The sequence below is a fragment of the Kitasatospora sp. NPDC094028 genome (assembly GCF_049543595.1).
Classification (GTDB): domain Bacteria; phylum Actinomycetota; class Actinomycetes; order Streptomycetales; family Streptomycetaceae; genus Kitasatospora.
In genome coordinates, this window is record NZ_JBMVFA010000038.1 from 22,910 (window position 1) to 76,692 (window position 53,783).

Annotated in this window: 56 protein-coding genes (1 of these 56 cut by a window edge); 28 read left to right on the forward strand and 28 right to left on the reverse strand. The window is 74.3% G+C overall.

Annotated elements, in window-relative coordinates:
* Nucleotides 1-155: 155 nt before the first annotated feature.
* Nucleotides 156-1,076: a LysR family transcriptional regulator gene (locus ACPC54_RS35525; RefSeq protein WP_498970703.1), complete on the reverse strand. Its 921-nt coding sequence runs from the start codon at nucleotides 1,074-1,076 to the stop codon at nucleotides 156-158.
* Between the two features lie 131 nt (nucleotides 1,077-1,207).
* On the opposite strand from ACPC54_RS35525, the gene ACPC54_RS35530 reads away from it, so the two are divergent.
* The gene (locus tag ACPC54_RS35530) at nucleotides 1,208-1,933 is read left to right on the forward strand and encodes an SDR family oxidoreductase (protein WP_498970705.1); all 726 of its coding nucleotides are present in this window, start codon (nucleotides 1,208-1,210) and stop codon (nucleotides 1,931-1,933) included.
* 92 nt (nucleotides 1,934-2,025) lie between these two features.
* Nucleotides 2,026-2,634, forward strand: coding sequence for an ester cyclase (locus ACPC54_RS35535; protein WP_498970707.1), 609 nt, complete (start codon nucleotides 2,026-2,028; stop codon nucleotides 2,632-2,634).
* A gap of 315 nt (nucleotides 2,635-2,949) precedes the next feature.
* On the opposite strand, the gene ACPC54_RS35540 is transcribed toward ACPC54_RS35535, so the two are convergent.
* Nucleotides 2,950-3,693 (reverse strand): G1 family glutamic endopeptidase, encoded by a 744-nt coding sequence (locus tag ACPC54_RS35540; protein WP_498970709.1) that lies wholly within the window; start codon nucleotides 3,691-3,693, stop codon nucleotides 2,950-2,952.
* Nucleotides 3,694-3,882: 189 nt separating this feature from the next.
* On the opposite strand from ACPC54_RS35540, the gene ACPC54_RS35545 reads away from it, so the two are divergent.
* The 5 genes from ACPC54_RS35545 (at nucleotide 3,883) to ACPC54_RS35565 (ending at nucleotide 10,871) form a co-directional block, all read left to right on the forward strand.
* A complete protein-coding gene (locus ACPC54_RS35545; protein WP_498970711.1) occupies nucleotides 3,883-4,194 on the forward strand; it encodes a hypothetical protein in 312 nt (103 codons plus the stop codon).
* A gap of 66 nt (nucleotides 4,195-4,260) precedes the next feature.
* Nucleotides 4,261-5,478, forward strand: coding sequence for an AAA family ATPase (locus ACPC54_RS35550; protein ID WP_498970713.1), 1,218 nt, complete (start codon nucleotides 4,261-4,263; stop codon nucleotides 5,476-5,478).
* A complete protein-coding gene (locus ACPC54_RS35555) occupies nucleotides 5,475-5,879 on the forward strand; it encodes a bpX5 domain-containing protein (protein ID WP_498970715.1) in 405 nt (134 codons plus the stop codon). Before ACPC54_RS35550 ends, ACPC54_RS35555 begins: the two co-directional genes overlap by 4 nt.
* An 88-nt stretch (nucleotides 5,880-5,967) precedes the next feature.
* Nucleotides 5,968-7,641 carry a hypothetical protein gene (locus tag ACPC54_RS35560; protein ID WP_498970717.1) on the forward strand — a complete coding sequence of 558 codons (1,674 nt, stop codon included), beginning with the start codon at nucleotides 5,968-5,970 and terminating at the stop codon, nucleotides 7,639-7,641.
* Complete coding sequence (locus ACPC54_RS35565; RefSeq protein ID WP_498970719.1) at nucleotides 7,638-10,871, forward strand: bpX6 domain-containing protein; 3,234 nt, start codon at nucleotides 7,638-7,640, stop codon at nucleotides 10,869-10,871. The genes ACPC54_RS35560 and ACPC54_RS35565 overlap by 4 nt, the downstream gene beginning before the upstream one ends.
* On the opposite strand, the gene ACPC54_RS35570 is transcribed toward ACPC54_RS35565, so the two are convergent.
* On the reverse strand, nucleotides 10,866-11,567 hold the full coding sequence (locus tag ACPC54_RS35570; protein ID WP_498970721.1) for a MerR family transcriptional regulator: 702 nt from the start codon (nucleotides 11,565-11,567) through the stop codon (nucleotides 10,866-10,868). The genes ACPC54_RS35565 and ACPC54_RS35570 overlap by 6 nt on opposite strands.
* A gap of 89 nt (nucleotides 11,568-11,656) precedes the next feature.
* Between ACPC54_RS35570 and ACPC54_RS35575 the strand changes: the two genes are divergently transcribed.
* Nucleotides 11,657-12,826 carry an erythromycin esterase family protein gene (locus ACPC54_RS35575; protein ID WP_498970723.1) on the forward strand — a complete coding sequence of 390 codons (1,170 nt, stop codon included), beginning with the start codon at nucleotides 11,657-11,659 and terminating at the stop codon, nucleotides 12,824-12,826.
* 62 nt (nucleotides 12,827-12,888) lie between these two features.
* Here the strand turns inward: ACPC54_RS35575 and ACPC54_RS35580 are convergent, their stop codons facing one another.
* The 4 genes from ACPC54_RS35580 to ACPC54_RS35595 form a co-directional block, all read right to left on the reverse strand.
* Nucleotides 12,889-13,350, reverse strand: a complete 462-nt coding sequence (locus ACPC54_RS35580) for a hypothetical protein (RefSeq protein ID WP_498970725.1) — start codon at nucleotides 13,348-13,350, stop codon at nucleotides 12,889-12,891.
* 86 nt (nucleotides 13,351-13,436) lie between these two features.
* Nucleotides 13,437-14,696, reverse strand: coding sequence for a vWA domain-containing protein (locus ACPC54_RS35585; protein WP_498970727.1), 1,260 nt, complete (start codon nucleotides 14,694-14,696; stop codon nucleotides 13,437-13,439).
* Nucleotides 14,693-15,928 (reverse strand): AAA family ATPase, encoded by a 1,236-nt coding sequence (locus ACPC54_RS35590; RefSeq protein ID WP_498970729.1) that lies wholly within the window; start codon nucleotides 15,926-15,928, stop codon nucleotides 14,693-14,695. Before ACPC54_RS35590 ends, ACPC54_RS35585 begins: the two co-directional genes overlap by 4 nt.
* A 74-nt stretch (nucleotides 15,929-16,002) precedes the next feature.
* Nucleotides 16,003-17,340, reverse strand: a complete 1,338-nt coding sequence (locus ACPC54_RS35595) for a hypothetical protein (RefSeq protein WP_498970731.1) — start codon at nucleotides 17,338-17,340, stop codon at nucleotides 16,003-16,005.
* A 336-nt stretch (nucleotides 17,341-17,676) separates the two neighbouring features.
* Between ACPC54_RS35595 and ACPC54_RS35600 the strand changes: the two genes are divergently transcribed.
* The gene (locus tag ACPC54_RS35600) at nucleotides 17,677-18,363 is read left to right on the forward strand and encodes a polysaccharide deacetylase family protein (RefSeq protein WP_498970733.1); all 687 of its coding nucleotides are present in this window, start codon (nucleotides 17,677-17,679) and stop codon (nucleotides 18,361-18,363) included.
* A gap of 103 nt (nucleotides 18,364-18,466) precedes the next feature.
* Here the strand turns inward: ACPC54_RS35600 and tpx are convergent, their stop codons facing one another.
* Nucleotides 18,467-18,967 (reverse strand): thiol peroxidase, encoded by a 501-nt coding sequence (tpx, locus tag ACPC54_RS35605; RefSeq protein WP_498970735.1) that lies wholly within the window; start codon nucleotides 18,965-18,967, stop codon nucleotides 18,467-18,469.
* Between the two features lie 626 nt (nucleotides 18,968-19,593).
* Here tpx and ACPC54_RS35610 point away from each other — a divergent pair.
* A complete protein-coding gene (locus ACPC54_RS35610) occupies nucleotides 19,594-20,205 on the forward strand; it encodes a TetR/AcrR family transcriptional regulator (protein WP_498970737.1) in 612 nt (203 codons plus the stop codon).
* A gap of 40 nt (nucleotides 20,206-20,245) precedes the next feature.
* On the opposite strand, the gene ACPC54_RS35615 is transcribed toward ACPC54_RS35610, so the two are convergent.
* On the reverse strand, nucleotides 20,246-21,259 hold the full coding sequence (locus ACPC54_RS35615; protein ID WP_498970739.1) for a phosphotransferase family protein: 1,014 nt from the start codon (nucleotides 21,257-21,259) through the stop codon (nucleotides 20,246-20,248).
* 191 nt (nucleotides 21,260-21,450) lie between these two features.
* Nucleotides 21,451-21,930 (reverse strand): MarR family winged helix-turn-helix transcriptional regulator, encoded by a 480-nt coding sequence (locus ACPC54_RS35620; protein ID WP_498970741.1) that lies wholly within the window; start codon nucleotides 21,928-21,930, stop codon nucleotides 21,451-21,453.
* Nucleotides 21,931-22,033: 103 nt separating this feature from the next.
* Between ACPC54_RS35620 and ACPC54_RS35625 the strand changes: the two genes are divergently transcribed.
* From ACPC54_RS35625 to ACPC54_RS35635, 3 genes are all read left to right on the forward strand, one after another.
* Entirely contained in the window at nucleotides 22,034-22,894 is an 861-nt protein-coding gene (locus tag ACPC54_RS35625; protein WP_498970743.1) for an NmrA/HSCARG family protein, read from the forward strand.
* A gap of 469 nt (nucleotides 22,895-23,363) precedes the next feature.
* Entirely contained in the window at nucleotides 23,364-23,921 is a 558-nt protein-coding gene (locus ACPC54_RS35630) for a GNAT family N-acetyltransferase (RefSeq protein WP_498970745.1), read from the forward strand.
* Between the two features lie 251 nt (nucleotides 23,922-24,172).
* Nucleotides 24,173-25,114: a TIGR01777 family oxidoreductase gene (locus ACPC54_RS35635; RefSeq protein WP_498970747.1), complete on the forward strand. Its 942-nt coding sequence runs from the start codon at nucleotides 24,173-24,175 to the stop codon at nucleotides 25,112-25,114.
* 69 nt (nucleotides 25,115-25,183) lie between these two features.
* On the opposite strand, the gene ACPC54_RS35640 is transcribed toward ACPC54_RS35635, so the two are convergent.
* Nucleotides 25,184-25,744, reverse strand: a complete 561-nt coding sequence (locus ACPC54_RS35640) for a carboxymuconolactone decarboxylase family protein (protein ID WP_498970749.1) — start codon at nucleotides 25,742-25,744, stop codon at nucleotides 25,184-25,186.
* Nucleotides 25,745-25,812: 68 nt separating this feature from the next.
* On the opposite strand from ACPC54_RS35640, the gene ACPC54_RS35645 reads away from it, so the two are divergent.
* Entirely contained in the window at nucleotides 25,813-26,169 is a 357-nt protein-coding gene (locus ACPC54_RS35645) for a winged helix-turn-helix transcriptional regulator (protein WP_498970751.1), read from the forward strand.
* Between the two features lie 48 nt (nucleotides 26,170-26,217).
* On the opposite strand, the gene ACPC54_RS35650 is transcribed toward ACPC54_RS35645, so the two are convergent.
* Complete coding sequence (locus ACPC54_RS35650) at nucleotides 26,218-26,841, reverse strand: XRE family transcriptional regulator (RefSeq protein WP_498970753.1); 624 nt, start codon at nucleotides 26,839-26,841, stop codon at nucleotides 26,218-26,220.
* Nucleotides 26,842-27,050: 209 nt separating this feature from the next.
* On the opposite strand from ACPC54_RS35650, the gene ACPC54_RS35655 reads away from it, so the two are divergent.
* From ACPC54_RS35655 to ACPC54_RS35665, 3 genes are all read left to right on the forward strand, one after another.
* Nucleotides 27,051-27,431: a DUF3592 domain-containing protein gene (locus ACPC54_RS35655; RefSeq protein ID WP_498970755.1), complete on the forward strand. Its 381-nt coding sequence runs from the start codon at nucleotides 27,051-27,053 to the stop codon at nucleotides 27,429-27,431.
* A 205-nt stretch (nucleotides 27,432-27,636) separates the two neighbouring features.
* Nucleotides 27,637-28,020: a tyrosinase family oxidase copper chaperone gene (locus ACPC54_RS35660; RefSeq protein ID WP_498970756.1), complete on the forward strand. Its 384-nt coding sequence runs from the start codon at nucleotides 27,637-27,639 to the stop codon at nucleotides 28,018-28,020.
* 158 nt (nucleotides 28,021-28,178) lie between these two features.
* Entirely contained in the window at nucleotides 28,179-28,739 is a 561-nt protein-coding gene (locus ACPC54_RS35665; protein WP_498970758.1) for an SMI1/KNR4 family protein, read from the forward strand.
* Between the two features lie 75 nt (nucleotides 28,740-28,814).
* On the opposite strand, the gene ACPC54_RS35670 is transcribed toward ACPC54_RS35665, so the two are convergent.
* From ACPC54_RS35670 to ACPC54_RS35680, 3 genes are read right to left on the reverse strand one after another with little or no spacing between them, the layout of a single operon-like run.
* Nucleotides 28,815-29,582, reverse strand: a complete 768-nt coding sequence (locus tag ACPC54_RS35670; RefSeq protein ID WP_498970760.1) for an amino acid ABC transporter ATP-binding protein — start codon at nucleotides 29,580-29,582, stop codon at nucleotides 28,815-28,817.
* Nucleotides 29,575-30,369 carry an amino acid ABC transporter permease gene (locus tag ACPC54_RS35675; protein WP_498970762.1) on the reverse strand — a complete coding sequence of 265 codons (795 nt, stop codon included), beginning with the start codon at nucleotides 30,367-30,369 and terminating at the stop codon, nucleotides 29,575-29,577. Before ACPC54_RS35675 ends, ACPC54_RS35670 begins: the two co-directional genes overlap by 8 nt.
* A 41-nt stretch (nucleotides 30,370-30,410) precedes the next feature.
* On the reverse strand, nucleotides 30,411-31,295 hold the full coding sequence (locus ACPC54_RS35680) for an ABC transporter substrate-binding protein (protein ID WP_498970764.1): 885 nt from the start codon (nucleotides 31,293-31,295) through the stop codon (nucleotides 30,411-30,413).
* A gap of 157 nt (nucleotides 31,296-31,452) precedes the next feature.
* Here ACPC54_RS35680 and ACPC54_RS35685 point away from each other — a divergent pair, with 157 nt between their 5' ends.
* Complete coding sequence (locus ACPC54_RS35685; RefSeq protein WP_498970766.1) at nucleotides 31,453-32,043, forward strand: helix-turn-helix domain-containing protein; 591 nt, start codon at nucleotides 31,453-31,455, stop codon at nucleotides 32,041-32,043.
* A 494-nt stretch (nucleotides 32,044-32,537) separates the two neighbouring features.
* Entirely contained in the window at nucleotides 32,538-33,755 is a 1,218-nt protein-coding gene (locus ACPC54_RS35690) for an arylsulfotransferase family protein (RefSeq protein WP_498970768.1), read from the forward strand.
* A gap of 112 nt (nucleotides 33,756-33,867) precedes the next feature.
* Here the strand turns inward: ACPC54_RS35690 and ACPC54_RS35695 are convergent, their stop codons facing one another.
* From ACPC54_RS35695 to ACPC54_RS35705, 3 genes are all read right to left on the reverse strand, one after another.
* The gene (locus ACPC54_RS35695) at nucleotides 33,868-35,106 is read right to left on the reverse strand and encodes an FAD-dependent monooxygenase (protein ID WP_498970770.1); all 1,239 of its coding nucleotides are present in this window, start codon (nucleotides 35,104-35,106) and stop codon (nucleotides 33,868-33,870) included.
* 210 nt (nucleotides 35,107-35,316) lie between these two features.
* On the reverse strand, nucleotides 35,317-36,075 hold the full coding sequence (locus ACPC54_RS35700; RefSeq protein ID WP_498970772.1) for an alpha/beta fold hydrolase: 759 nt from the start codon (nucleotides 36,073-36,075) through the stop codon (nucleotides 35,317-35,319).
* Between the two features lie 94 nt (nucleotides 36,076-36,169).
* Nucleotides 36,170-36,997, reverse strand: coding sequence for a BPL-N domain-containing protein (locus ACPC54_RS35705; RefSeq protein WP_498970774.1), 828 nt, complete (start codon nucleotides 36,995-36,997; stop codon nucleotides 36,170-36,172).
* A 462-nt stretch (nucleotides 36,998-37,459) separates the two neighbouring features.
* Between ACPC54_RS35705 and ACPC54_RS35710 the strand changes: the two genes are divergently transcribed.
* Entirely contained in the window at nucleotides 37,460-37,537 is a 78-nt protein-coding gene (locus ACPC54_RS35710) for a hypothetical protein (RefSeq protein WP_464336931.1), read from the forward strand.
* Nucleotides 37,538-37,702: 165 nt separating this feature from the next.
* Here ACPC54_RS35710 and ACPC54_RS35715 read toward each other — a convergent pair whose 3' ends face one another.
* Nucleotides 37,703-38,299: an XRE family transcriptional regulator gene (locus ACPC54_RS35715; protein WP_498970776.1), complete on the reverse strand. Its 597-nt coding sequence runs from the start codon at nucleotides 38,297-38,299 to the stop codon at nucleotides 37,703-37,705.
* Nucleotides 38,300-38,737: 438 nt separating this feature from the next.
* Between ACPC54_RS35715 and ACPC54_RS35720 the strand changes: the two genes are divergently transcribed.
* On the forward strand, nucleotides 38,738-39,391 hold the full coding sequence (locus ACPC54_RS35720; protein WP_498970778.1) for a hypothetical protein: 654 nt from the start codon (nucleotides 38,738-38,740) through the stop codon (nucleotides 39,389-39,391).
* A gap of 1,105 nt (nucleotides 39,392-40,496) precedes the next feature.
* Nucleotides 40,497-40,829: a DUF1330 domain-containing protein gene (locus tag ACPC54_RS35725; protein WP_498970780.1), complete on the forward strand. Its 333-nt coding sequence runs from the start codon at nucleotides 40,497-40,499 to the stop codon at nucleotides 40,827-40,829.
* 383 nt (nucleotides 40,830-41,212) lie between these two features.
* On the opposite strand, the gene ACPC54_RS35730 is transcribed toward ACPC54_RS35725, so the two are convergent.
* Nucleotides 41,213-42,172 (reverse strand): NAD-dependent epimerase/dehydratase family protein, encoded by a 960-nt coding sequence (locus tag ACPC54_RS35730; RefSeq protein ID WP_498970831.1) that lies wholly within the window; start codon nucleotides 42,170-42,172, stop codon nucleotides 41,213-41,215.
* A 560-nt stretch (nucleotides 42,173-42,732) separates the two neighbouring features.
* Between ACPC54_RS35730 and ACPC54_RS35735 the strand changes: the two genes are divergently transcribed.
* Nucleotides 42,733-43,254 carry a peptidylprolyl isomerase gene (locus tag ACPC54_RS35735; protein ID WP_498970782.1) on the forward strand — a complete coding sequence of 174 codons (522 nt, stop codon included), beginning with the start codon at nucleotides 42,733-42,735 and terminating at the stop codon, nucleotides 43,252-43,254.
* Between the two features lie 91 nt (nucleotides 43,255-43,345).
* Nucleotides 43,346-43,759, forward strand: a complete 414-nt coding sequence (locus tag ACPC54_RS35740; RefSeq protein WP_498970784.1) for a hypothetical protein — start codon at nucleotides 43,346-43,348, stop codon at nucleotides 43,757-43,759.
* A 1,204-nt stretch (nucleotides 43,760-44,963) separates the two neighbouring features.
* Here ACPC54_RS35740 and ACPC54_RS35745 read toward each other — a convergent pair.
* Nucleotides 44,964-46,058 (reverse strand): RICIN domain-containing protein, encoded by a 1,095-nt coding sequence (locus tag ACPC54_RS35745; RefSeq protein ID WP_498970786.1) that lies wholly within the window; start codon nucleotides 46,056-46,058, stop codon nucleotides 44,964-44,966.
* Between the two features lie 254 nt (nucleotides 46,059-46,312).
* A complete protein-coding gene (locus tag ACPC54_RS35750) occupies nucleotides 46,313-47,422 on the reverse strand; it encodes an alpha/beta hydrolase (RefSeq protein ID WP_498970788.1) in 1,110 nt (369 codons plus the stop codon).
* A gap of 176 nt (nucleotides 47,423-47,598) precedes the next feature.
* Between ACPC54_RS35750 and ACPC54_RS35755 the strand changes: the two genes are divergently transcribed.
* Together ACPC54_RS35755 and ACPC54_RS35760 are read left to right on the forward strand one after the other, a co-directional pair.
* On the forward strand, nucleotides 47,599-48,828 hold the full coding sequence (locus ACPC54_RS35755) for a helix-turn-helix transcriptional regulator (protein WP_498970789.1): 1,230 nt from the start codon (nucleotides 47,599-47,601) through the stop codon (nucleotides 48,826-48,828).
* Between the two features lie 206 nt (nucleotides 48,829-49,034).
* A complete protein-coding gene (locus tag ACPC54_RS35760) occupies nucleotides 49,035-49,562 on the forward strand; it encodes a P-loop nucleotide/nucleoside kinase family protein (RefSeq protein ID WP_498970833.1) in 528 nt (175 codons plus the stop codon).
* A 444-nt stretch (nucleotides 49,563-50,006) separates the two neighbouring features.
* Here the strand turns inward: ACPC54_RS35760 and ACPC54_RS35765 are convergent, their stop codons facing one another.
* The 6 genes from ACPC54_RS35765 to ACPC54_RS35790 all read right to left on the reverse strand — a co-directional run bounded on the left by ACPC54_RS35765 (nucleotide 50,007) and on the right by ACPC54_RS35790 (nucleotide 52,593).
* On the reverse strand, nucleotides 50,007-50,195 hold the full coding sequence (locus ACPC54_RS35765) for a hypothetical protein (RefSeq protein WP_498970791.1): 189 nt from the start codon (nucleotides 50,193-50,195) through the stop codon (nucleotides 50,007-50,009).
* A 412-nt stretch (nucleotides 50,196-50,607) separates the two neighbouring features.
* On the reverse strand, nucleotides 50,608-50,982 hold the full coding sequence (locus ACPC54_RS35770; RefSeq protein WP_498970793.1) for a hypothetical protein: 375 nt from the start codon (nucleotides 50,980-50,982) through the stop codon (nucleotides 50,608-50,610).
* Nucleotides 50,983-51,038: 56 nt separating this feature from the next.
* Entirely contained in the window at nucleotides 51,039-51,371 is a 333-nt protein-coding gene (locus ACPC54_RS35775) for a DUF6087 family protein (protein WP_498970795.1), read from the reverse strand.
* A gap of 519 nt (nucleotides 51,372-51,890) precedes the next feature.
* Complete coding sequence (locus tag ACPC54_RS35780; protein WP_498970797.1) at nucleotides 51,891-52,160, reverse strand: hypothetical protein; 270 nt, start codon at nucleotides 52,158-52,160, stop codon at nucleotides 51,891-51,893.
* Nucleotides 52,157-52,393, reverse strand: a complete 237-nt coding sequence (locus ACPC54_RS35785; protein WP_498970799.1) for a hypothetical protein — start codon at nucleotides 52,391-52,393, stop codon at nucleotides 52,157-52,159. The genes ACPC54_RS35780 and ACPC54_RS35785 overlap by 4 nt, the downstream gene beginning before the upstream one ends.
* The gene (locus tag ACPC54_RS35790) at nucleotides 52,390-52,593 is read right to left on the reverse strand and encodes a hypothetical protein (protein WP_498970801.1); all 204 of its coding nucleotides are present in this window, start codon (nucleotides 52,591-52,593) and stop codon (nucleotides 52,390-52,392) included. The genes ACPC54_RS35785 and ACPC54_RS35790 overlap by 4 nt, the downstream gene beginning before the upstream one ends.
* Before the next feature lie 212 nt (nucleotides 52,594-52,805).
* Between ACPC54_RS35790 and ACPC54_RS35795 the strand changes: the two genes are divergently transcribed.
* Together ACPC54_RS35795 and ACPC54_RS35800 are read left to right on the forward strand one after the other, a co-directional pair.
* Complete coding sequence (locus ACPC54_RS35795) at nucleotides 52,806-53,639, forward strand: helix-turn-helix domain-containing protein (RefSeq protein ID WP_498970803.1); 834 nt, start codon at nucleotides 52,806-52,808, stop codon at nucleotides 53,637-53,639.
* Nucleotides 53,632-53,783: the 5' portion of a DUF397 domain-containing protein gene (locus ACPC54_RS35800; RefSeq protein WP_498970804.1), read on the forward strand. The gene runs 52 nt beyond the window's last position; 152 of the gene's 204 nt are visible here — the first part of the coding sequence; it begins with the start codon at nucleotides 53,632-53,634; its stop codon lies beyond the right edge, outside the window. Before ACPC54_RS35795 ends, ACPC54_RS35800 begins: the two co-directional genes overlap by 8 nt.

The window sequence follows — 53,783 nt, forward strand, 5'->3', positions numbered from 1 at the left end:
GGGGGGGGCTATCTGCAACCCTGCTCCGGCGCGGGGGGGCTCCCCCCCCCCCCCCGCCCCCCCCGCCCCCCGGGCCCCCCCCCGCCCGGGGGGGGGGGGGGGGCGGGGGGCGGACCGCGGTCGCAGAGACGTCCGAGCGGCGTCCGAGCGGCGTCTCAGCGCGGCTCGGACGCCGGGGGCCGGGGCGGGTTGACCCGGGCCTGCTGGGCGAGGAGGTCCGCGAAGGCCACGGTGAGGGCGTCGGGGCGGGTGCGGGTGTAGGCGGTGAGCACGCGGCGGATCGGGGGGTCGGGGCGGAGCAGGACGCCGTCGAAGTGGGGCGGGACGATGTCGGCCGGCACCAGCGCCGGGCCGAGCCCGGCCGCGGCCAGCAGGGGTGCGGCGGAGGTCTGTTCGGCGCGGACCGCCGCCCGGGGGCGGAACCCGGCCCGGGCGCAGACCTGGTCGAGCAGGTCGGCGAGGCCGTTGTCGGGGGCGTAGTGGACCCAGGCACGCTCGGTGAGTTCGGCGAGCGCGACGGAGGCGGCGGGGCGGTCGGCCAGCGGGTCGTCGGCGGAGACGACGACGGTGAACTCCTCGACGCCGAGCTCACGGATCGGCCCCTCCCAGCCCTCCGGCGCGGGGCCGATGCCGACGTCGGCGCGGCCCGCGGCCATCGCCTCCTGGAGCCGGTCCGCGTGCGCGTACTCGCGCAGCCGGATCCGGACGCCGGGGTGCCGGCGGCGCCAGGCCCGCAGGACCGGCGGCAGGAGGCCGAGACTGACCGAGTAGACGACGGCGACCTCCAGCTCGCCCTCCTCCAGGCCGGCCGCGCGCCCGGCCGCCACCGTCAGGCGTTCCGCCTCGGCCAGTGCGCCGCGGGCGTGCGGCAGGACGGCCCGGCCGGTCGGCGTCGGCCGCACCCCTCGCGGCAGGCGCTCCAGCAGCGCGCCGCCGAGCGTGCTCTCCAGCGCCCGGATCTGGTGGGACAGCGCGGGCTGGGTGACGTGCAACTGCTCGGCCGCGCGGGTGAAGGACCCGGTGTCGACGACGGTGACGAGGTATTCGAGCTGTCTGAGCGTGGGGGTCGCTGCCATGAGCGGAGTTTATCGGTGCGGTAGAGAACAAGCCTTGGACTCATGGCGGCCGGCCGGGAGAGGGTCGTGGTGTGGCCGCCGCGGGAAGCAGCGGGCGGCCGGATCCCCCGATGACTCGAAGGAGTACTCCCATGTCCGATGGCACCTCTCTGCAGGGCAAGCGGATCGTCGTGGTGGGCGCGGGTTCGCGCACCGGCCGCGCTCTGGCCGGGGCCGCTTCGGCCGCCGGCGCCGAGGTGGTGCTGGCCGGCCCGGATCCGCGCAAGCTGGAGTGGACGGCCGGCGAGCTGTCCGGGCCGTCCGAGGTGGTCGCGCTCGACCTCGCCGACGAGCGCTCGATCGCGGGCCTGGCCCGGGCGGCGGGCCGGTTCGACCACCTGGTGTCGACCGCCGCGATGCCCGCCAACGGCCCGCTGAAGGACCTCGAACTCGCGGACGTGCAGCGGGCGTTCGCCGCCAAGGTGATCGGTCCGCTGCTGCTCGCCAAGCACCTGGCCGGGCAGGCCTCCGACGGCGGCTCGTTCACCTTCTTCTCCGGCGTGGCCGCCTGGCGCCCGGCTCCCGCGCGCACGGTCATGGCCACTACCAACGGCGCGCTGGCGTTCCTGGTGCAGGCCCTGGCGGTGGAGATCGCGCCGGTCCGGGTCAACGCGGTGTCCCCCGGCATCGTCGACACCGGCTCCTGGGACGGCCTGGGCTCCGACAAGGAGGCGTTCCTGCGCGGGGTGGCCGAGCGCAATCCGGCCCGCCGCGTGGGCAGCACGGAGGACCTGGTCAAGGCCGTGCTCTACGCCATCGACAACCCGTACGTCACCGGCACGGTGCTGCACGTGGACGGCGGCGGCCGGCTCGCCTGACCTGGCGATCCGCCCGTCCGCTCCCGCCCGTCCGCTCCCGCCCGTCCGCTTCCGGGCCACCGATCCACTCACCCGATCCGAGGAGTAGCACCATGCGTTCGCGCACCCTGATCCGCACCGCCGTGGCCCTCGCGGCGGTGGCCGGCCTGGCGGCCGGCACCGCCTCGGCTGCGCCGGCCCGCGAGGACGACGGCCGGTCGTCCTCGACCGCCTGGCCGCAGCGGCTGATCGACCGCTCGCCCGACCTGGTCCAGCCGAAGGCGCTCACCGTCGACCGCTCGATCGGCGCCCGGCGCGCGGCCCAGGAGGTCCACCTGGCCCAGCAGTTGTACACGTTCTGGAACACCGGTCGGCAGCGGTACCTGGACGCGGCCGTCGACCCGCGGTTCCGGGACAACACGCTGCCGGCCGGCCGCCCGCAGGGCCCCGCCGGCCCGGCCGCCGCCTCGAAGACCTTCCGGGCCGCCGTGCCGGACCTGACCTGCGAGCTGGCCGACGTGCTGGTCACCGGCGACCGGATCACCGCCCGGCTGGTCTTCCGCGGCCACTTCACCGGGACGTTCGACGGCACCCGGGGCCAGGGTCAGAACGTCGAGTTCAACGCCATCGACATCCAGCACGTCGGCACCGACCGGATCGTCGAGGACTGGCACATCGAGGACAACGCGGCGTTGCTGGCCCAACTGGGCGTCCGCGGCTGACGGCTGGCGGTCGACGCTCGTCGGCCGCCGGGGCGCGTGGACGGGGCCGTGGGGGCCGGCGCGGGGCCCGCCCCCCCCCCCCCCCCGCCCCGGGACCCGGGGGGCGGGGGGGGGCCCCCCGGGGGGGCCCCCCCCGCCCGGCGGGGGGGGGGGGGGGGGGGGGGGGGGGGGGGGGGGGGGGGGGGGGGGGGGGCGGGCGGGGGGGGGGGGGGGGCGGGGGGGGGGGGGGGGGGGGGGGGGGGGGCGGCGGGGGGGGGGGGCGGGGGGGCCGGCGGGGGGGGGGGGGCCCCCCCCCCCACGGCCCCGTCCGCCGTGTCAGCTGTGCTTCCAGGTCACCGAGAAGGCGGATCCCCCGCTCAGTCCGGAGGTGGTGGCCTTGGTGGTGCCGCCGGAGGCCATGGTGATGTTGTCCGGGTTGAAGCCGCCCAGGCTCCGGCCGTTGACGGTGGCGCCGCTGAACGAGACCGAGCCGAAGTTGGAGAGCGGGAGCACCCCGGAGGAGCTCGACGGGGCCTCGGCGATCACCTCGGCGGAGGCGAGGGCGGCGCTCTTGAGGGACTTGTTGACGGTGTGGCTCCACCCGGCCGTGGTGTCCGAGAGGGTGAGCGTGAAGGAGCCGCTGCCGTTGGTGGTGACGCTCGCGGTGAAGTGGTCGCCCGGCCGCACGGTGCTGCTGAAGTTGGACGGGTACTGCGGGTACATCTCGTACCAGGCGGAGTACACCGGCGAGCCGTTCGAGCAGTCGGCCTCGGTGCCGGTCTGCTCGACGCTGTTGCTGCCGTCGCCGTCGAGGCCGACCCAGAAGCTGGACCAGGTGTTGCCGCCGGAGCAGGAGACGGCGGGCTGCACCCAGCTCGCGCTGACACTGGTGAACCGGGCGCCGGTGGCGGCGTAGCCGGCCCAGTTGCCGCTGCTGCTGTGCAGGAGACCGCCGCCGTGGTGGGCGAGCGGCGCCTGGACGAGGGTGGGGGCGGTGACGGCGACGGTCGGTGCGGCGGTGCCCAGGACGGTCAGCAGGGCGGTGGACACGGCGATGGTGTGCCGACGGGCTGCGGACATGGCTACTCCCTTGTGAGGGTGTGGAGTTGGCCGAGCGTCGACAAAGGTAGACCCGGAGCAGGAGCGCCGGTCGTTACGGGGAGATAACGAACCCGTGCGCTGTGTGTGACGGTCGGAGCCGAGTGGTGGTCAGCGCCGGTCGGGCGGGGCGAAGCTGAGGCGCAGTACAGAGCCGAGGGGGCGGATCTGATGTCCACAGCCATGCCGTCGCACGGTCCCGACAGCCACAGACCGCTCGGGCCGGGTGTGCCGGCCCGGGCGGGGAAGTTCTCGGTCGACCGCGCGGCGCGCGACCCGGGGAAGGACTACCGCTCCGACGCGGCCGGCCGGATCCTGCGCCGCGTCAGGGTCAAGCCCCACCACTTCCGCTGCGCGGGCGCCGCGGCCGTGCTCAAGGTGGCCGCCGAGGAGGGCTGGACGCTCGACCCCGCCTTTCCCGCCGACCCGCGGCGGACCCTGCACCTCTGCCGGCCCGACGACGGCCGCAGTCGGAAGACCTGAGACCGGACGCCGTCCGGCGAAACCCGCTGGTGAGCCGCGGGCGGGGGCCCGTAGACTCCCGTACTCGTGACCGACACCACCGACACCTCCGGTACCACTGGTACCGCCGGTACCACCGACACCACCGGAACCATCGTCGCGGCCGACGCCGCCGCGCCCGCGGGCGACGCCGGACTGATCGCCGCCGCCGTGGCCGCCGCCGGGCGGGGCCTGGTCGAACGCGAGACGGTGGCCGAGGTGGTGGCGCTGTGCGCCGTCGCCGGCGAGCACCTGCTGGTGATCGGCGCCCCCGGTACGGCGAAGTCGGAGGCCGTGCGGCGGGTCGCCGGGCAGCTCGGCGGCCGGTACTTCGAGTACCTGCTCGGCCGGTTCACCGAACCCAACGAACTGTTCGGCCCGGTCGACCTGCGCCGGCTGCGCGAAGGCCGGGTCGAGTTCGAGACCGCCGGCATGCTGCCCGAAGCCGAGATCGCCTTCCTGGACGAGATCTTCCTCGGCTCCACGGCCGTCCTCAACACCCTGCTCGGCCTGCTCAACGAGCGCGTCTTCCGGCGCGGCCGCACGGCCCTGGCCAGCCCGCTGCGGATCTGCGTCGGCGCCGCCAACCACCTCCCCGAGGACCCGGCGCTGGCCGCCTTCGCCGACCGCTTCCTCGCCCGCGTCTTCGTCGAACCCGTCACCGACGCCCGGCTGGAAGAACTCCTGGAGGCCGGGCGCGGCGTCCGGCCCACCGCCCCCGACGCGCCCGCCGGCGACCTGCTCGGCGCCCTCGACCGGCTCGCCGACGCCGCCCGCAGCTGCGACCTCGCCCCCGTCACCGGCCTGCTCGGCACCGCCCTGCGGCGGCTGCGCTCCGCCGGAATCCCGGTCAGCGACCGGCGGGCCGTCCGGTCCCAGAACCTCGTCGCGGCCGCCGCCGTCCTCGACGGCCGCGCCACCGCCACCGCCCGCGACCTGTGGGTGCTGCCGCTCATCGCCCCCACCGCCGACACCCAGGCCCTCGCCCGCGAAACCCTCGCCGACCTGATCGGCCGGGCCGCCAACCGCAGCCTCGCCCACACCGCCGAGGAGATGTCCCGCAGCGCCGCCGCCCGCGCCGAGCGGCTGATGCGCACCGGCGCGGCCCTCCTCGCCGAACACGGCGGCCTGCCGGACGGCCGCGACTCCCGGCTGCGCCTGGAGGCCGTGCTCCGCGAGATCGACGCCGGATTCGCCCCGACCGACCTGCCCGCCCCGCTCGCCGGCATCCGGGCGGGCCTGGTCGCGGTGGTCGCGCCCGCGTGACCGGCGTCCGACTCCGCTGGGAACGCCGCGAACCCCCGCTCCCCGCCACCGCCGTGCTCGCCCTCGGCCCCGCCGTCCCGGCCCTCGCCGCCGCCACCCGCGACCGGCTCCGGGCCGGCCACCGCCTCGTGGCCGCCACCGATGGCACCGCCCTGCTCGTCCTCGGCCCGGCCGAGGACCTGCCCTGGGCCGACGGCGCCCACTACCTCGGCCTGGACGGCCGCCTGCTGGTCCCGACCACCGCCCGCCCGCTGCCCGCCGCCGCCCTGTGGCGCTCCGCCCTCGGCGCGGCGGACGGTCAGCTCTGCGCCCTGGTGCCCGGCCACGGCCTGGTCGCGGACGTGCCGCCGCCGCTGACGGAGCCCGAGGCCCTGGCCGCCCTGCTCGGAGGAGCGGAATGAGCACCACCGGACACGTCGGCAGCGGCACCGCCCCGGGCGGTGTCCCGGAGGAAACGGTGCGCGGCGGGGCGACGAGGGGGTGGCGGCGGTGAGCGCCGTACTGGCGCCGTGGGCCGGGACGCTGGCCGCGCTGACGCCCGAACTGGCCTCCGCGCTGGGCCCGTTGCTGCGCCGCCTGGACCTGCTGATCGGCGAGCGCGAGCCCGTCGTCGAGGCGCAGGGCGAGCCGGACGGCTACGGCGGGCTGGCCCGGTCGGGCCCGCTGGAGCGGCTGTTGCCCTCCGAGTGGCTGCTCGCCGAGGAGTTCCCGGAGGAGTTCACCCGGCGCCACGCCGAGAACGAACTGCTGCATCTCGCCTCCGAGTTGCGCAGCACCACCAGCCGCGGCCGGGTGGTCGCCCTGGTGGAGGCCGGCCCGGCGCAGGCCGGGGCGGCGCGGCTGGTGCAGCTGGCGGCGCTGCTGGTGCTGCACCGGCGGGCGGCGGCTCGCGGCAGTGAGCTGGTGGTGGGGGTGCTGGGCGACGAGCCGGGGCGGCTGTTCGGCGGCGAGCCGGCCGAGTTGCTGCCGCGTTGGCTGAACGCTCGCCGCCCGACCGATCCGAGCGCCGAGGACGTCCGGCGGGCCGAGGGGGCGCTGGCCGCGGCCGACCGTGCCTGGCTGCTGGCGTCCCCGCGCCTGGCGGCCGAACTGCCCGCCCGGCAGCGGACCTTGACCAGCGAGGAGGCCGGCTGGAGCGCCGAGGGCGTCGGCCGGGTGCGGGTCCGGGGGGACGGCGGTGCGGGCGCCGAGCTGACGCTGCCGCCCGCGCCGCTCGCGGTGCGGACGCTGCGCGGGGCCGAGTTCCGCCGGGCCGGGACGGCGGCGACGTCCGCGGCGCTGCCCGTCACCGGGGGCGCGCTGCCGGTGTTCACCTCGGGCACCCGGGAGTTGCTGATGCGCGGGGCGGACGCCTCCGCGCTGCTGGCGGTCAAACTGGTGCGCCAGGGCGCGGGGGAGGGCAGCGGCCGGCCGCGCCGCCACGAGCTGCGCGGGCCGGTGGTGGCCGCCGCGCAGCACGGCCGGCGGCTGCTGGTGCTCTGCGTGGTGCGCGGACGCCTGGTGCTGGAGGTGATCGGCCGCCCGGTGGCAGACGGGGACGGCTACGCGGTGGACGCGGCGGCGGTGGGCCTGCCTCCGGTGGGCTCCGCCGGGTTCGCCGAGCTGACGGCGCGGCCGGTGCTGCCCGTCCTGCGCGAGGGCGACGACCTGCTGCTGCCGGTCGCGGGCCGGTGGCGGCGGATCGCGCCGGGCGGCGTGGTGACCGAGGACGGGCCGGTGGCGTCCACCGCGGGCGGGCGGCCGTTCCGGTTCGCGCGCGAGCCGCGGCTGTCGGACGTCGCGCTGCCGCCCGAGGCGGCGGACGCGGCCCAGGTGGTGCACGGCGCCGGGCTGGTCGGCTGGTCCGCGGACGGCCGGGAGTGGCGGCTGGACCACGAGCGGACCGGGCCCCGGACGATCGTCCTGCGCGACGAGGGCGCCGAGGTGATCGGGCTCGTCCAGGAGGCCGGCGAGCCCGTGCTGATCACCCGCACCGAGGCGGCCGGCCTGGTGCGGGCCGTCCGCCCGGACGGCGTGCGGACCCACACCGGCCTGTCCGGCGGCGCCGCCCCCGCCGTCCACCCGAGGCTGCCGCTGATCGTCGCCGAGCCGAGGCCCGGCGCCCTGGTGGTCGCGGACGCGGTGACCGGCAGGCACCACTTCACCCTCAGGAGCAGCGAATGACGAGCCCGACCCTGGACGCCGCCGGGTTCGTCCTCGACGTGCCGCTGATCGGTGCCGCGGAGGCCGCCGAGCGGGTGCTGGAGCACTGGCAGGACGGCGCGCGCCTGCTCGAAACGCCGGACGGGCGCTGGGTGCTGACGCTGCCCGAGCCGGTCCCGACCCGGCCCGACCGGGCCCCGGGCGAACCGCTGCGGGCGGTCGGCGACTCGCTGGTCGCCGCCGGCGCCGACGAGCGCACGCGCGACGGGGGAGACGTCGTCCTCGCCACCGGCGGCCTGACGGGCCGCCATCTCCTCGCCGGGATGCGGGTGGTGGACCCGGCGGGCTGGCTGGACCCGACCGGGATCGCCGTCCACCGGCTGGGCCCGGTCGGCGCCCCGACCGCGCCGGAGCCCGTCCAGGAGGACGACGGCCTGCGCCCGCCCGTCGTCGACCTGCGGGCCGCGGCGGGCGTCCGCGAGCGCAGCTCCTGGGCCGCCCGGCTGCTGGGCGAGCGCGGCCCGGAGCGCTCGACGGGCTCGAAGAGCCTGGCCGGCCGGCCGGGAGACCCGACGTACCCGCGGCGCCCCGCGGGGCGGCCGGAGGGCCCGGTCCGGCCGCACGCGCTGTTCCTCACCGCCGTGTTCGGCGGCGCCCTGCTGTATCTGCCGAGCGCCGTCGAGCGGGGCGAGGCCCGGGTCTGGAGCGTCCTCCCGGCCCTGATCGCGTCGAGCGTCGGCCTGGCCGTCCTCCCGTGGGCCAGGGCCCGGCGGAAGCGGAGGGCCGCCGCCCGGGCACCACGCCCCGCGACTCCGCAGCCGGCCGCCACCGCCGCGCAGCCGGCCGCCACGGCCCCGGCGGCCCGCCGGAAGGCGAGGGCGCTGGCCGTCGTCCCGCTGCTGCTGGTCACGCTCGCGCTGGTCGGCCTGGTGGTCCAGGGCCGCTCCGGCACGCTGCTGCTGGCGCTGCTGGTCGGCGTGGTGTTCGCCGCCCTGCTGCTCGTCCCGGCCGGCCCGGCCGCCTCGTCCGCCCCCTCCGCACCCGAACGCGGCCGCGCCGCACGGCAGTCCAGCGCCCCGGACGGCCCGCGGGCCGGTGGCGCCGCCCGCCGCCCGCGACGGCAGTGGCTGGTCCGGTTCACCCTGCGCAGCCCCGCCGGCGCCCTGTTCCAGCGCCGCCAGGCCCGTTACGTCGCCCGCCTCGCCCACTCCTTCCGGCAGCGCCGCTGGGAGGACGCGCTGCGCGACGCCGTCCGGCTGGCCGGGGACGCCGGGCGCGGGCCGGGCGGCCTGCTCGCCCTGCGCCTGCCCGCCCGGTTCCGCGGCGCGCTGCGCCCGGACCCGCAGGCGCCCACCGGCGCGAACGCCGTGCTGCCGATCAGCGGGCCCACCGTGCACGGCTTCCTCACCGACCTCTACCGGGAGGCCGCCGAGGCGCTGGAACGCGAGGAGCGGATCGACGAGGCCGCCTACGTCCTCGCCGACCTGCTGGCCGAACCCGCCGAAGCCGTCGCCCTGTTGGAGCGGCACGGCCGTGCCGGGCAGGCCGCCGAACTCGCCGAGGGCCGCGGGCTCCCGGCCGACCAGGTGGTCCGGCTGTGGTGGCGGGCCGGGCAGCGCGAGCGGGCGGTGCGGATCGCCCACCGCCGGGGCGCCTTCGCGGCCGCCGTCGAACGGCTCGCGGCCAGCGACCCGCAGTCCGCGCGCGAGCTGCGCCTCGCCTGGGCCGCGCACTGCCGCGAGTCCGGCGACCGGCTCGGCGCCGTCGACGCGGTCTGGCCGGATCCGGAGCTGCGCCCCACCGCCGTGCTCGACCTGCGGGAGGCCGTCCTGCTCGGCGGGGCGGCCCGCGGGCGGGCCCTCGTGCACCTGCTGGCGCTCGGCCCCGACGCGAGTGCCGTCGACGCGAGTGCCGCTGGCGCGAGTGCCGTCGACGCGCGGACCGCTGACGCGCGGACCGCTGACGCGCGGACCACCGCCGAGGTCGTCACCGCGCTCGCCCTGGCCTCCCTCGCCCCCGACGCCCCGGACAGCGAGCGGACCGCCGCCGTCACCGCGCTCGCCACCGTCGAGGCCGCCGACCCGACCGTCGACCGGCAGCTCGCCACCGCCGCCCTGCGCGCCGCCACCCGGGCCGGCGGGATCGGCGACGCGAGCGACACCGCGACCCAACGGGCCCGCCACGCCCGGCTGTCCCGGCGCGCCGACCCGCTGGCGGCCGCCGACCTGCCGAAGCCGCGCCGCACCGCGCCCGCCCCGGGGACCCCGCTGGAGGTCACCGCCGCCGACCGCCCCGGCACCCTGCCCGTCCTGGACGCGGCCCGGCTGGACTCCGGCGCGGTGCTGGTCGCCTGCGGCCACGCCGGGGTGCGGCTGCTCGGCCCGGACGGCCGCACCCGGGCCCGCTGGGACGTACCCGCCGATCAGCTGGTCCTCGCCGACCACGGCGGTTCGGCGCTGCTGGTCGCCCGCTACGGCGAGGTGCGCGAGATCGCCCGGCTCGACCTCGTCACCCGCGCGGTCGATCGCTGGACCAGCCTGCGGGTGCGCGCGCTCGCCCGCTCCTACGACGGCCGCCGGCTCGTCACCGTCGACCCGGACGGCGCGATCGCCGTGCTCGACACCCGCACCGCCCGCCCGACCGTGGTGCACCGCGAACTCGGCGGCGACCAGCGGCTCCTGGGCGGGATCGCCCGCACGCCGGACGGCTGCGCGGGGCTCGTGGACACCCGCCCGGAGCCCGGCTCGCACCGCGTCGAGATGACCGAACTGTGGCAGTGGGAGCAGCCGGACTGGACGCTGCGCGGCCGCTCGCACGTGAACCGCACCGGGCCGGACCGGCCGGGCCCGTACGTGGCGGACCTCGACGAGGCGGTGCTGCTCGCGGACGGCCGGCTGCTCGACACCGGCCCCGGGGCGACGGCGGACACCACCCTGGTCCGGGCGGTCGGGGACGGCCGGCTGGCCGAGCGGAGCGTGCGCGGCCGCGGCGTGCTGAGCGTGGACGGCACCCACTGGGCGTTCGCGGCGCGGCTGTCCGGCGGGCTGCACGTCACCCTCGGCGGCGGCACCCCCGGCGCGCCGCTCGTCGGCGGGTTCACCGCCGTCTTCCCCGGCGCGGACGGCTCGGCGGTCGGCCTGCGCCGGCACGGCGACGCGCTCACCTGCTGGCACCGCAGCGGCCGGCTGTTCGCCACCACCCCGGACGGCACCGCGCTGCTCGCCAACCTGCGGGTCACGACCGGGTCATGACCCGGCCCCGAGGTAGCGGCCGAGCAGCCCGTCCGCCGTCAGCATGGCCACGCCGCGCTCGGTGAGCCGGCGCTGCCAGCCGTCCAGGGCGGCGGCCAGCTCCGCGGTGCCGCCGGCCGCCCGCACCTGCCGGACCACGCCCGTGATCCGGGCCAGCGGGTAGCCGCCGCGCCGCAGCAGGTGGGCGAGTTCGGCGTCGCGCAGGTCGGGGGAGCGGTAGAGCCGGTGCCCGGTGGCCCGGTCGCGCGCCGGGGTCAGCACCCCGGCGGTCTCCCAGGCCCGCAGGGTCGCCGGGGTGAGGCCGAGGCGGTGCGCCAACTCGCCGATGCTGTGCGGGCGTCGGTCGTCGGACCGGTCCGGCGCGGGTGCCGCCCGCCCGGTCAGGTGGCCGACCGCCTCGCGGACGGCGGCCAGCGTCTCCCGGTCGCGCAGCAGCCGGGCGTGGCCCCGGTCGACGGCGGTCAGCGCCTCGTCGAGCCGGTCCGCGTGCACGGCGGTCATCACCTCGCCCGCCGTCGCGTGCCCGTACGCCGCGACGAGTGCGAGGTGGGCGCGCAGCGCGGCCGCGTGCCGCTCGGTGTAGATCCGGTAGCCGCCGGCCGTGCGGGCGGCGGGCGGCAGGAAGCCGTCCCGCTCGTAGTTGCGCACGGCCTGGGTCGAGATGCCGTGCTCGCGGGCGAGGTCGGCCGGGCGCATCAAAACCCCCGTTTGAGACTTCTTGGACAGAAAAACGGGCTGGGACCGAAAAAGTCTCAACCGAGCCTTCAAGGATACGCTTGAGGTCCATGAACCGGGACTTCCACCACCTCCATGACCTCCTCACCCCCGACTGCGGCGTGCTGGCACTCGGCGAGCCCACCCACCAGGAGCCCGCCTTCGGGTGGATCCGCAACGAACTCCTGTTCCACCTCGCCGAGCGGGGCTTCCGGTCGGTCGCCCTGGAGACCGACCGGATCGCCGCCCTCGCCGTCGACGACTTCGTCCGGCACGGCACCGGGACCCTGGACGCGGTGATGGCGACGGGCTTCAGCCACGGCTTCGGGGAACTCGACGCCAACCGGAGCCTCGTCGCCCGGCTGCGCGCGCACAACGCGCAGCGGCCGCCCGCCGAGCGGGTGGCCTTCCACGGCTTCGACGCGCCGACCGAGAACACCACCGCCCCCAGCCCCCGCCGCTACCTCGAACACGCCCGCGACTACCTGCGGTCGGACCTCGACGTGGCCGCGCTCACCGGCCCCGACGAGCGCTGGCACCGCACCGAGGCGATCCTCGATGCGGCCGCCTCGCCCGGCGCCTCGTCCGAGGCGCAGCGGCTGCGCGTCCTCGCCGACGACCTGCTGAACCAGCTGCACGAACGCGCGCCCGGCCTGATCGCGGCCGGCTCGTACACCGCATGGGTCCGGGCCCGCGCCCACCTGACCACCTGCCTCGGGCTGTTGCGCTACCACGCCCAGGCGGCCGTCCCCGGCCTGGAGCAGGGCACCCGGATCTCCCGGCTGCTCGCCAGCCGGGACACGCTGATGGCCCGCAACCTGCTGGAGATCCGCGAGGTCGAGGCCCGGCGCGGGCCCACCCTGGTGTTCGCCCACAACGAGCACCTGAAGCGGTCCCCGAGCGCCTGGTCACTGGGGGAGCTGCGCACGGACTGGACGGGCGCCGGCATGATCCTCGAACCGCTGCTCGCCGAGCGGTACGTCCTGGTGGCCGGCAGCCTGGGGCGCAGCCCGGCCCTCGACCTGCCCGAACCGGCCCCCGGCACCTTCGAGGCGGCGCTGCAACGCGTGGTCTCCGGCTGGGAGTTGACAGATCCGGCGGCGGCCGGGCGGACCGGTGCCCGCCGCACCGACACCCTCCCGCGCCAGGGCTACTTCCCGCTCGACCGGGAGCTCCTGGACGGCGCCGACGCGCTGCTGCACGTCGCGGACGGTGCGGCCGTGGCGCGGGCGCTCGGCTGACGTCCGCCCGGTCGGCTGACGTCCGCCCGACCGGCTGACGTCAGCCGACCGGCCCGAGGACCCTAGCCGAGCCGGATGCGTCGGATCAGCTGGTCGCGGTGGTCGCGGAGCCGGAGGCGCAGGGGACTCGCCGCCGCGACCGGCGTGGCCGGGGTCTTCGGCGGCCGGGGCCCGTGGCGGCCGGTCAGCTCCCACCACACCACCTCCGGATCCGCCCTGGACCGGACGGCCCAGAAGATCTCCAACCGGTCGGCGTGCGGCCCGAGTCGGGCGTTGTCCTCCGCGTCGGGCAGCAGGCGGAGCCCGGACCACCGCGGCGAGGCCACCGCCAGCGGCCTGCCGTCGCCCCGGCCGTAGCCGAGATAGGCGACCCAGCACGAGGTGCCGAAGTGCAGCAGGTAGCCGACGGACTGCTCCAGCACGTCCGCCACCGCCTCGCCGTCGGCCGCCTCCCAGACGGCCTCGTGCGGGGAGTCGCAGTCGTCGGCCATGCAGACGCTCGCGCGCGTCAGTACGACTCTCATGCCGACCACCCTAACCGATTATCGTCAAAATGACGAGAATAAAGAACTCGCCTGCGCAGCAAAGGAGTCCCCCGTCACCCACCCCCTCATCCGATCGCGACCACCCGCGCCCAGGCCGGCGGCGCGTCCGGCCGGTAGTCCGGGTCGTGCTCCCGCACCCGCTGCGGCCGGGCGAACAGGCCGACCACCGTCCGGCAGGGCGGCCGTGCCTCCGGCCACGGGGTCTGCCCGTCGGTCAGCACCACCACGGCGTCCGGCGCCGGACGGGCCCGCAGCGCCGCCGCGAAGCCCGTCCGCAGGTCCGTCCCGCCACCGCCGACCAGCTCGATGCCCGCACTCGCGCACACCTGCTGGACGGACTGCGCGGCCGCGTCGCAGGAGACCACCGACACCTGGTCCCGGCGGCCGCCGACCGCCCGGTCGATCGCCGCGACCTCCAGCAGCGCGCTGCCCAGCTCCGCGTCCGAGACCGACCCCGAGGTGTCGACCACCACCGCCACCCGGGGCGGGCGGCGCCGCAGGCTCGGCAGCACCACGCCCGGCAGCCCGGCCGAGCGCCGGGCCGGCCGGCCGTAGCTGTAGTCGTCCCCCGCCCCCGCGCCGGCCAGCGCCGACCGCAGCGCCGCCCCCAGCAGCTCCCGCCACCGCTGCGGCGGGTGGACCACCTCCTCGGCCCAGCGCCGCCAGCCCCGCGGGGTGTCGCCCGGGCTGGCCCGGATGCCCTCGGCGACCCGGAAGCGCACCGCGTCCCGCTCCTGCGGACTGAGGCCGTGCGCGCCGTCCGGGCCCAGCTCCCACGGCCGCGCCAGCCCGTCCGCGCCGCTGCCGCAGTCCAGCCAGGCGAGCAGCGGGTCGGTCGGGTCGAACTGCCACTCCCGCAGGTAGTCCTCCATCAGCCGCCCCTCGGGCAGGTTTAGCCGGGACGGGAAGACGGCGCCGCTCGGCGTCGCCAGGCCGTCGCCGTACACGTCGTCGTTGATCTCGCAGTCGGCGGCGATGTTCATCCGCAGCCGGACCCCCGGGCCCTCCAGGCCGAGCCGGCGCGCCAGCCGGTCGCCGCGCCCGTGGTGGTCGCGCAGCAGGTGCGACACCTCGTGCACCCACACCCCGGCCAGCTCCTCCACCGGGGTGCGGTCGACGAACACCGGCGAGGCGTAGCAGCGCCAGTGCACGTCGACGGCCATCGTCGGCACCCGCCGGGACTCGACCAGGTGCAGCGCGAACAGCGCGGTCGCCAGGTACGGGCGGGCCCGGGTCGCCAGCAGCCGGGCGGCGTACAGCTTCCCGACGTCCAGCGGCTTCCCGGCGTCCACCGGCTTACCGCCGTCCAGCCCCCGGGCGCTCACCGGCGGCCCCGCGCCGGACGGGCGACGGCGGCGGCCGCGAGGTCGGCCCGGCGGGACAGCGCCACCGCCGGGGCCAGCCGCTCGATCGCCGCCGGCACCTCCCAGTCCTCCCGGCGCAGCGCCGCCAGCGTGGTCGCCGGGACGACCAGCAGATCCGGCGCGCCCGTCTCCAACGCCCGCACCAGCAGCGCCCACGCCGCGTCCCACCGCGCCCGCTGCGGCCGGCTGCGCACCGCCGCCACCACCGCGTCCAGCACCGCCTGGCGCAGGTCCCCGCGCTCGGGCAGCGCCGCGCCCGCCGGATCCGCCAGCAGGTCCTCCGGATCCGGCAGGTCCATCCGGTCCATGTGGGCCATCAGCTCCAGCCCCGGGCCGTCCCCGACCGTGCCCCGCACCAGCAGCGACAGCACCTCCCGGGAGGAGCCGGCCGCCGTCGCGAAGGCGACCAGCCGCAGCGTCATGTCCCAGCTGCGCGGCGACGGCCAGGCGCCACCGCGCCGGGTCTCGCCGCTCGGCAGCCGGTGCACCAGCTCGGGGCGGACCGCCAGCAAGCCGCACACCGCGCGCCGGGCCAGCGCGACCGCGCCCGCCAGCGCGTCCGGGGCGAGCCACGGCAGGGTGGCCACCGGCCAGGTGCCGCCCAGCCCGCGCACCACCACCTCGTGGTCGTGCACCCACGACAGGTGGACGAACCGGTTCGCCAGCGGCGGGCTCAGCTCCCACCCGTCGGCGGCCGAGGCCCGCGGGTTCGCGGCGGCCACGATCCGTACGCCCGGCGGCAGTCGCAGCGCGCCGATGCGCCGCTCCAGGACCAGCCGCAGCAGCGCGGCCTGCACGGCGGGCGGCGCGGTGGACAGCTCGTCCAGGAACAGCAGGCCGCGCCCGGCCCGGACCAGCCGCACCGCCCAGTCCGGCGGCGCCAGCGGCACGCCCTGCCGCGCAGGGTCGTCGCCGACGACCGGCAGCCCGGAGAAGTCCGAGGGCTCGTGGACGCTGGCGATCACCGTGGTCAGCGGCAGCTCCAGGGCGGCGGCGAGCTGGTTGAGCGCGGCGGTCTTGCCGATGCCCGGCTCGCCCCACAGCAGGACGGGCAGGTCGGCGGCGACGGCCAGGGTCAGCGCCTCCAGCTGGGTGTCGGGGCGTGCTTCGGTGTCGAACTCGCCGAGCAGGCCGAGGAGTCGGTCGGCGACGTCGAGACGGGCGGCGGGGTGCGTGGGTGTGGACGCGGGCATGGGTGATCACCTCGTGGCGTAAGGGACGTCAGGGGAGCGAGCGGCAGGGGAGTGAGGAAGGAGGAAGGGGCGCTTCAGCGCGGGAGGGTCTGGCGTGGGTGCGAGCGGTGGTCCTTCGGCCGGCGGCGCAGCGCGACGCCGGCCGGCCCCGGCGTGGCCAGGCCGGCGCGGTAGGTCTCGTACCGGCCGCGCCGTTCCTCGATCGCGGCCAGGGCGTCCCGCAGCGGGCCCTCGCGCAGCCGTGCCCGCGGGCCGAGCACGGCCTCGACCGCCGCGAGCGCGCCGTCCACGTCGCCGTGGTCCAACCGCTCGCGCAGGCCCGCGAGTTCGTGCGGACGGCGGTGCGCCCGCTCGACGGCCTGAAGGCAGGGCAGCGGGGTGCCCGACAGGGCGATCAGCAGTTCCTCGCGGCGCAGCTCCGCGGGGTCGTGGTCGAGCGGGGTGAGCACCCCGTCGACCAGGCCGATCCGGTGAACTGCCCCCCGGCAGTCCACCAGTTCCGGCCCGCCCGGGCCGTGTGGTCGGCCGGGCCCGCGCGCGTGCCCGGGGGCCAAGGCCCGTGCCACCAGCGGGTGCAGGGACTCCGGCCCGAGCGTGCCGGACCGCAGCAGCGCGAGGTCGGGCGGCACCCAGGTCGCCGCGTCGGGCAGCAGCGGCAGGCCGCGGGCCTGCGCGGCCTCGCCGACCGGACGGACCGCCCCGGCCCCGGCCGCGCCGGGTTCCAGCAGCAGCATCCGCCGGCGCCCGAGCCGCACCGCGACCGGCCCGCCCGGGCGCCCCTCGGCGCGCAGCAGCAGCTCGGCCTCGGCGGCCCACCGGTCGACCGCAAAGGGCCGAGCGGTCGGCTCGACCTCCGCCGCCGACAGACCCGTTGGGCCTCCGGCGCCGGCCCGGACCGCGAACTCCCCGCTGCGCCCGGCGTCCCACAGGTGCCGGTGCAGGTCGAAGCGGAAGCGCCGACTCGGGTGCGGGTGCGGGTGCGGCGAACCGCCGTCCACGGAACGGTCCCAGAGCGCGAGGCCGATCCGCTGCCCGAAGTCCGCCCAGGCGGGCGGCGTCCGGGCCACCAGCACCACCGGGCGCTCACCCGGGTAGCGGGCCAGCGGCACGGTCAGCCCCGGCCGCAGCAGCCCGTCCGGGGCGGTCCGCGGCAGGTGCCAGCGCAGCAAGTCCGGTGCGAGACGGTGCAGATCGGCCAGCAGCCGGTCGGCGAGCTCGCGGCCGTGGGCGCGGACGACGTCCCGGATCCGGAAGTCGAGGTCCACGCGGGCGGCGGTACAGGCCCCGACCCAGTCGCCGGACAGGCGGCGGTCGGTGGCGGTCTCGATCAGGGCGGGCGATACGGCGAACTCGCGTACGTGCCGCCAGAAGGAGAGGTGGGAGGTGTCCCCGTGCGCGGTGTGAGTGGCCATCAGCACTCACCTTGCGCGGACGGGACCCCCAATCTGAGAACATCGTGAGTGGTCATCGCCGGGGAGCATAGCCCCTGGCGCGGCCCGTCCGCCAGGCCGTTCCCCGCAGGCCCCGGGGCCAAAGGCCCGCCCGAACCTCACCGGGGGAGCACCGGAGGAGCGCCGGAGGAGTGCCGGCGGAACGCCGGAGAATCGGACGACCGGGCCCGTCCGAACCGCCAACACCCCTGCCGAATGGCCGATTTCAGCCCCCGCGGCGACGCGGGCGCTCGCGGCGCGGGCCCACCGCCGCGCACACTGTCCGTACCCGGAAAGCACCGACCGCAGGGGGTGGCCATGGCCGTACGAGCAGGCAGGCGCAAGGCAGGGCGAAGGCTCCGGACGGCGATCGGCGCGCTCGCCGTCGCCCTCGCGGCGGGAACGGCGGTGGGCCTGCCCGCGGCGGAGGCGGAGGCGGCGGGCGGCAAGGTCGTCTACCTGACCTTCGACGACGGCCCCAGCACCGCCTACACCCCGAAGGTCCTCGCCCTCCTCGACCGCTACGGCGTGCGCGCCACCTTCTTCGAGATCGGCCAGAACGTCTCCGCCCACCCCGGCCTGACCGGCCAGGTCGCCCGGCGGGGCCACAGTGTGCAGAACCACTCCTGGTCCCATCCGGACCTGCGCAAACTCTCCGGCTCCGCCTTCGCCTCCCAGGTGGGCGACACCGACCGGGCGATCCGCGCGCAGACCGGCCGCACCCCGTCCTGCCTGCGCCCGCCGTACGGCGCCGTCAACGCGACCGTGCGCTCCCGGGCCGCCGCCGCGGGCAAGCAGGTCGTGCTCTGGTCGGTGGACCCGCAGGACTGGGCGCGCCCCGGCACGGCGGCGATCCAGTCACGGGTGCTGCGCGCCGTCCGCCCGGGATCGGTGATCCTGCTGCACGACGGCGGCGGCGACCGCAGCCAGACCGTCGCCGCGCTGCCGACGATCCTGTCCACCCTGAAGGCGCGCGGCTACACCTTCGCCGTCCTCTGCGGCTGACCCGCCCGGCCGGCTCCGGGCAACGCGAAGGGGCGGGGTACGGCAGCTGCCGTACCCCGCCCCTTCGCGGAGTCTCACGTGCCCGACGTGCGGGGCGGCCGGGTCAGTTGAGGGCTGCGAGGGCGGCCTCGTAGTTCGGCTCGTCGGCGATCTCGCCGACCAGCTCGGTGTGCAGGACGGTGTCGTTCTCGTCGAGGACGACGACGGCACGGGCGGTCAGACCGGCGAGCGGGCCGTTCGCGATCGCGACGCCGTAGGTGTTGTGGAAGTCGCGGCCGCGCAGGGTGGAGAGGGTCTTGACGTTTTCCAGGCCCTCGGCGCCGCAGAAGCGGGCCTGCGCGAACGGCAGGTCGGCCGAGATGCACAGCACCACGGTGTTGTCCAGCGTGGAGGCCTTCGAGTTGAAGGCGCGCACCGAGCTGGCGCAGGTGGGGGTGTCGATGCTCGGGAAGATGTTCAGGACCTTGCGCTTGCCCGCGAAGTCCTTCAGCGAGGTGTCCGCGAGGCCCTCGCCGACCAGGGTGAACGCGGGGGCCTGGCTCCCGGCGGCGGGCAGCGAGCCGCCGATCTCGATGGGGTTCCCCTTCAGCGTGACCTGAGCCATGAACTCTCTCCTACCAGCATCGGTAAACGGGCGCGGCGATTGCCAGCCGCCGCCGATCCTACCGTCCGCCGTGCCCGCCCGGGGGCGGCTCGGGTTCCGTCCGCCGCGGCGCACGGGAAACGTCACGGACGGGAAACGTGACGGACGGGAAACACGGCGCACGGGAAACGCGAGGGAGGGGAAACGCGGCGCGCGGGAAGACGGGACGCACGGGAAAGGAGTGCACGGATCCGGCCGCGCGGCCGCTGACCTGGCAGGCCCCTAAACGGCACGACCGTGCGGCGTCCTGCTCTTCGCCGTTCCTGGTCCTGTTCCTGCCAGGCGAGCGGAATAGCGTTGTGACCTCGGAGCCGACGCTGTAAACACTTTCCAATGACGTTACTCGCTTACATCGCCTGCGGAGCGGCCCCGGCGGCCGCCGTCGATCGTCTGCCGACCGTGCCGGTCCGGCGGGCGCGAAGAGGCGTGCGCAGATCCTGACCCCGACCGCCGCGAGGCCGGCCGAGGGTGGGCCCCGAGCCCCAGTCGACCGTCCACCGCCCGGAATTCACCGCCACCCGTCCCTCGACCAGGAATCCACTCATGACATCCTCCACCTCCATCGGCCGTCGTCCCACCGTGACGTCATGAACGCGCGGGAACCCGGACTCCGGGAACAACGGAAGGCACGGGTCCGACGCTCCATCCAGGACCACGCACTGGCACTGTTCGTCGAGCGCGGCTTCGACGGGACCACCGTCGCGGACGTCGCGCGCGCGGCGGAGGTGTCCTCCGTGACGGTCTTCCGGCACTTCCCGACCAAGGAAGACCTCGTCTTCAGCGGCGAGTTCGACCCCGTGCTGGCCCAGCGGGCCGCGGCACGCCCGGTGGCCGAGGGGCCGATGCGGCGGATCGCCGGCGCCCTGGTGGAGAGCATGCAGGACGCCACCGAGGCGCAGCGGCGGATGCTGCTCACCCGCACCCGCCTGGGAAACGTCACCCCCGCGCTGCGGGCCCGGAACCTGCACAACCACTACCTCATCCAGCGGGCCTTCGTCGAGGCGCTGCGCAGCGAAGGGGCCGGCCCGGAGGAGGAGTTCCGGCTGACCGTGGCCGCCGGCGCCTGTCTGGCCGCCGCCGGGGCGGCGCTCGTCCACTGGGCGGAGGAGTACGGGGTGTCGGACCCGGTCGAGCTGGTCGACCGCGCCCTGGCCATCGTCACGGCCGGCGCGGACTCCGTGGACGGCGCCCCGGCGTAGCCGCGGCGGGCCGGACGGCGCCCGGCCGCGGCCGCCGGTCTCAGGCGTACCGCTCGAACAGGGCCTGCAGGTAGTCCTCCAGGCGGCCCGTCAGCAGCTCCGGGGTGAGGTCGGTGCGCCCGAGCCCCCGCCACGGCACGGCGACCTTCTCCGCGTCCGGCGCGAACGCGAGCGCGTCCAGCGCCCGCCAGTACAGGTGGTCGCCGGGCGCCTCGCTCAGCCGGCCGCCGGCCCGCTCGTAGCGGTCGGCGACGGCCATCCCGGCCTCGACGCCGTGCAGCAGGGCCAGCGCGGTGGCGCAGTGCGCGACGTCCAGGTCGGCCGGGCCCCAGGAGGTCTCCACCCAGTCGACGACCCCGCTGACCGCCAACTCCTCGCCGGAGCCGGTGAACAGCACGTTGCCCGGGTGGAAGTCGCGGTGCAGGAAGCAGGCCCGGTGGGCTGGCGCCGCGCGGTCGATCGCCGCGATCGCACGGCGCCACAGGTCGGGCCGCGCCGTCCGTTCGGGCACCGCGACCCGCTCCGGCGCCGTCCACGCCTGCCAGGCCCGCGGACGCTGCCCCGCCGGCACCTCCAGCGCGTGCACGGCCGCCAACTGCCCTGCCAGCAGGGTGATCCGGCGGTCGACGTCGCCGTCCTCGGCGAGTCGCACGGTGCCCGGCAGCAGCGTCATCACCAGCGACGGGTGGTCGCAGAACTCGCCGGTCGCGTCCACCGCGCGCAGCCGCGCCGTGGGCATCCCGCTCGGCTCCAACTGCCGCAGCACCTGCGCCTCGCGGCCCAGCATGCCCGCGGCGTGGCGCAGGTAGAACGGCTTGACGAAGGAGCGCAGCACCAGCGCGTACCCGGGCCCGGCCGGGCCGTCGTCGCCGTCGCCGTCGCTCTCGACGTCCAGGCGCCGCATCCGGGACGTCCACCCGCCGTGGAGCGTACGGGTCCCGGCGATCCGCTCCCCGGGTGCGAGCAGGCCCTCCACCCAGCGGCGGGTGGCGCCCCACTCCTCGTGCTCCTCGGCGGGCTCCACGGCAGGTCCGTCGGTGCGCTTCTCGGTCACGACCGCCACCCTACGCCTGCCCTCCCCGCTCCTCCGAGGTGTATCGACGTTTCGACAGCGGCCTCGGGGTGGGGCCGACCGGCGACGGTCGGACCGGGCCTCAGCGGACGCCCGTGCCGGGTGAGTTGAGCGCGGTCGGTGCGGCTGCCGCTGCGCGGGCGACGGGGCGGCGCGAGGGCCCGCGACGGGGCTCAGTCGGCCTTCGGCCGGTCCCGCAGCCGGCGGATCTGGGCCTGGCCGAGGTCGTGCGCCCGCCTCATGTGCTCGGTGATGACCTCCAACTCCTGGTCGCTGTGCCCGTCGAGGAGTTCGTGCCAGGCGTGGCCGAGGTCGTTCCACACCGCCGTGACGCGGGCGAGGCGCTCGGGCACCGGGCTGACCAGCACGCGCCGGCGGTCCTGCGGGTCGGGCGCGCGGACGACGTAGCCGTCGCGTTCGAGCCGGTCGACGAGTCGGGTCGCGGAGCCGGTGGTGAGCCCGGTCAGGTCGGCGATCTGCTTGACGGTGAGCGGGGCGGGGTCGGCGGTGAGCAGGCTGAGGCACTGCACGTCGGTGGGGTGGAGCCCGAGGTGGTCGGCGACGGCCTGGTTGAGCAGGACGTAGGAGGCCAGGTAACGGCGGGACTCCCTCGACAACTCCTCCTGCAGGCGGGCCCGGTGCCGGTCGGCCATCTGGATCACACTCCCGAAACAAGCTGCGTGACGCAGCGATCTCCACTATTCTCCTGCGTGGCGCAGTTGATGTGCCACGCAGTTATTCTATTCGGGAGAGACCATGCTGACCATTGCCGTCACCGGAGCCACCGGAGCCCAGGGCGGATCCACCGCCCGCGCCCTGCTGGCCGCCGGCCACCAAGTGCGAGCCCTCACCCGCGCCCCCCGCTCACCCGCCGCTGACGCCCTGCGCCGCCTCGGCGCCGACGTGCGGCACGCCGACTTCGACGACCGCCCGTCTCTCCGGGCCGCCCTCGCCGGGGCGGACTCCCTGTTCGCCGTCACGACCCCGTTCGGCACCGACACGGACACCGAAACCCGCCAGGGCGTACGGCTGATCGACGCCGCGGCCGACGCCCGGCTCGGACACGTCGTCCTCACCTCGGCCGCGCACGCCGACCGCGACACCCGCATCCCGCACTACGAGAGCAAGCACCGGGTCGAGCAGCACCTGCGCGCGGCCGGACTGCCCTGGACGGTGATCGGCCCGGCCGCCTTCATGGACAACTACACCGAAGGCTGGACCCTGGAAGGCCTGCGCGCCGGTACCTTCGCCTGGCCCATGCCCGCCGACCGGCCGCTCACGCTCATCCCCGCCACCGACATCGGCGCCTTCGCCGCCCTCGTCCTTCAGCGCCGCGACGACTTCGCCGGCCACCGCCTCGACATCGCCTCCGACGAGCTCACCGCCGAGCAGACGGCCCGCGTCCTCGCCACCGCCACCGGCGGCCCGATCGCCCACCGCGAGGTCCCGCTCGCCCACGTGCGCGCCCGCTCCGCCGACCTCGCGGCCATGTTCGCGTACTTCACCACCGTCGGCCTCGACGTCGACGTCGCCGGACTGCGCCGCGACTTCCCCGAGGTCGGCTGGCACCGCTTCGCCGACTGGGCCGTCGCCCAGGACTGGCCCGCCCTCCTGTGACCCCCGCTCGCTCTCGTACGGAAGGAACCCGCCCGTGAGCCCGCAGCAGCCCGCGTCGCTCACCCCCTGAGCGCCCCGGGCGGCGCGGCGCCGCCCCGGCCGCCCGTCAGAGGGCCGAGGGCCTCGACGAGCGTGCCGGCCGTCCAGCGCGGTGCGGCGCCGGGGCGGCTGGCCAGGTAGCCGACGGTGCGCCAGGGGCCCCAGCCGTGGACGCGGGTGAGCGCGGTGGCGATGGTGCCGAGGTAGGCGGGGGCGGGCGGGTTCAGGCGGGGCGCCGCTTCGGCGAGGGTCCAGGGGGCGGTGAAGGTGAGCAGGGGGCGCCCGTCCAGGTCGCCCGGGTGGAGGAGGGTCTCGTAGCGCCCGGGGCCGAGGAATGCGGTTGCGCGGGCGGGGCGGCGGGTGGTGGTGTGTCCGGGCGCTGCCCGAACCGTACCGGGGTGCGCTGCGGCTGACGCCCTGGGGAGAGCGCATGGACATCGTCCCGTTGGTGCCGGTGACCACCGGTCGGCTGGTGCTGCGCCCGTTCGCGGCAGGGGACACGGAGGACCTGTTCGCGTACCAGCGGCTGGAGTCGGTCGCGCGCTACCTCTACCGGAAGCCGTATTCGCGCGAGCAGTGCGAGGACCTGGTGGCCCGACGGGCGGCCTGCACCTCCTGGGGCGACGACGGGGACGTCCTGGCGTTGGCGATCTGCCGACGCGACCTGCCGGGAGTGATCGGAGAAGTGGTCCTGAAGGTCGCGTCGGCGCACGCCCGGCAGGCCGAGATCGGCTGGTCGCTGCACCCCGACCACGAAGGCCGCGGCTACGCGACGGAGGCGGCCTCGGCCCTGGCGGCACTGGCCTTCGACACCTTGGCCGTCCACCGCCTCTTCGCCCGCCTCGACGTGGAGAACACCGGATCGGCCAGGGTGTGCGAGCGCCTCGGCATGCGCCGCGAGGCCCACCTGGTCGAGAACGACCTGAACGGCGACCAGTGGGGCAGCGAATACGTCTATGCCGCCCTCGCCCGCGACTTGAAGCGCTGACCGGCCGGTACCGGGCTGCGCGGACGGGCCCTGCTCGCAGCGTGGGCCGTTGCGCCGTGCGGTAGGTTGCGCGGCCCCGTTCCACGGCTGATCCCGCCGGAGGACTGCACACTCCTCACGATGAACCCCAAGGCGGCCGGCACAGCTCCGCGGGGCTTCAGGAGGGCCCGCGTGGCACCACGAGCCCACACTTTTGAACACGTTCACATTGCGGCTAGACTCGCCCCGAGCGACATCGAGGGGGGATTCCGGTGAAGATCGTGCTGCCCGGAGGTACCGGGCACGTGGGCAGGCTCCTGGAACACGAGTGGAGCGCGGCCGGTCACGAGGTCACCGTGCTGACCAGGGGCCCGGGCGGCGGACGGCGGGTCCACTGGGACGGGCGGAGCCTGGGTTCCTGGGCGGAGACCATCGACGGCAGTGACGTGGTGGTCAACCTCGCCGGGCGCAGCGTCGACTGCCGCTACACGGCGGCGAACCTGCGGTCGATGATGGACTCGCGCGTGGACTCCACCCGGGCCGTGGGCGAGGCGATCGCGGCCGCGGCGCGCCCGCCCCGGCTCTGGCTCCAGATGAGCACCGCCACCATCTACGCCCACACCGTCGACGCGCCCAACGACGAGGCCGACGGCCTGCTGGGCGGCGCCGAGCCGGACGTCCCGCGGTACTGGGCCTACAGCGTCGAGATCGCCAAGGCCTGGGAGCGGGCACAGGAGCAGGCCGCCACCCCGCACACGCGCAAGGTGGCGCTGCGCACCGCGATGGTGATGAGCCCCGGCCGCGGCGGCGCCTTCGACCTGATGCTGCGGATGGCGCGGCTGGGGCTGGGGGGACCGGTGGCGGGCGGCGGCCAGTACGTGTCCTGGATCCACGGGCGTGACCTCGTGCGCTGCCTGGACTTCCTGACCGTCCGGGAGGATCTGGACGGTCCGGTCAACATCACGGCCCCCGAACCGCTGCCGTACCGGGACTTCATGCGGGCGATCCGGGCGGCGTGGGGCGTGCCGGTGGGTCTGCCGGCGACCCGGTGGATGGCCGAGCTCGGCGCGTTCGCCCTGCGCTCGGACACCGAGCTGCTGCTCAAGAGCCGCCGGGTCGTTCCCGGCCGGCTCCTGGACGCGGGCTTCGCCTTCGAGCACGCCCGCTGGCCCGAAGCGGCCGCTGACCTGGTCCGACGCATCCGCGCCGCGTAGGCCGGCGCCGCGTTGGCCCGCGCCGCGTTGGCCGGCGCCGCGTTGGCCCCGTTCCCGGCCCGGGCGAGCTCAGCGGGCCGGGAACGGGGCCGCCCACGGTTCCTCGTCCAGGACGAGTCCGTTGGCCAGGTAGCTGATGGTCCGGTACCAGCCGGCCAGCACGAGGAACTCCAGCAGCTGGGCCTCCTCGTAGTGGTCGGACAGGGCGCTCCACGCCGCGGGCGAGAGGTGGGCGGTCTCGTGCAACTCGTCGACCGCGTGGAGCAGCGCCGCATGCCGCGGCAGCCAGCGGGCACCGGCCGTGGGGTCGGCGTCGGCGGTCGCGCGGAGCTGCTCGGCGCTGAGCCCGGCCTGCTCGGAGAAGGCCGCGGCGTGCACCCCCCATTCGTAGGAGCAGCCGGCGCGGGCGGTCGCCCGGGCGATGACGATCTCGCGATCCGGGTCGGGGAGGAGCCCGTGGCCCAGCAGTCCGGCGCCCAGGGCGAACATCCGGGAGGCCAGTTCCGGGTGCCGGTGCAGCACCCGGAACAGCGCGATGGGCTCGTGCGTCACGCCGGGCGGCATCCACCGGCGGAGCGCGTGGTCGATCTCTGCGGAGTACGGCGGTTCGAGCGGGGCGATGCGCGGCATGTGCCTCTCCCTTGCTTCTCTTTTAGAAGCACTATGCTGCTTCGAGAAGCGAAGCGCAAGGAGTGGACATGAACGCCAGAACGCCACAGCCCGGCGTACCCGTGCGGGGCTCCGAGTCGGGCCGCCCGGTCATGGCCGCACTCGACCTGCTCGGGCGGCGCTGGACCCTGCGCATCCTGTGGGAGCTGAACCAGGCCCCGGCGGGCTTCCGCGAGTTGCAGCGCCGCTGCGAGCGCATGTCCTCCAGCGTGCTCACCACCCGGCTCGGCGAACTGACCGACGCCCGCCTGCTCGCCCTGCACGACGACGGCTACCACCTCACCCGACTCGGCCTCGACCTCGTCGACGCGCTCGGCCCGCTGAACGCCTGGAGCCGGCGATGGGCACGCGAGACCGACGCCGACCCGGGCACCGGATCGCCGTAGCCGTGACCACGTGCCCACGTGACCGCCGAGCCGGTCACCGGCTGTCGGTCACTGCGTCCTGTCGTCGTCGAGTCCGGCGATGACCCTGATGTCCGCTTCGGACATGTCCAGGACCGGGGCGATGAGGCGGGCGTGCAGCGGCTCCGGGTTGTCTCCGCCGCGGAGCATGTGGATGGTGGACATCGACAGCCCGGCGGTCCTGGCCATGTCCCTGACCGGGATTCCGCGCAGGTCCATCAGTCCGGTGAGCATCCGTCCGAACGGATGCGGCTCCGACCGCCCGACAGGGGCAACGGCCGGGCCGATGACGACGTCACCGATCTTGGCCTGGAAGCGGATCAGCCGGTCGCCCGTGAACCCGACCTTCGCGACGAACGGCAGGCGCTCGCCGTTGCCGGAGGCGACCGTTCCCGGGATCGACACCTCGACGAACCGCTCGGCGGGATCGCAGCGGTGATTCCCGGTCTCCACGGGGGTTCCCGGCTCGACGCGGTCGACCTTCCAGTCGCGGTTCCACCACGGGAGGTCCTGCAGCACCTCGTTGAAGAAGGGCGCCAGGACAGTGATGTCCACCGGGTCCGGAGGATTCTTCTGGCCCACCCAAATGACGCCGGGCCAGTACGTCAGTGCCGCGATCACGTCCGTCGTCAGCGCGCGGTTGGCAGTCTCCATGGCCTCACTCTCCCACCGGCCGACAGAGCGATCTCCCGCGACCGGGCGGACGTCGTCCGATGCGTCACCGGCTTCCCGGCGGTCGCTGACGAGTTCACCGGCCAGGCCCGAGGACGGGCGAAGCCTTGCGGGCGACGCCTGTTGATCATTATCGTCGGCTGTGCGGTTCCGGGGCCGAGGTGGGCGCGGCCGCGGAGCCGGGGGGCGCCATGGATGCACGGTCGGCCGCCGCACTCCTCGCGGGGGTGGCACTCCTCTTTCTCGCGCTCGCCGGCCGGGAGTTCAGCAGACGGAAGGTCCTGTACCGGCGGGGCGTGGTTGTCGAGGGCACGTGTACGAGCCAGTACATCGAGGACAACATGGACGTCTCGACGATCGCCTACTCCCACAGGGGCCGGGAATACACGTTCACGACCTCCACGCCCACCAGCGAGCAGGCCGTGCGGGTCGGTCTGTGCTACCCCGTCCGCTACGACCCCGAGCATCCGCGGCGGGCAGCCCTGGAAGGCCGCGGCCGCTGGGACTTCATGGGCGGCGTCATGCTCGCGACGGTCTTTCTGGCCGTTGCCGCTCTCGTCCTGTTCGGCTGACACCGCTCCGTCCTCCTGGTTGCCGTCTTCCCCCGGTTCGGCCGGTCGGTCGCAGCGGACAAGCCGTTGATGACGTGCCCGGACTTGCGGTCGGTCAGAAGATCAGTGCCCTGACGATATGCCGTTGTCTCGGATTAAACGCTGTCAGTAGGGTGTTGACTGCATCGTGCGCTGAACATCCGGCGCCGCTTCATTGGAGGGGACTATGACCACCCGAATGACCAGGGGATTAGCTGTCGCGCTGCTGACCTTGACCGGAGCCGCCGTGGCGGGCCCGGCCGTGGCCGCCGTGCCGCAGGGCGCGCCCGTCGCCTCGACGGTGTGCGCGGACTCCTGCGACCAGTCCTCGGTGTTCTCCGAGGTATACAAGGACCGGACGATCTTGATCACCGCCGACGACGGCGAGTCCTCGTTGTGTGACCACGTCCTCATCGACGGCGTCGCGCTGTCGGTGCACCGCCTGGCCGGCGGCGGCTACTACAGTCTCGTGAACGCCTACCAGAGCTTCCCGACGCTGCGCGCCACCGCTGAGGCCGCCGTCGACAGCCTGCACGGCGCGGGCCTCAACCCGACACCCTGCACGGACTGACCCTCTTGCACGGCGGGCGCCGCCCCCGGCGCGCCGGGGGCGGCGCCCGCTGGTAGCTGCCGACGGTTCAGCCGCCCGGCACAGTCGGGAAGCGCGGCGCCCAGGTCCTCCTGGTACGGCACGACATATCTGCCCGAGCTCTCTGGGAGGCGCTACTGATGCACCCGAGTGTTGCCCGACTGACCGGGATTCTGCCGCAGCACCCTGGAGCCGGCGATCCCATCGACTGGGACGAGGCGGCCCGCAGGTGGGGCACTCCGTTTCCGGCGGACTACCGAGACTTCGTCGCCGTCTACGGTGGTGGGTCGATCAATCGCTCGTTCTCCATAGGGCTGCCACTGGAGGTCGCACGGGGTTCTCGCGGCCCCCTGCACTTTGAGGAGTTGGTCGAGTGCGGGTACGAGCTGCTCGATCTGGACCCCACGGACGGCCCACACCTGAAGGGGAGGATCTCGTGGGCGGTGGACTGCAGCGCCAACCAGGCGTTCTGGGACACCACGGATCCGGATCCCGACAGGTGGACCACCCTCGTACTCACCCGCGATGGTGACTGGGTCGATTACGACTGCGGCATGGTCGACTTCCTCGTCGGGTTCCTGACCGGCGAGATCAGTCCTCAACCTATGGGCATGTTCTCCCCCGACCAGCCGGTCTTCCTGAACTGGCGGGAGGAACGACGCCTTGAGGAGGCGGGCATCAACCCCTGGCCTCATCTCTGACCGAGCGTCAACTTGGGCTCTGGTCCTCGTCGAGTGGTCAGCCGGCGGGTTGCTTTCGGTGGGGGCTCGTTGTGTTCAGAGGACGTTGGAGAGGAACGTTCGCAGCCGTGGGCTGGCTGGTGTGTCGAGGAGGGCTTCGGGTGGGCCGGATTCGACGATGATGCCGTTGTCCATGAAGGCGATGGTGTCGGCGGCCTCGCGGGCGAAGCCTATTTCGTGGGTGACCACCACCATGGTCATGCCCGCGTGGCCGAGGTCGGCCATCAACGCCAGGACGCCGTTGACCAGTTCCGGGTCGAGTGCGGAGGTGGCCTCGTCGAAGAGCATGATCTGGGGTGCCATCGCCAGGGCGCGGGCGATCGCGGCTCGTTGTTGTTGCCCGCCCGAGAGCTGTTCCGGGCGTGCGTCGGCTTTGTGTCGGAGCCCGACCAGGTCGAGTTGTCGGTGGGCGGTCTCGGTTGCCTCCTGGGGGGAGAGGCGTTTCAGTTTGCGCAGGGGGAGCGTGATGTTGCGCAGGATGCTCATGTGCGGGAAGAGGTTGAAGTGCTGGAACACCATGCCGACTTGCCGGCGCAGGAGGTCGGGGTCGCGTCGTAGCACGCTCTCGCCGTCCAGGAGGATGTCGCCGCGATCGGGTTCGACCAGTCGGTTGATCGTCCGTAGCAGCGTGGACTTGCCGGAGCCGGACGGTCCGATCACGCAGAGCGTGTGCCCCCGTGGGACGTCCAGGTCCACGCCGCGCAGAACGGGGTTGCCGCCCAGGGTCAGGTGGAGGTCGCGGGTCGCCAGGCTGACGGGGGAGAACGCGCTGGTGGTGGTGGGGGTGGGGTGCTCGTCAGGCACGGGTCGCTCCTTCGGGCACGGTGTCGGGCGCGCTCTTCGGCAGCGGCTCGGGCAGGGGCGCGCCGGTTGTCCTCTCGACGGTTCTGGGGCCGCGTCGTAGGCGCCGGTCGATGATGTTGACCAGGTGTGTCAGCGGCACGGTGAGCAGGAGGTAGAACAGGCCGGCGATGACCAGCGCGGACTCGTTGCCGGTGGTGGCGGCGGAGTCCTGGCCGATGCGGAACAGGTCGCGTTGTTCGGCGGTGAGCCCGAGGAAGTAGATCAGGCTGGAGTCCTTGATCAGCGCGATGAGCTGGTTGACCCAGGCCGGCAGGACGCGTCTGATGCCGAGGGGGACGATGATCAGCCGCATGGCGGAGGCGTACGGGAAGCCGAGGGCGCGTGCGGCTTCCAGCTGGCCGGCCTCCACGCTCTGGATGCCCGAGCGGAAGATCTCACCGAAGTAGGCGGCGGCGATCAGTGAGAGCGCGAGGATCCCCAGCGGGAAGGGGTTCGGCCCCCAGATCGTCAGCCCCTGCGGGGCCAGCCCCACGCCGATCAGCAGGATGGTCACCGCGGCGGGGAGGCCGCGGAACACATCGGTGTAGAGGCGGGCCGGCCACCGCAGCCAGCGGGCCCTGGAGATCCCGGCCACGGCCAGTGGCAGGCCCAGCAGCGTGCCGATGACGGCCGATGTCACCGAGAGGATCAGCGTGTTGGGCACGCCGGTCGTGAGCAGGTCGGGGATCGCCGCACGCATCGATTCCCAGTCGAAGAACGTCTTCGCCAGCGTGCCCAGCTGGTCCACGTCGGTCTCCTGTCCGGTCTGTTACGGGAACGGTCACAAGGTCAGGGCGTCGCCGACGCGCCGGCCGTCTGCGACGGGGCGCTCGTGGCCGTCACCGGCGGGTAGTCGACGGTTCCGCTGCCGGGCTTGAAACCGTCCGGCACGGGCCGGCCCGGGTAGTACTGCTCCTGGAGGCGGGTCCAGGTGCCGTCCTTGATCACCTCGTCGAGGGCCTTGTTCAGTGCGGCGAGCAGCTGGGGGTGGTCCTGTGCGACGGCGAAGGCGGTCGGCGCGGGGCTGAGCTGCTTCTGGACGAGGACCACCTTGCCGCCGCTGTCGTTGGCGCTCTTCTCGCCGATCTCGGCCGGTGAGATCCAGGCCTCGGCGGTTCCGGTCTTGAGCTGGTTGAGCGCGCCGTTGTAGTCGGGGACCCGTACGGGGTTGAGGTTGTGCTTGGTGGCGTAGTCGTCCTGGACGGTTCCCTGCACGACCACGACCCGCTTGCCGGTCAGCTGGTCGAAGCCGGTGACGGGCGAGCCGGCGGGGACGTCGAGCCCGAAGTAGCCGAAGTCGTACCCGTTGGTGAAGGCGACCGTCTTCTTGCGGGCTTCGGTGACGGTGATGGACGAACTGCCCACGTCGAACTTGCGGTTGGCGACCTGGGACAGCAGGGCCGAGAAGTCGGTCGAGGCGAACTGCGCCTTGAGGCCGGCCTTGGCGGCGACGGCGGTGAACAGGTCGTTGTCGAAGCCGGTGAACTTGCCGTCCTTGAGATAGACGTTCGGGGGAGCGTCGGAGAGCGTGCCGACGTGGATCGTCCCCGGCTCGGCGAGCTGGTAGGGGTTGTCGGCGGAGGCGGTCCCCGACGACGTGCTGCCGCACGCGGTGAGCGGCGCGAGGCAGACGAGGGCGGCAAGGGCGGTGACGAGGACCCGACGCGGGCGCATGGAGGCTCCAAACAGGCGGTGGTGACGGGAGGTTGGTGGTGGAGAGGGGTGGCAGCGGAATATTGACCACATCAATATGCGCTCGTGATCATTGCCGTGGAGTTGCACCGGCATGAAACCTCCCGGGGGCCGGTATCCGGCTGCGATACTGGCGGGCATGGCAACGCCGGGCCCGAGCGAGGCAGGACCGTCGCCCGAGGCGGCGGCCGTGGGCGCCGCGATCCGCCGGCGGCGCAGAGCCCTCGGGATCCGGATGGTGGACCTGGCCGAGGCCGCCGGGTTGTCCCAGCCGTTCCTCAGCCAGCTGGAGCGGGGCCTCGCCGCGCCGAGTCTGGGCTCGATCTACCGGATCGCGGAGTCCCTGGACTGTGCTCCGGGTGCGTTCCTGCGGCCACGGTCCGGATCAGGTCGGGTCGCGCACGAGTGCGATCCGCGGTTCGTCCGCGTCACCGGGAGCGGTGGTCGGGCGGTGGAGGTGCTGGTCCCCGGCGGCCGGGGCGGCGCCATGGAGGTCTACCGGCGACACTTCGTTCCCGGCGAGCCCGAATGCGGGTGGTTCGAGCACCCGGGCGAGGACTTCCTCTACGTTCTGGAGGGTGAGGTCATCCTCGAACTGCGGGGCGAGCGGCCGGTGTTGGTACAGCAGGGGCAGAGCGCGTACCACCGGGGCGACATCCCGCACCGCTGCCGCCCGGCCGGTGGTGAGGCGCGAACGTTGCTCGTCGTTGCGCCGGGATGTCATGCGTGAGCCGCCGCCGGACGCGCGAACGTGGAGCGCGTTGACGCCGGCGGTGGAGTCCGGCTAGCTTCCACGGCATGCAGCAGCGCCCCATCGCCCTGACGACTCGCGGTCACATCGACCTTCTGCGGGTCTGTTCCGCTGCCTGTCGTTCCTGCTGAGCGTCTCCCTCGGCCGAGGGCCCTGCTTCGTCCGACCGACCGGCCTGGCGGTTGGCGACGCGTGCGCACGTGCCGGCCGCCGGCCGCCGGCGGTGCCGCCCTCGACGGCCCCTCGGTGACATTCGGGCGCAACTCCAACCTGCCCTCAGCCGGCGGTAGTTGAGGTCGTTCCTGTCCTTCCTGCGGGCGTGCGGGGTCGTCCTGCCGAGGAGATGCCGTGGCCGTCGAAGCCGACGACCTGGCTCCGCCCGCCTCCGCCCGCCTCCGCCCGTCGTCGCCCCCGCGACCTGTTCCTCTCCATCAACAGCCCTGATCTGCTTCGGATTTCATGTGAGGATCGCCATGCGCAAGAGCATCTGGACCCTTCGATCGCTGACCGTCACGGTCATCGCCGCAATCGCCGGCACGCTGCCGGTGAGCGGCGCAACGGCGGCGGCACCGGGCAGCCCGCCGCTGCCGCCGGTGACCGTCCTCACCGACAAGCCGGGGGCCGGCGGCGGGGACATCTTCGTCTCACCGAACTCGGCCACCGGCCAGTACGCCAACGGCGTCGAGATCCTGAGTCCCGACGGCAAGCAGGTCGTCTGGTCGCACGCGGTTCCGGCCGGCCAGGAGGCCGCCGACTTCCGGAAGCAGACCTACCGGGGCAAGCCCGTGCTGACCTGGTGGCAGGGGACCGGCCTCGGCGGGCTCGCCAAGGGCGTCAACTACATCTACGACGACCAGTACCGGAAGATCGGCGAGGTCAGGGCCGGGAACGGCTACTCCGCAGACGGCCACGAGTTCCTGATCACGCCCCGCAACACCGCGCTCATCCTCGCCTACACCGAATCCACCGCCGACCTCACCTCCATCGGCGGCCCCGCGAACCAGAAGGTGATCAACGGGATCGTGCAGGAGGTCGACATCCGTACGGGCAAGGTCCTGTTCGAGTGGAACAGCGCCGACCACGTGCCGTACACGCAGAGCGAGCAGCCGCTGCCCTCCTCGGCGAGCACGCCGTGGGACTGGTTCCACATCAACGCCGTCAAGCCGGACGGCGAGGGGAAGTTGCTCATCGACGCACGCAACACGTGGACCACGTACGAGGTGTCGCGGCACACCGGCCAGATCCTCTGGCAACTCGGTGGCAAGGCCAGCTCGTTCAAGCTGACCGCCGCACCGGGTCAGGTGCTGAACAGTGACGGAAAGATCTTCGCCTGGCAGCACGACCCGCAGCCGCTCGGGAACGGCCTGTACACCTTCTTCGACAACGAAGCCGCGGGCAGGGCGAACACCGGATCCGGAACGGTCTCCGAACTGCCGTACAGCCGTGTGGTCACCGTGCGCCTGGACTTCAGGACGCACGAGGCGACCCTGGTGAGCTCCGCCGATCAGCCCACCAAGCTCAGCGCCTCCTCGCAGGGCAACGCGCAGACGCTGCGCAACGGTGACCTCGTCGTCGGCTGGGGATCGCTGCCCTACGTCTCCGAGTTCAGCCGCTCCGGCGAGCTGCTGTTCGACGCTCGGTTCCCCGCGGGGGTGAACAGCTACCGGGCCTACCGGTTCGACTGGAAGTAGCCGTCTCGGGGCGTCGTCGGCCCGGCCATCGGATGTGCGGGTGGGGGCCACTGTCGGGTGGGCGGGCCGAAGCGGTCGGGGTGCGGGGTCCACGGGTGGGGGTGTGGGTGGGTCAGGTGGTGGCGGGCAGGGGGTAGTGGGGGAGGGCGATGTCGTCGGCTTTGGCGAACTGGGCGGCGATCAGGGGGCGCAGGGGCCAGCGGCCCATCCAGCGGGTGGTGGCGGCGCGCAGGCCGATCATGGTGGCGCTGTGGGGGGCGTAGCCCTTGAGGCCGCCGGGGGGCAGTTGCTGGGCGCGGGTGACGTAGGGGCGCATCTGCTGTTCGTAGCGGGGGTAGGCGAGGCGGAAGTCGCCGTGGGCGGCGGCGAGTTCGCCGGCGAGCAGGTAGGCGCCGACGAGGGCGAGGCTGGTGCCGAGGCCTGTGAGCGGGCTGGGGCTGTAGCCAGCGTCGCCGAGCAGGGCGATGCGTCCGTGGGTGTAGTGGTCGAGGTGGATCTGGCCGAAGGAGTCGAAGGAGAAGTCGGTGGCTTCGCGCATGCCGGCCAGCAGGCGGTCGGTGTGCCAGCCGGCGCCGGTGAAGCGCTCGGTGAGCAGGCGGCGTTGGGCGGCGGTGTCGCGGCGGTCCAGGTCCAGGGGCGGTGAGCGGAAGCCGAGGGAGGCTTTGACCTCGCCGGGTGTGCGGGCGCCGCGGACGGCGGCGACCAGGGCGCCGGGGGCGTTGTACATGAGGAACCAGCCGTTCGCTTCGGCGGCGAGGTCGTGGTCGTGGACGGTGAACCAGGCGTGATAGCCGCCCAAGGGGCGGTAGTGGTCCTGTTCGCGGGGGAAGGCCAGGCGCCGTACGGCGGAGTGCAGTCCGTCCGCGCCCACGACCAGGGCGAAGCGGCGGGCGGGGGCGTTCTCGAAGCGGACGGTGACGCCGTCCTCGTCCTGGTCGAGGGCGGTGACGGTGTCGTCCCAGAGGTACTCGACGCCGTCGGTGGCGGCCTCGCGCAGCAGTTCGGCCAGGTCGCCGCGCAGGACCTCGATCTCGGAGACGATGCCCTCGCCGCCGAACAGTTCGACGGGGACGGTGGCGCGCCGACGTCCGCGGTGGTCGACCAGGGCGACGCCGCGTTCGGCGACCGCCAGGGCGCGGGCGTGTTCGAGCAGGCCCATGCGTTCGACGACGGTGCGTCCGGCACCGCGCAGGTCCACGCTCTGGCCGCCGGGGCGCGGGGCGCGGGCGCGTTCGACGACGACGGGGTTGAAGCCGTGCCGGCGTAGCCAGTAGGCGAGGGCAGGGCCGGCGATGCCGGCACCGGAGATCAGGATGTCGGTGGTGCCCTGGGGGATCGGTGTGTTTTCCATGCCACGAACCGTACGCCGTACGCATGGCTTCAACAAGCCCTGTTCTGCGGTTTTTTGACATTGCCGCACTAGTGCACTAGGGCGGTTCGAGGCCCGGCCGCCCCGGGTCGGGGCGGGGTGGAGCGGGGTGGTGGGCGGTATTCGTGCAGGCCCGGGGGTGAGGCGTGCCGCCCCTGGTGCACTAGTGCACCAGGGGGTCGGGGGCGGGGGCTAGCGGCCCGTCAGTGTCTCGCGCAGGAAGCCGGTGAGCAGTTCGGTGGTGTGCGCGGGGCGTTCGAGGTTGGGGAGGTGGCCGGCCCAGGGCAGTTCCAGGTGCCGGGCGTCGGCCAGCAACCGCGGCAGCTCGGCGGCGATCTGCCGGAAGTCGGGCAGGTCATGGGCACCGGCGACGGCCAGGGTGGGCGCGGTGATGCGGGCGAGGTCGACTTCCTCCGGGATGGGGCCGATGGAAGCGTCCCACTGCACCTGGAAGTTGTGGCGTTGCATGCGGCGTACTGCTTCGCGGGTGGCCTCGTCGGCCTCGGGGCCCAGCCAGGTGTCGACGTTGAGTTCGACGGCGCCTTCCAGGTCTCCGGCCTCGATCAGTTCGTCCTCGCGGGCGCCGAAGGCGCGCAGGGTCTCGCTGGGCTGGTGGCCGGGCATGCCCGCGCCGAGCAGTGCCAGTGCGGTGACGGCTTCGGGGCGTTGTGCGGCGACGGTCAGTGCGATGCGTCCGCCGTAGGAGGCGCCGATCAGCGCGGCGGAGCCGATGTCCAGGTGGCCCATCAGCTCCAGTACGTCGGCGGCGGGGCTGTAGGGGGCGTCGGCGAGGGGGGTCTGTCCGAAGCCGCGGAAGTCGCAGCGCACGACCCTGTGGCCGGTCTCCAGGAGGGCCTGCCACTGGCTGTCCCACATTCGTCGGTCGCACACCGAGGAGTGGAGCAGCACGACGGCGGGGCCGGATCCTGATACGTCGTGAGAGATGATCATCGGCGGATCGTAGACGGACCAGGGGACGTGGGCCAACAGGAGATCGGAGGGGTGGCTTCCGTGGCGGCTTGGGTGGTGTGTTGCGTGAGGGTTGTCAGGGCGCTGGCCGGGTTGGGGGCGTGGGGGTGGTGGGGCTGAGGGTGCGGAGGAGGTCGGCGCCGAGGATGTGGCCGGTGGTGGATTCGTCGTCCAGTTCGTAGTCGTCGTACCAGTCGGACGGGGCTTCGGGGTGGGGGCCGCTGACTGCGACGCGGCCTGCGCCGTAGGACGTGACGACGGCTGCTGCCCGGTTGTTGGTGTAGCGGGCGAGGACGTCCACGTCGGGGCCCTGGACGTCGAAGTACGGGCCGTCCTGGAAGTACATGCGCCGGTTCTGGCCGCGCCAGGTGATGTCGATGAGGTGGTCGTGTTCGTCGGTGATGCTGGCGCCGGGTGTGCGGACGTACTGCCCGGAGTCGCCGGGTAGGAGGTCGTAGCCGGGGTCGCCGGCGAGGTAGCCGCCCATGCACAGACCCAGGTAGTGGCCGCCGGCGCGGACGAAGTCGCGTACGAGGTCGGGGGTGAAGCCCGTTTCGTGTTGCAGCAGGCGCCAGGCGGTGCTTACTTCCTGCCCGTTGGTGCCGCCGGGTTGTACGTACAGTGCGGCTCCGGTGAGGGCGTCCGGACCGAAGTGCAGTTGCTCGTGGGTTCCGATGTAGCGCACGTCGTAGCCTTCGTGCTCCAGCATGGCCCGGGCGGCCTCCGCGCAGCCGTCACAGGCCGCCGGTCCCCGGTAGACCACCGCCAGCGGGCGGCCCGCGGCGGGTGCCGGTGGCGTGCCGGTCACCGTGTCCGCACTGCCGCCACCCGTGGTGGCCGTCGCGGTGGCAGCGGCCCTGCCGCCGTCGTCCTCGCGCGACCCGCCGGCCGTACAGGCGGACATCGCCAGTACCGCCATCGCCACTGTCAGGGCCCCCGCCGCCCGTCGCCGGCCCTTGCCCACCCCTGCCACCTTCGCGCTCGCCCTCGCTCTCGCCCCGTCTGCCGCCACGACGCTACGGCCCGCCATGCCCCGCGCGCACATCGACCCCCCGAACGGGTGAGTCCGCAGGGCCCGCCTTGACGGACCGCGGATCCCCTCGGGCCCGGGGCCGGTTCGGTCTGGTCCGGCTCGGCACACCGGGGGCCGTGTCGCTCAGCGAACTTCTCACTCCTGGAGGGGACTTGTGCGCGAATGGTGGACGTGTCGAAGCGGATCACGGCAGGTGGTCGGCCGGCGACGAACTGTGACGGGCGGTGGTGTGGGGGTGCGGGCCGGCTTCGGCGCGCCGGGTGGGCCGGGGTGTGGAACGGTGGAGGTCGCGAGGGTTTCGCGTCCCTCACACGTCCCGCGGAAGGAGTGGCCATGTCGTCCAAGCGTCGCCGCAAGAAGAAGGCCCGGGCCCGGCGCGGGGCCAACCACGGCCGCCGGCCGCAGTGCTGACCCGCCCCTGAACGGCCGGCCCTGAGCAGGTTCCGAACGCCCCGCCCGCGCGTCGCGGCGGGGCGCTCGGGCGCGTGCGCGGGCCGGGGCCGGCCCCAGGCCGGCCGCCGGGCCCTCGGGCCGCGTCTACCGGTGCCTTCGGCGGCCGCCACGACAACGCGGGGGTCAGGGTGGTGGTTTGCGGTGTGCGGTGTCGTGTTTGGCGATGATTTTGATGAGTTCGTTGACGGTGTCGAGTCCTTCTGGGGACAGTTCGATGGCTCGTAGTGCGAGTGAGTGGATTCCGGTGTCGCGCAGTGCTCCGAGGAGGGCGAGTTCGTTGGCGATTTCGGTGCTTTGGTGTTCGTCGAAGAAGTAGGCGGGTGGTACTTGGAAGAATTGTGCGAGTGCTTCGAGGTGGCGTTTGGTCGGGTTGTCCCGCCGTCCGGTGCGTAGTTGCCACAGGTAGGTGGTGGAGAAGGTTTCGCCGGTTGCTTCCCGGCAGGCTCGCGCGACTTCTTCGTTGGTGTACTGCTCGCGGTCGGGGCGGCGGACGGTGTGGAACAGTGCTTCGATCCTGGTGGCGAGCGGGCCCGGCGCCGCGGTCTGGCCGCTCGCACCGGCCCGCGTCTGCGCGGCCTGTGTCGGCGCCTGTGTCTGGGTGGCTTGTGTCTGTGCGGCCGTGCCCGCCTGGGCGGTCGTGTGCGTGCGCGCGGTCGTGCTCGCTGTCGTGTCCTCGTGTGCCGTCACCGGTCGGATCCCCGTCTTGCCTGGCTTTGCCATGCGCTACCTTCCTCGCCCCGTTCCGGCCCCTCGGCCCCCCTGGCCGCCGTGCTCCGGTCCTACGGGGTGGACCGGGTCACGTCACGATAGCCCAGCCGTGTCAGCTGGTGTGGATGTCGAAGGCCACGATGATCCACGCTAGTTGACCCTTGTGGTGTCGGCTGACATTCTGGGACGAACGAGCGCGCGAACGCGGCTGATGGCGCGTCAGGTTGTGGCGTGCGGGTCGCGTAGTCCCGCATCGCGCACCGGCCCGACTGCGGACGGCGGGCCGGTCCGTGGGGGCTCGTTGATCGCGCCCGGGTGGGTGGCCCCGAGTGGCCGAACCCCGCCTGGCATGCCACCGCAAAGAGGGGGGCGTCGGTGGGGCAGTTGGCACCACGTGCTCCCGCCCGGCGTCATGCCGTCTCGCTGGCTTTCCTGTGGCAGGGTGCCGGCGTGCCTGTCGGCTGTGTCCTGGCCCTGTTCCTGGGCATCGTCCTGGCCCGGACCGGTGTGGCCGGGTGCCTGGGGGCTGTCCCCGCTCTCCTGGTCTCCGCCGGCGTGGTCCTGGCCGCCGCGGTGCCCGTGCCCTTCGGGTTCTGGCTGCGCACCGGCCCGCGCGGTCTCACCGTGGTACGGGCGTTCGTTCCGCGCCGCTACCCCTGGCACCGGGTGCGTTCCCTGGCCATGGACACCGGGGCCGATCCCGGGTCCGGGGCCACCCGTCTCGTCCTGCACCTGCGCCTGGCCCCCCGCCACTCCGGGCATTCCGGGCACTCCGAGTGTCATGAGGGCCACGAGCATCCCGAGTGTCACGAGCGTCCCGAGTGCTCCCGTGCCGCCCGCCGGCCCCGTGCCGTCCGCCGTCCGGGTCCTGTCCTCGGTGTCCTGGCCATCACCGCGGGCGGTCTGCCCCGCGGTACCGAACCCGCCCGCCTCGCGGAACTTCTTGACCTTCTGCGCCGCCACGGCGTCCCGCTGGAGGATCGTCGTTACGCCGACCGTGTGCTCACCGCCCACGGTTACCCGCCCCTGGCCCGCTCCGCAGTCGGCGGCGACGCCCTGTCCCCGCCGGCCCGGGCCGCCACCGCCCGCCCCGGGGCCCGCTGACCCCCGCCCAGCCCCCCGCCGGTCCGCCTGCCCGCTGGCCGGGGTTGCCTGTGGGGCGGGTGGGGGGTGGGTGTTGGCCTGGGTTGGGCGTCAGGTGTTTGTTCCTTCGCTGGCCGGCGAGGGTGAGTAGGGGTTCCTGCTGTCTCCGGATGTTGATCTGGACATCCGTATCGCTGATGTCGTCGTGCTCTTGGGCGGTTGGGATGTCACCGACGTGGTCCTGGTCGGTCGGGCACGGTTGCGCCGGGATGGTCGTATCGGGCGCGGCGCGGCCAGTGAGGTCCGGGGCCGGATCGCGTGTCTCGTCTGTGTCGATGCGTTGGTCCCGGCCGACGGTGGGACCGCGGTGGACGTCATACGGGGCGAGGCCCAGTGGTTGATCGACGCAGCGGCCGTCTGCGACGCCCCCCGGGGCGGATCCCGCCGGTGCTGGAAATGCCCGCGCCCGTGGGTCTGTTCGGCGTGACCGGCCCGGCAGGCACCGCGTGGCTGCGCACTGTGGTGTCGGGTGAGTCGGTGCTCTGCTTCCTGCTTCCTGCTTCCTGCGGCCTGTCCGGCTGGACAGTCCGGTCGTTGACGCGATCTGCCGGACGCGTATCCATTGCGTCGTCGGCGTGGTTGGGGACGTCACGCGCGGCCCGGTTCGGGTGGTGCAGCCCATTGGCGCTGCGTCGCAGGGGTGGGAGTTGCACGGTGGCGATGACTGCGTGGTCACTGTGCCGGAGGTACTCGCCGACCTGCTGTTGAAGGCCGGCTGACCAGTTGCCCGGTGCGCAGGGGCGTTGCCCGGTTGCCCGTTTGCGCTGCCGGCGTCTTCGCGGTGTCGTGCCCGTGCCCGTGCCCGTGCCGGCGCCCGTGCCCGCACCCGTGCGCCCGTGCCCGTGCCGGCGCCCGTGCCCGTGCCGGCGCCCGTGCCGGTGCCGGCGCCCGTGCGCCCGTGCCCGCGTGGGTGTTTGTGGTCGGTTCGTGTGGTGGGGCCGGTTCTTCTGGTTGTGGGTCCCGTGTGTGTCTACGTATGTGTTGCCGATGCGTGACGGATTCGGTGGCGGTCCTGGGCGCTCTACGGTCGGGGACATCACCTCACGACTTTTCAGGGAGTTTCCCGATGACTGCTTATGCCGTCGCTCAGGTCCACGCCGTGACGCCCGGTCCCGAGATCCTTGAGTATCTGCGGCGTATCGACGAGACCCTGGATCCTTTTGGTGGCCGTTTCCTTGTCCATGGCGGTGACCGTCTGGACACGGTTGAGGGCTCGTGGGGTGCGCTGGGACTGATCCTCATCGAGTTCCCGGACCATGACAGTGCCCTGGCCTGGTGGAACTCGCCCGCTTATCGGGAGATCGCGCCGCTGCGTACCCGGCACATGCGTGCGGACATCGTGTTGGCGCAGGGGGTGCCGGACGGTTATCGGGCGGCCGATCATCTGGCCAAGCTCTGACACCGGCCCGCCACGGCCCGCCTTCCCGCCCGGCCCGCCTTCCCGCCCGCCCTGCCGGCTGGCCCGCCCGCCCGGCCCGCCTTCCCGCCCGCCCTGCCGGCTGGCCCGCCCGCCCGGCCCGCCTTCCCGCCCGCCCGCCTGCCTGGCCCGCCCGCCCTGCCGGCCTTCCCGCCCGGCCCGCCTTCCCGCCCGCCCGGCTGCCTGGCCCGCCCGCCCTGCCGGCCTTCCCGCCCGGCCCGCCTTCCCGCCCGCCCGCCTGCCTGGCCCGCCCGCCCGGCTGCCTGGCCCGCCCGGCTGCCTGGCCCGCCCGGCTCGGCCCGGCCCGCCGTGGTCACGGTCATGGCCGCGGTTTGGGCTGTGGCCGGGTCGGGTGGCGGGTGCGGTCACGGTTTCGGTTTCGGGTTCGGTTGGTTCAGGTGGGTGCGCCACCAGGTCACGGTTGTGGTGATCTGTTCGTTGAGGGGGGTCGCCCGTGCTCCGAATGTGGTTTCGTAGGCGGAGCTGTCCATGATGAAGGGGCTGTCGAACTGGTAGCGGACTTCGCGTAGTTCGCGTAGCAGTGGTGAGAACAGTCCGGCTGTGGCCAGGACGGCGCGGGGCAGGCGGCGCACGGTGACCGGTGTGGTGGCGGTTTCGGTGGTGAGGAGGTCGAGCATCGTGCGTAGCGACGTGGCGGGGGCGGTGGGTGTGTGCCAGGCCCGTCCCCATGCCTGCTCGTGGCCGGCGGTTTCGACCAGTGTGCGGGCGACGTCGGGCAGGTAGGTCCAGCTGTGGGGGGCGTGCGGGTCGCCCAGGGCCGTCACCGACCGGTTTCCCTTGAGCAGTTCGGGTATGACGCGTGCGGCGAGGTGGCCGCCGGTGGTGACGCCGGGGCCGAAGAAGTCCGAGGCCCGTACTTCCACCGCGCGGATGCGTCCGGCCTCGTGCAGTGCCAGTGCGTGTTGCCATCCGGCCGCGCGTGCGCGTCCTTTGACGCCGGTCGCGGCCGGTGGCAGGTCTTCGGTGATCGGGCCGGTGACGGGGCCGTAGCCGTACAGGTTGCCGAGCATCACCAGGACCGCGCCGCTGGCTTCGGCCGCCGTGCACAGTGCCTGGGTCAGTGCCGGCCACTGGGTGCCCCACTGGGTCAGTGGCGGGGCCGCGCAGCCGTGGATCGCCACCGCTCCGCGTGCGGCGCCCGTCAGGGCGTCGGCGTCGCGCGCGTCCAGGGCCACGTGTTCCACACTGCCGTGGGAGCGGCCTCCGTTGCGGGTCACCACCCGTACCTCGTGTCCCCGCTCGGCCAGCAGGCGGGCGGTGGCGGCCCCGGCGGGCCCGTGTCCGACGACCAGATGAAAACTCACCCGCCCCACCCTAGAAGGCCCCCGCACCCGCGCCCGAGCCGGGCCCCGAGCCTGGTCCCGGTCCCGAGCTCACCCCCGAGCCGGGCCCCGCGCTCACCCCCGAGCCGGGCCCCGGCCTCGTGCCCGGCCCCGCGCCTGTGCCCGGCCCCCGGCCCCTGCCGGGCCCGCGCCGGGCCCCCGGTCGCGTACGGCCGGGCGGGGGTGCGGGGCCCGGCGCGGTGACTGGCGGGGGCCTGGCAGGGCTGGCGGGCGGAAGCGTGGCGGGCGGTGGTGATCGGGTGTTCGGGTGTTTCGGGGTGGGTGGTGTGTACCGCCCGCAGCGAGTCCTCGTTCTTGTTCTCGTTGTGCAGGTCCGGGTGGGATGGCGCGCTGTGCCCGGTGACCGTGGGGGCTGCCGGGGTGGCCTCGAACGCGTGGTGCCGTCGTTGCTGTTCCTCGTTGTCCGCGGCTCGTCCCCTTCCTTGTCCGGGCGGGGCGGTCCCGTGTGTGGTTCGGCCTGGGCCGGGCGTTGTGCCAGGATGCCCCCTGTCCCGTTTCCGCATTGCTTCGAGGAGTTTTCCGTGGCCGGCGCCCGGTTCGCCATCCTGCACACCACGGCGGGTCCGATCCGTCTGGAGCTGTTCGCGTTCCACGCGCCCAGGACGGTCCGTAACTTCGTCGAACTCGCCGAGGGCTCCCGTGAGTACACCGACCCGCGTACCGGTGGGGCCGGCAGCGGCCCGTTCTACGACGGCACGGCGTTCCACCGGGTGGTGGCGGGTTTCATGATCCAGGGCGGTGACCCGACCGGTACCGGCACGGGCGGGCCCGGCTACGCCTTCGCCGACGAGTTCCATCCGGAGCTGTTCTTCACCAGGCCGTACCTGCTGGCGATGGCCAACAGCGGCCCGGGTACGAACGGTTCGCAGTTCTTCATCACGCTCGCCACTGCGACCCACCTCAACCGCCGGCACACCATTTTCGGGCAGGTCGCCGACGCCGCGTCCAGGGCCGTCGTCGACGCGATCGCCGTGGTCCCCGTGGACGGGCAGCGCCCGGTGCGGGACGTGGTGATCACCTCCGTCGAGATCACCCACTCCTGACGCCGTGGGCGACGGACCGGGTGACGGACCGGGCGACGGGGCGGCGGGCGACGGCGCGGCGTGGTCCTTTCCGCCGTGCCCGGTGCGTGGTGTGCACGCGCGGTACGTGCGTCAGGGCGGCTGCCCCGGCGATGTGGCGGTCACCACCGTCGACTTCGAACCGTGGGAGGAGGGCCTGCACCTGGAGGTCGCCGCCGGCGCCACCGTCCTGGGCGATCCCTTCCCCGGCGACCTGGAACGCTTCCACGCCGCCCTCGCCGAGGGCGTGCGCGCCGAACTCGCCGAGCAACTGCCCGGCGTGCCGCTCGCGTTGGCACTGGTGGTGCACCACACCGCTGTCCACGACATCGACACCCGCGAGCACTCCTACCGGATGGCCGGGCGCCTGGCCGCACGCGAGGCCCTCGACGCCCTCGACGCCCTCGACGCCCTGGACGGCCTCGCGGCCGTGGACGGCCGGGCACCCGCCCGTACGGCCGAACACCCGCGCCGACCCGGGAACTGACGACAGCCCCCGGCCGGGCCCGGGCGGGCCGGCACGTGGCACCGCAACGCCCTCAAGGACGCACAACTCGCCCTCACCGGCGGCGACTTCACCACCAACGCCCACGCCCACCCCACCCCCTACCTGCACCCCACCCGTGGCTGCACCCCACCCGGCGTTGCGCCGTACCCGCTACCCCGCCCCACCCATGGCTGTGCCGCACCCAGCGTTGCGCCCGGCGTTGCGCCCCATCTGCGGCCGCACCCGGCGCCGCGCCGTACCCGTGGCTGCGCCCCACCTGCGGCCGCGCCCGGCGCCGCGCCGTACCCGTGGCTGCGCCGCGCCCGGTGTTGCGCCCCACCCGGCGTTGCGCCCCACCTGCGGCTGCGCCCCACCCGGCGTTGCGCCCCACCTGCGGCTGCGCCGCACCCGGCGTTGCGCCCCACCCGGCGTTGCGCCGTACCCGTGGCTGCGCCGCGCCCGGCGTTGCGCCGTACCCGTGGCTGCGCCGCGCCCGGCGTTGCGCCGTACCCGGCGTTGCGCCCCACCCGGCGTTGCGCCGTACCCGTGGCTGCGCCGCGCCCGGCGTTGCGCCCCATCTGCGGCTGCACCCCACCCGTGGCGCGCGCTGCGCCCCATCTGCGGCTGCGCCCCATCTGCGGCTGCGCCGCACCTGCGGCCGCGCCCGGCGTTGCGCCCCACCCGTGGCTGCGCCGTACCCGCTACCCCCACCCCACCCGTGGCTGCGCCGCACCGTGGCTGCGCTGTGCCCGTGGCTGCGTCGCACCCGCTGCGCCGCCCCACGTGTGGCTGTGCTGTACCTGGTGTGCGGTGGTGTGCGGGGTGTCGGGGGGCGGGGTTGGGGGGTGGGGGTCCGGTGGGGGGTGGCGGGGCTGTTGCGGGGTTGGTGGCCTGTCGCTGCCCGCAGGTGCGCGGTGGTCCGGCGGCCCGGCGGCCCGGCGGCCCGGCGGCCCGGCGGTCCGGTGGTCGGGTGGTGCGGTGGTGCGGTGGTGCGGTGGTGCGGCGGCGCGACGGTCGGGTGGTCCGGCGGCCCGGTGGTCGGGTGGTCGGGTGGTCGGGTGGTCGGGTGGTCGGGTGGTCGGGTGGTCGGGTGGTCGGGTGGTCTGGTGGTTCGGTGGTGTGGTGGCTTGGTGGTGCGGCCGGGTGTGGGTGTGGTGATGCCGCCCGTTGGGGTGCGGGCGGCGTCACGGGGGCTGGTTGTCGGTCAGGTGCAGTTGGTGAAGGTGGGGCTGGTGTTGGTGATGTAGAGGGTGGGGCCGGTGTTGGGGTCGGAGGTGACGGGGACGGTGATGGTGTCGTCGGCGGTCCAGGGGATGCCGTGGGTGTCGAAGGTCCAGGTGCCGGTGACCTTGCGGGCGATGAGGGCCAGTGTGACCCAGCCGTACTGCTGTGGCGGGACGGTGACGGTGACGCTGTTGTTGACGCTGCGGGAGCCGCGCCATTCGTTGGTGAAGCTCAGGGACGAGCCGATGGTCGCGGTCAGCGGGGTCCCGCCGCCGGCGGTGATGCTGGAGTTCAGGCCGGAGCCGATGCTGTTGGACCAGCCGCTCTCGTCGGTGACCGAGAAGTTCTGGGCGACGGCGCCGCTGGTGTTGTTGAACCAGACGGAGGACACGCATGAGCGGGGCAGTGGTGTGGCCGGGGCTTCGGAGGTGACGGCCCACGAGCAGGAGGAGGTGTCCTTCTCGCATTGTTTGGCGGCGTGGTCGATGGCGAGGTTGCGGGCGGCGAGGGGGAAGCCGGTGGACCACTGCTGGTTGGCGGTGGTGTTGCAGTTGTACTGGTCGGTCCAGGCGTCGTCGTAGTTGCCGCCGAGCAGGAGGTCCAGGCAGGTGTTGTCGCCGGCGTGGCGGATGAAGAAGGCGTCGCCGCCGCCGGGGGCGGGTTGCAGGAACCAGCGCTGGCTGGCCTGTCCGGCGCAGGTCTGCTGGCGCAGGGCCGGGGTGAGGAACGCCAGGTCGATGCACTTGCCGGTGTCGTTGTTGACGATGGTGAAGGTGTAGTCGGCCGGGTCCACGCTCAGGTGCCAGGACTGGTGGTAGCCGGGCGAGGAGTTGGTGACGATGTACGCGCCGTCGCTCATGGTGCCGTTCTGGACGTCGAGGTGGCGTCCGTTGCTCAGCGAGGTGATGTTCAGGCACTGCTGCGGCGTGGCGCAGGCGGCGGGCGCGGCGGTGGCGGCGGGTGCGGCGTGGGCGGGTGCGGTGCTCAGGCCCAGCAGGGCGCAGCAGGCCACCAGGAAGGCGGCGAGCAGCCTGGGCAGGGGCGTGCGGCGCCCGGGGGAGAGGGGGGAGGGCACGGGTGGGACTCCTTGTCGTCGGGGTCGCGCGGTGAAGCGGGGCCGGGTGTCGGGTGTGAGGCGCCGGGCGTGAAGCATCGGGCGCGGGGCGTGAGGCATCAGGCGTGAGGTGTGAGGCATCAGGCGTGAGGTGTGAGGCGCGGGGCGTGAGGCCTGGGGCGCGAGGCGCGGGGCGTGAGGCCTGGGGCGCGAGGCGCCGGGCGTGAGGCCTGGGGCGCGGGGCGCGGGGCGCGGGGCGGGTGTGGGGTTGGGTGTCAGGCGGTGGCGAAGGCTGCTTCCAGGCGGGGGATGTAGTCGGCGAGGTCCTGTGTCCAGCAGGAGGCGGTGTGGCCGCCGTGGCAGTCGGTGCCCCAGCCGGTGCCGTCGGCGTAGTCGGTGTAGTGGTAGGGCAGGCCGAGGGTGTCCAGGCGGTCCTTGAGGCGTTTGGCGGTGCCTTCGGCCCAGAACTCCATGTCGGAGGGGTTGCCTGCGCCGTTGCCGGTGTAGACGGTGATGCCGGTGTGGGCGAGCAGGCCGGCGCGGGTGACGGGGTCGGCGGCGTTCCACAGTCGGTCGGCGTCGAAGACCGGGTAGGGGCTGCCGAAGATCGCGTCGCTGGAGACGGTGGGGCCGTAGTCGAAGCCGCAGGGGTGGCCGTCGCTGGGGGCGCACAGGACGGTGCCGGCGTTGGTGAGGGTGGCGACGACGGCGCCGCGGATCACCATCTCGGCGGTGGACAGGTCGTTGGCGCCGGACATGGTGAGGACCTGGCCGAACAGGTCGGGGCGGTCCTGGGCGTAGTGGAGGGCGCCGAAGCCGCCCATCGACAGGCCGCCCACCGCGCGGTGGCCGCGGTCGGTGAGGGTGCGCAGGTTGGCGTCGACGAACGGCACGATCTGGCCGAGGTGGAAGGTCTCCCAGTTCTGGGTGCCGGCGGCGGTGTCCTGGTCGCGCCAGTTGGTGTACCAGCCGCGCAGGCCGCCGTCGGGGATGACGGTGATCATCGAGCGGGCGGCGGTCAGGGCCGGGTAGGCCAGGGCGGGGTCGGCGGGGCTGTCGGCGGCGCCGTGGAGGAAGTACAGCACGGGGTAGTGCTTGTCGGGGGCCGTCGCGTAGTCGGCGGGCAGCAGGATGCGTACGGTGTGCGTCCCGGTGACCTGCGCGGTGGTGACGGTGACGACGAAGTCGGTGGCGGTGCCGGTGGGGGCGCCGACCTGGGTGAGCCCGAAGCCGTCGGTCAGCGGCGGCGGCGCGGGGGCCGGGGCCTGGGCCCGTGCGGCCGGTGCGGTGGCCGATGCCGGTGCGGCCGGTGTGGCGAGCGGGAGCAGGCAGGCGGCCAGGGCGGCGACGGCCGCGCGGGCGCGTCGGGGCCGGGCAGGGGGCATGGTCGTCCTCGTCCTTCCACGATCTTGTCTGGACTCCGACAACTCTGGTGGGGGGTCCGCCCGCCGCGCCAGAGTGCCCGGCGGCGTACCTGGGTCAGCGGCGCATGTGCGCCACCGTCCCGGGTAGGCTCCCGGGGCCGTGCGGCGGGGGACCGGGCGGCTGCCTGGGGGGCGTTGTGCACGATGTACTGGACCCGGACTCCGAGCGCGGCCGTGTCTACCGTGCGCTGGTCGGCCATCCCCGGGCCCGTGTGCCCGAACTCGCCCGCCGGGCGGGCCTGGACGCGGACACCGCGCTCGCGCTCCTGCGCGATCTCGCCGACGAGGGCGTCGCCACCGCCTACGACCCCGGCGACGACCCCGGCTATGGCGACGACCCCGACCCCGACGATGGCCCCGACCACGGTGACGGCCCCGGCGATGGCCCCGGCGATGGCCCCGACCACGGCCACGGCCCCGGCGACGACCCCGGCTATGGCGACGGCCCCGGCCCCGGCGACGGCCCCGACCACGACCGCGATTCCGGCCCCGGCCCCGGCGGCGACCCCGACCACGGCCGCGGTTCCGGCCTTGGCCGAGGTGGTGATTTCGGTTGTGGTGTCGGTGATCGTGACTGGTACCGGGTGTGGGAGGCCGCCCCGCCCGCCCGTGTCGTCGAGGCCGTCCTGCAGCATGATGCCCTGCGTCAGATCGCCGTGCGGCGTGCTGGTGCCGAGCTCGACCGTCTTTACCGGGCGGCCCGCCGTGGCGGTGGCGGCTATGGTCCGCTGGAGGTCGTCGACGATCCCGCCGAGTTGCTTGCCCTCAGTCGCCGTCTCCAGCTCGCCGCCCGTCACCAGGTGCGGGTCATCGATGTGCCGCCCTATTCCGGTACCAGTGCCCACTACCTCGATCAGGAGCGGTTGCAGCGCCGTCGGATGGCCGCCGGGGTCGTCTACCGTGCCATCTATCAGGGTGCGGCTTTCCAGGATCCGGTCGCCGGACCGAACATGGCCCGGATGGTCGAAGCGGGCGAGCAGGCCCGCACTCTGGACGAACCGCCTCTCAAACTCGCGATCTGCGACCAGGAGCTCGCGGTCGTCACTCTGCCCGCCGACGACCGTGACGGTCTCGTCTCCCTCGTCGTGCGTCCCGGTGGCCTGCTGGCCGCGCTGGAGGCCGTTTTCGAGACCCTGTGGCGTCTGGCGGTGCCGGCCACCGTCGCCGGCGTCGATCAGCGCGTCGACGAACGCGACCGCCGCATCCTGGCCCTGATGGCCTCCGGTGCCACCGATGACGCCATCGCCCGTCGCCTGGGCCTGGGCCGGCGCACCGTCGTGCGCCGCGTCTCCGCCCTCCTCGCCCACCTCGGCGCCACCACCCGTTTCCAGGCCGGTGTCCAGGCCGCCCGCCGCGGCTGGCTGTGACCGGCCCCGGCGCCGGGCCCCTCGCGCCGCCGCCTCCCGCCCGCCGGCCTGCCGGCCTGTCCGCCCGCCGGCCTGTCTGCTTGTCCGCCCGCCGGTGACTCCCGCGGCCTGTCCGCCCGCCTGTCTGCCCGCCTGTCTGTCGGCCTGTCCGCCCGGTCGGGGGGCGAGGCGTCTGCCGTTAGGGTGACCGGGTGCTCACGGTATTGGTGAACGGGCTTCCCGCGGCGGGGAAGACGACCCTCGCAGCGGCTCTGGCGTCGGAGTTGGGCCTTCCGTTGTTCAGTAAGGACGCGATCAAGGAGACGCTGGCGGACACGCTGACGGTCCTTCGGACGCCGGACTGTCCGGACCGGGAGTGGAGCCGGGTCCTGGGTGTCGCCGCGGGTGAGACCCTGTGGACGCTGCTGGGTCACGCGCGGGGCGGGGCCGTGCTGGAGAGCCCGTGGCTGGCCCACATGCGGCCGATCGTGGCGGCCGGGCTCCGGCGGGCGGGTGTGAGCGACGTGCGCGAGGTCTGGTGTCAGGTGCCGCTGGAGGTGGCCCGGCGCCGGTTCGACGAACGCGCGGCCCGACGCCACCGGGTGCATCCCGAACGTCCCGGCGGTGCCGGCGGCGACTGGCAGTTGTGGTCGGGCGGTGCCGAGCCCCTGGCCCTGGGGAGCGTCCACCGCGTGGACACCACCGGGCCGGTCGACGTCCCGGCGCTGGCCGCGGCCCTGACCGCCGCGCGCTGACGGCCGGGGGCCGGCAGGGGCGGCATGGGCGGCTCGGGCGGTTCGGCGGCTCGGCCCCTGCGCGCCGCCACCCGCTTGCGGGCCGGTGTCCGGGCCGCCCGCCGCGGCCGGCTGTGACCGGCTGTGACCGGCGAGCCCCGGCCGTGCACTTGTCGGGCCGGGGTCCGGGGGCCGGGGCCGGGGCCGGTTCTGGTCCGGGTGTCGGCCGGTGTCGGGCCGGGCTCGTGCCGTTTTGGGCGGCCTGGGTCTGCTGGAGGGATCTGACGCCCTGGCGCAGGGCCGTGCCCGGGCCGGCGCCCCTGGGCGGCTGCGGGGCGGGGGGGTGGACGAGGTGTGCGGCGGTGACGGGGTGGGGGTGGCCGGTGGTGCGGGCGGGCCCGTCCGGCCCGAGGAAGCCGGGCCGGGCCGGGCGGGGCCGGGTGGGGCCGGGCGGGCTCGGGGGTGTCAGTGCGACCGGTACGGGTCGTTGGGTGTCGTGCACTGGGCGGGGTGGTCCTGCGGTTTCTGGCCGAACCCGCCCTCCCGCTTGTCGTCGCTGGTGTCGGTGGCATCGGTCATGGTGGCCCGGATCTCGGCGCAGCCGTTGACACCGACGGCGAACCACGGGGTGAACCCCGAGCCTTTCATCTCCACGGACCATCCTTCCCGGCGGGCCGGGTGCCCCTTTGCGGTCCGGGGTGCCTGGACGGTGTCGGGCGGCTGCTGGTTTCGCGCGGAGCTGATCCGGACTCTGGCCGCCCGGTCGGCGGACATCTTTGCCGGGCCCGTCTTCCCGTACCCGGACGTGCCGCGCAGTCCGGTCGGCCCGGGGTCGTCGTAGGACCTTGCCTCGGCCCACGGCGGCCCCCGGGTGGAAGGCCCCCGCGACATCGGCGAGTTCGGTCTCGATCCGGTGTTGTGCCTGCTCGATGGGCACGGTGGCCTCGTCGGGCTTCGGCCAGGCGCACCGGCCGGCCGGGAGGGCGAGCAGGACCCTGGCGGGATCATGCGCCATGCCGTGGTCCTGGCTGTGGGTCCTCCCGGGTGGCCGTGTTCGCGTGGCCGCTCACGATCTTCCCGATGTCGGGGAGCGAGTGGCCGCCCTTGTCGTGCTGGGCGAAGTCGTGGTCGTGGGGTCGGTGATGGTCCCGTCCGCGACCGGCAGGCGCTGCCCGCCGAAGTCCGCGCCGGCCGGGTCCGTGCCGGACCGGGCCTGTTCGCCCGGGTGGTTGATCTGCTCGTGGATCAACTCGCCCGGGCCGCCGGGCATCCCGGGGCTCGGCGCGTTGGCCTCGGGGTCGTTCCTGGCGGCGCCGACGTGCACGTGATCGGCGCCGGCCCCCGGTTGCGAGGCCTTGTCCACCCCGACACCGGGGCCGGCGAGCAGGACGACGTCGTCGGCGGCCGGGCCTTCTGGGTGCTGGGTCGCCTGTCCGGCCACCGGGGGTCCGTGACGAGGACCTCGGGGGGCGAACGGGTCGTCGTCCCCCGCCGTGTTCACGTGGGCGCCGTCCCCCCGTCCGCGCGGCGGTGGCGGCCGCTGCCCTTGCGCAGCAGTGCCACCGGCGTGTCCTCCTGCGGCGCGGCGAACGCCTCCCCGCGCCGCACGATCACCGCGTACGCGTCCGCGTAGCCGGCCGTCACCCCCAGCGGCCGCCAGCGGGCCCCGTCCCACTCCACGACCAGGCACACCGCGTCCTCGAACAGGGCGCCGCGCTGCGGCGCGCTGCCCAGTGCCAGCGCGTCGCGCGTGCCCACCGGCCGTACCCGCCCCGCCCGCGCCCCGTACCACCGGGTGACGCGCTCCTGGTCGTCGTCGGGTCCGTGCACCGCTGATCCTCTCCCTCGGCATCGGGCCGAGGCTACCGGCCCCGGCCCCGGGAGGGTCAACGCGACGCGGCCGGGCGCCCGTTCGCCCGGCGCGGACCCCGCCGCGGCGCGCCCTGCCGGGGCGGGGGCGTGGGCTCGGCGGCGCCGATGGTCGTTCGAGTCGACGCGGTGCGCGCCGTGATCCTGGGGTCGGGGACGTGCCGGCTCGAGCCCGGCGCGGTCGGCGGGTTCGCGCGGGTGGTGCGGCGGGAGTCGGTGCCGCTGCCGGAGGCCGCCGGGGTCATGGTGGTGGACGGCGGGGCGTCGCTGGTCGCCGAGGACGGGAACGAAGAGGCCTGCCTGGTCCGCGCGTTCGACTCCGTGGAGCGGCACCGCGCGCAGGAGGACGCCTTCTGCGCCGGTGACGCGTGGCGCCCCGGGCCGCGCGAGGCCGTCGTGTCGCGCGTCGAGGGCATGCACCCGGTCGTCACCGGGGCGAGCGGGGAGGCCCTCGAGGCCCTGGGGCGCACCTCCTGGCGCTCAGCGACCTGGCGCGGGGCCGCCGCCCGGCTCGCGGTAGCGCAGATGACGGCCGAGCAGGACCAGCGGGTCCTCGAAGGGCTGGCTCGCCAGGTAGTCGGCCGACCAGGCGACGCCCCAGCTGCCGCAGCCGGGGCAACTCCACGTCCGTCCGGCTGCGTTGGCGTCGTCGAGCAGGTCCACCGGTGTGCCGCAGTCACGCGCCGGGCAGCCGGGGGCGGCGGGCGAGGGGTCGGGGGAGGCGCCGGGGGCGGCGGGGGAGGCGCTCACCGAACAATGGCCGGTTCGCTACGGCGCCCGGCGGCGCGGTGCAGGACGGGTTCGGACAGCACGACCCCGGAGTTGAGGGCCGAGGCGAACGCCAGCAGGCACACCAGCGCGGTGGTCGGTCTCGGCGGCCCCGGCACCGCCCAGGCCGCCGCCGCCGACGCGGCGCCGCTGAGCGCGCCGACGACGCCGATGGCGACCAGCACGTCGGTCCCGGTCGATGGTTGACGTTTCACCCGGCACCTCCGGGGGTGGTGCCGGCGCCCGCGCCCGCGCCGGTGCCGGTGCCGGTGCCGGTGCCGCGCGGGCGCGACGGCACCACGGTGACGACCACTTCCGGCCCGTTCGGCAGCGGCGCGATCCGGGCGGGATCGACCGTCCGTTCCACGCCCCCGCCCACCGGCCGCACATAGGCGAGCCCGCCTCGCGTGTCCATGTGGACGACCTTAGCGCCGGTGGTTCGGTCCAGGACCAATTCACCCACCTGAGGACGGTAGGGCGCCGGCCCTCCGGCGGCCGTGCGGGGGCGGTTTCGCGCCATGGCGATGGCTCCGTTCCGTAGCGGAATGACTACCCAGGGCGCTAACTTTCCTCTCATGTCCGAAGCTCTTCAACCTCTCGAAAGCGAAGGGATGGGACTCAAGGATCATGAATCGCAAGGAACTTGATCCGGAAGCATCACCGGCGGCCAAGTTCGGCGCCGAAGTGCGCAGCTTGCGGGAGTCGTTGGGCTGGACGCAGGAACATCTGGCAACCCTCACCGGGTACTCGGCCGTGCACATCTCGGCCGTCGAAACTGGTCGGAAACCTCCAACCCAGCGTTTCGCGCGGAGACTTGACGCCGCGTTCGAAACCCAGGATCGATTCGAGCGGGAGTGGCGGAAGTCGGGCCGCAGTGTCCTGTTCGAGGGATTCGACGAGTACCTGCGCAGCGAGTCGGAAGCAGTTGTTCTCCGGCTGTTCGAGATCAACGTCATCCCCAGCCTCTTCCAGACCCCTGAATACGCGAGGGTCTATCAGGAGGCTAAGGTCCACCGGGGCCGGGCGACGCAGCAGCAGGCCGACGAAAGGCTCGCGATGCTGTTCCACCGCCAGCAGCGGCTGCACCAGCAGCCGGCGCTCCGCGTGCACGCCGTGATGGACGAGGGGTGTCTGCGCCGGGCCATCGGGGGCCACGACGTGATGGTGGAGCAGCTCCAGTACCTCGAAGAGCTGGCGGTGCGGCCGCAGATGGTCATCCAGGTCAGCCCGTTCTCGCTCGGCGAGGACCGGCCGTTCCCTCATCCGGTCACCTTGCTGACCATGCCGAACAGGACCATCGTGGGATACGGCGAGACGGTCCGCAGGGGCTTCCTCGAACGGGAACCGCAGACCCTGGCCGAGTGGGCAGGTGAGTACGATCACCTGCAAGTCGAGGCGTTGTCCCGGGTGGCGAGCATCGAGTTCATTCGAGAAGTGCGGAGGGGTTTTGAGCATGCATAACCTGACCCACGCCGGTTGGCGGAAGAGTTCCTACAGCGCGCAGGAGGGACAGTGCGTGGAGGTCGCGGACGGCTTCCCCGGTCTGGTCCCCGTCCGCGACAGCAAGGACCCGCACGGTCCGGCGCTGATGTTCGGTGCGGATGC

What these genes read in the sequence shown, in the direction of transcription:
- ACPC54_RS35525 (WP_498970703.1), bottom strand. Translation starts at nt 1,076, where the DNA reads ATGGCAGCGACCCCCACGCTCAGACAGCTCGAATACCTCGTCACCGTC.
- ACPC54_RS35530 (WP_498970705.1), top strand. Translation starts at nt 1,208, where the DNA reads ATGTCCGATGGCACCTCTCTGCAGGGCAAGCGGATCGTCGTGGTGGGC.
- ACPC54_RS35535 (WP_498970707.1), top strand. Translation starts at nt 2,026, where the DNA reads ATGCGTTCGCGCACCCTGATCCGCACCGCCGTGGCCCTCGCGGCGGTG.
- ACPC54_RS35540 (WP_498970709.1), bottom strand. Translation starts at nt 3,693, where the DNA reads ATGTCCGCAGCCCGTCGGCACACCATCGCCGTGTCCACCGCCCTGCTG.
- ACPC54_RS35545 (WP_498970711.1), top strand. Translation starts at nt 3,883, where the DNA reads ATGTCCACAGCCATGCCGTCGCACGGTCCCGACAGCCACAGACCGCTC.
- ACPC54_RS35565 (WP_498970719.1), top strand. Translation starts at nt 7,638, where the DNA reads ATGACGAGCCCGACCCTGGACGCCGCCGGGTTCGTCCTCGACGTGCCG.
- ACPC54_RS35570 (WP_498970721.1), bottom strand. Translation starts at nt 11,567, where the DNA reads ATGCGCCCGGCCGACCTCGCCCGCGAGCACGGCATCTCGACCCAGGCC.
- ACPC54_RS35575 (WP_498970723.1), top strand. Translation starts at nt 11,657, where the DNA reads ATGAACCGGGACTTCCACCACCTCCATGACCTCCTCACCCCCGACTGC.
- ACPC54_RS35580 (WP_498970725.1), bottom strand. Translation starts at nt 13,350, where the DNA reads ATGAGAGTCGTACTGACGCGCGCGAGCGTCTGCATGGCCGACGACTGC.
- ACPC54_RS35590 (WP_498970729.1), bottom strand. Translation starts at nt 15,928, where the DNA reads ATGCCCGCGTCCACACCCACGCACCCCGCCGCCCGTCTCGACGTCGCC.
- ACPC54_RS35595 (WP_498970731.1), bottom strand. Translation starts at nt 17,340, where the DNA reads ATGGCCACTCACACCGCGCACGGGGACACCTCCCACCTCTCCTTCTGG.
- ACPC54_RS35600 (WP_498970733.1), top strand. Translation starts at nt 17,677, where the DNA reads ATGGCCGTACGAGCAGGCAGGCGCAAGGCAGGGCGAAGGCTCCGGACG.
- tpx (WP_498970735.1), bottom strand. Translation starts at nt 18,967, where the DNA reads ATGGCTCAGGTCACGCTGAAGGGGAACCCCATCGAGATCGGCGGCTCG.
- ACPC54_RS35610 (WP_498970737.1), top strand. Translation starts at nt 19,594, where the DNA reads ATGAACGCGCGGGAACCCGGACTCCGGGAACAACGGAAGGCACGGGTC.
- ACPC54_RS35620 (WP_498970741.1), bottom strand. Translation starts at nt 21,930, where the DNA reads ATGGCCGACCGGCACCGGGCCCGCCTGCAGGAGGAGTTGTCGAGGGAG.
- ACPC54_RS35625 (WP_498970743.1), top strand. Translation starts at nt 22,034, where the DNA reads ATGCTGACCATTGCCGTCACCGGAGCCACCGGAGCCCAGGGCGGATCC.
- ACPC54_RS35630 (WP_498970745.1), top strand. Translation starts at nt 23,364, where the DNA reads ATGGACATCGTCCCGTTGGTGCCGGTGACCACCGGTCGGCTGGTGCTG.
- ACPC54_RS35640 (WP_498970749.1), bottom strand. Translation starts at nt 25,744, where the DNA reads ATGCCGCGCATCGCCCCGCTCGAACCGCCGTACTCCGCAGAGATCGAC.
- ACPC54_RS35645 (WP_498970751.1), top strand. Translation starts at nt 25,813, where the DNA reads ATGAACGCCAGAACGCCACAGCCCGGCGTACCCGTGCGGGGCTCCGAG.
- ACPC54_RS35650 (WP_498970753.1), bottom strand. Translation starts at nt 26,841, where the DNA reads ATGGAGACTGCCAACCGCGCGCTGACGACGGACGTGATCGCGGCACTG.
- ACPC54_RS35655 (WP_498970755.1), top strand. Translation starts at nt 27,051, where the DNA reads ATGGATGCACGGTCGGCCGCCGCACTCCTCGCGGGGGTGGCACTCCTC.
- ACPC54_RS35660 (WP_498970756.1), top strand. Translation starts at nt 27,637, where the DNA reads ATGACCACCCGAATGACCAGGGGATTAGCTGTCGCGCTGCTGACCTTG.
- ACPC54_RS35665 (WP_498970758.1), top strand. Translation starts at nt 28,179, where the DNA reads ATGCACCCGAGTGTTGCCCGACTGACCGGGATTCTGCCGCAGCACCCT.
- ACPC54_RS35680 (WP_498970764.1), bottom strand. Translation starts at nt 31,295, where the DNA reads ATGCGCCCGCGTCGGGTCCTCGTCACCGCCCTTGCCGCCCTCGTCTGC.
- ACPC54_RS35685 (WP_498970766.1), top strand. Translation starts at nt 31,453, where the DNA reads ATGGCAACGCCGGGCCCGAGCGAGGCAGGACCGTCGCCCGAGGCGGCG.
- ACPC54_RS35690 (WP_498970768.1), top strand. Translation starts at nt 32,538, where the DNA reads ATGCGCAAGAGCATCTGGACCCTTCGATCGCTGACCGTCACGGTCATC.
- ACPC54_RS35695 (WP_498970770.1), bottom strand. Translation starts at nt 35,106, where the DNA reads ATGGAAAACACACCGATCCCCCAGGGCACCACCGACATCCTGATCTCC.
- ACPC54_RS35700 (WP_498970772.1), bottom strand. Translation starts at nt 36,075, where the DNA reads ATGATCATCTCTCACGACGTATCAGGATCCGGCCCCGCCGTCGTGCTG.
- ACPC54_RS35705 (WP_498970774.1), bottom strand. Translation starts at nt 36,997, where the DNA reads ATGTCCGCCTGTACGGCCGGCGGGTCGCGCGAGGACGACGGCGGCAGG.
- ACPC54_RS35710 (WP_464336931.1), top strand. Translation starts at nt 37,460, where the DNA reads ATGTCGTCCAAGCGTCGCCGCAAGAAGAAGGCCCGGGCCCGGCGCGGG.
- ACPC54_RS35715 (WP_498970776.1), bottom strand. Translation starts at nt 38,299, where the DNA reads ATGGCAAAGCCAGGCAAGACGGGGATCCGACCGGTGACGGCACACGAG.
- ACPC54_RS35725 (WP_498970780.1), top strand. Translation starts at nt 40,497, where the DNA reads ATGACTGCTTATGCCGTCGCTCAGGTCCACGCCGTGACGCCCGGTCCC.
- ACPC54_RS35750 (WP_498970788.1), bottom strand. Translation starts at nt 47,422, where the DNA reads ATGCCCCCTGCCCGGCCCCGACGCGCCCGCGCGGCCGTCGCCGCCCTG.
- ACPC54_RS35790 (WP_498970801.1), bottom strand. Translation starts at nt 52,593, where the DNA reads ATGGACACGCGAGGCGGGCTCGCCTATGTGCGGCCGGTGGGCGGGGGC.
- ACPC54_RS35795 (WP_498970803.1), top strand. Translation starts at nt 52,806, where the DNA reads ATGAATCGCAAGGAACTTGATCCGGAAGCATCACCGGCGGCCAAGTTC.